The organism is Anabaena sp. UHCC 0399, from assembly GCF_034931465.1.
Taxonomy (GTDB): domain Bacteria; phylum Cyanobacteriota; class Cyanobacteriia; order Cyanobacteriales; family Nostocaceae; genus Trichormus; species Trichormus minutissimus.
In genome coordinates, this window is the sequence record NZ_JAYGGZ010000025.1 from 1 (window position 1) to 40883 (window position 40883).

36 protein-coding genes and 1 pseudogene are annotated in these 40883 nt (G+C 41.1%); 20 read left to right on the forward strand and 17 right to left on the reverse strand.

Going from position 1 to position 40883, the window contains the following annotated elements; genetic code table 11:
* The 5 genes from VB693_RS14760 to VB693_RS14775 form a co-directional block, all read right to left on the reverse strand.
* Window positions 1-572: transposase family protein (locus tag VB693_RS14760; protein ID WP_323266919.1), on the reverse strand; the 572-nt coding region annotated here is incomplete at its 3' end.
* Window positions 573-707: 135 nt separating this feature from the next.
* Complete coding sequence (locus tag VB693_RS29050) at window positions 708-821, reverse strand: hypothetical protein (protein ID WP_416233391.1); 114 nt, start codon at window positions 819-821, stop codon at window positions 708-710.
* Window positions 796-1593 (reverse strand): leucine-rich repeat domain-containing protein, encoded by a 798-nt coding sequence (locus VB693_RS14765; RefSeq protein ID WP_323266920.1) that lies wholly within the window; start codon window positions 1591-1593, stop codon window positions 796-798. Before VB693_RS14765 ends, VB693_RS29050 begins: the two co-directional genes overlap by 26 nt.
* 159 nt (window positions 1594-1752) lie before the next feature.
* Window positions 1753-2574, reverse strand: coding sequence for a type 1 glutamine amidotransferase (locus VB693_RS14770; protein ID WP_323266921.1), 822 nt, complete (start codon window positions 2572-2574; stop codon window positions 1753-1755).
* Between the two features lie 158 nt (window positions 2575-2732).
* Window positions 2733-4076 carry a Mur ligase family protein gene (locus tag VB693_RS14775; protein ID WP_323266922.1) on the reverse strand — a complete coding sequence of 448 codons (1344 nt, stop codon included), beginning with the start codon at window positions 4074-4076 and terminating at the stop codon, window positions 2733-2735.
* A 224-nt stretch (window positions 4077-4300) separates the two neighbouring features.
* Here VB693_RS14775 and VB693_RS14780 point away from each other — a divergent pair, with 224 nt between their 5' ends.
* Window positions 4301-4888 (forward strand): thylakoid membrane photosystem I accumulation factor, encoded by a 588-nt coding sequence (locus tag VB693_RS14780; RefSeq protein ID WP_323266923.1) that lies wholly within the window; start codon window positions 4301-4303, stop codon window positions 4886-4888.
* A gap of 186 nt (window positions 4889-5074) precedes the next feature.
* A complete protein-coding gene (locus VB693_RS14785; protein WP_323266924.1) occupies window positions 5075-5683 on the forward strand; it encodes a hypothetical protein in 609 nt (202 codons plus the stop codon).
* A 1-nt stretch (window position 5684) separates the two neighbouring features.
* Here the strand turns inward: VB693_RS14785 and VB693_RS14790 are convergent, their stop codons facing one another.
* On the reverse strand, window positions 5685-6320 hold the full coding sequence (locus tag VB693_RS14790; protein WP_323266925.1) for a TetR/AcrR family transcriptional regulator: 636 nt from the start codon (window positions 6318-6320) through the stop codon (window positions 5685-5687).
* A gap of 93 nt (window positions 6321-6413) precedes the next feature.
* Between VB693_RS14790 and VB693_RS14795 the strand changes: the two genes are divergently transcribed.
* Both VB693_RS14795 and VB693_RS14800 read left to right on the forward strand, forming a co-directional pair.
* Complete coding sequence (locus VB693_RS14795) at window positions 6414-7115, forward strand: Coq4 family protein (RefSeq protein WP_323266926.1); 702 nt, start codon at window positions 6414-6416, stop codon at window positions 7113-7115.
* Window positions 7116-7119: 4 nt separating this feature from the next.
* A complete protein-coding gene (locus VB693_RS14800; protein ID WP_323266927.1) occupies window positions 7120-7332 on the forward strand; it encodes a hypothetical protein in 213 nt (70 codons plus the stop codon).
* Here VB693_RS14800 and VB693_RS14810 read toward each other — a convergent pair.
* A complete protein-coding gene (locus tag VB693_RS14810) occupies window positions 7329-8105 on the reverse strand; it encodes a transposase-like zinc-binding domain-containing protein (protein ID WP_416233392.1) in 777 nt (258 codons plus the stop codon). The two genes, VB693_RS14800 and VB693_RS14810, sit on opposite strands and share 4 nt — an antisense overlap.
* A gap of 129 nt (window positions 8106-8234) precedes the next feature.
* Between VB693_RS14810 and VB693_RS14815 the strand changes: the two genes are divergently transcribed.
* A complete protein-coding gene (locus tag VB693_RS14815; protein WP_323266928.1) occupies window positions 8235-9188 on the forward strand; it encodes a Rieske (2Fe-2S) protein in 954 nt (317 codons plus the stop codon).
* A gap of 8 nt (window positions 9189-9196) precedes the next feature.
* Here the strand turns inward: VB693_RS14815 and VB693_RS14820 are convergent, their stop codons facing one another.
* Window positions 9197-10468 carry a CCA tRNA nucleotidyltransferase gene (locus VB693_RS14820; RefSeq protein WP_323266929.1) on the reverse strand — a complete coding sequence of 424 codons (1272 nt, stop codon included), beginning with the start codon at window positions 10466-10468 and terminating at the stop codon, window positions 9197-9199.
* 89 nt (window positions 10469-10557) lie between these two features.
* Here VB693_RS14820 and VB693_RS14825 point away from each other — a divergent pair, with 89 nt between their 5' ends.
* Window positions 10558-10806, forward strand: a complete 249-nt coding sequence (locus VB693_RS14825; RefSeq protein ID WP_323266930.1) for a Ycf34 family protein — start codon at window positions 10558-10560, stop codon at window positions 10804-10806.
* A gap of 87 nt (window positions 10807-10893) precedes the next feature.
* Here VB693_RS14825 and VB693_RS14830 read toward each other — a convergent pair whose 3' ends face one another.
* Window positions 10894-11148 carry a hypothetical protein gene (locus VB693_RS14830; RefSeq protein WP_323266931.1) on the reverse strand — a complete coding sequence of 85 codons (255 nt, stop codon included), beginning with the start codon at window positions 11146-11148 and terminating at the stop codon, window positions 10894-10896.
* Between the two features lie 468 nt (window positions 11149-11616).
* A complete protein-coding gene (locus VB693_RS14835; protein ID WP_190697753.1) occupies window positions 11617-12093 on the reverse strand; it encodes a GNAT family N-acetyltransferase in 477 nt (158 codons plus the stop codon).
* Window positions 12094-12218: 125 nt separating this feature from the next.
* On the opposite strand from VB693_RS14835, the gene VB693_RS14840 reads away from it, so the two are divergent.
* Window positions 12219-12803, forward strand: a complete 585-nt coding sequence (locus VB693_RS14840) for a TetR/AcrR family transcriptional regulator (RefSeq protein ID WP_323266932.1) — start codon at window positions 12219-12221, stop codon at window positions 12801-12803.
* A 119-nt stretch (window positions 12804-12922) separates the two neighbouring features.
* Here VB693_RS14840 and petJ read toward each other — a convergent pair whose 3' ends face one another.
* The 3 genes from petJ to VB693_RS14855 all read right to left on the reverse strand — a co-directional run bounded on the left by petJ (window position 12923) and on the right by VB693_RS14855 (window position 15134).
* Complete coding sequence (gene petJ, locus VB693_RS14845; RefSeq protein ID WP_323266933.1) at window positions 12923-13255, reverse strand: cytochrome c6 PetJ; 333 nt, start codon at window positions 13253-13255, stop codon at window positions 12923-12925.
* A 100-nt stretch (window positions 13256-13355) separates the two neighbouring features.
* On the reverse strand, window positions 13356-13853 hold the full coding sequence (locus VB693_RS14850; RefSeq protein WP_190697758.1) for a GNAT family N-acetyltransferase: 498 nt from the start codon (window positions 13851-13853) through the stop codon (window positions 13356-13358).
* A gap of 111 nt (window positions 13854-13964) precedes the next feature.
* Window positions 13965-15134, reverse strand: a complete 1170-nt coding sequence (locus VB693_RS14855) for an RpoD/SigA family RNA polymerase sigma factor (RefSeq protein ID WP_323266934.1) — start codon at window positions 15132-15134, stop codon at window positions 13965-13967.
* 782 nt (window positions 15135-15916) lie between these two features.
* Between VB693_RS14855 and priA the strand changes: the two genes are divergently transcribed.
* The 5 genes from priA to VB693_RS14880 all read left to right on the forward strand — a co-directional run bounded on the left by priA (window position 15917) and on the right by VB693_RS14880 (window position 24702).
* On the forward strand, window positions 15917-18508 hold the full coding sequence (gene priA / locus VB693_RS14860) for a primosomal protein N' (protein WP_323266935.1): 2592 nt from the start codon (window positions 15917-15919) through the stop codon (window positions 18506-18508).
* A 273-nt stretch (window positions 18509-18781) separates the two neighbouring features.
* A complete protein-coding gene (gene kdpA, locus VB693_RS14865; RefSeq protein WP_323266936.1) occupies window positions 18782-20467 on the forward strand; it encodes a potassium-transporting ATPase subunit KdpA in 1686 nt (561 codons plus the stop codon).
* A gap of 193 nt (window positions 20468-20660) precedes the next feature.
* Window positions 20661-22745, forward strand: a complete 2085-nt coding sequence (kdpB, locus tag VB693_RS14870) for a potassium-transporting ATPase subunit KdpB (protein ID WP_323266937.1) — start codon at window positions 20661-20663, stop codon at window positions 22743-22745.
* Between the two features lie 187 nt (window positions 22746-22932).
* Window positions 22933-23535: a K(+)-transporting ATPase subunit C gene (kdpC, locus tag VB693_RS14875; RefSeq protein WP_323266938.1), complete on the forward strand. Its 603-nt coding sequence runs from the start codon at window positions 22933-22935 to the stop codon at window positions 23533-23535.
* A gap of 81 nt (window positions 23536-23616) precedes the next feature.
* Window positions 23617-24702, forward strand: a complete 1086-nt coding sequence (locus VB693_RS14880; protein ID WP_323266939.1) for a sensor protein KdpD — start codon at window positions 23617-23619, stop codon at window positions 24700-24702.
* 194 nt (window positions 24703-24896) lie between these two features.
* On the opposite strand, the gene VB693_RS14885 is transcribed toward VB693_RS14880, so the two are convergent.
* A complete protein-coding gene (locus tag VB693_RS14885) occupies window positions 24897-25676 on the reverse strand; it encodes a PEP-CTERM sorting domain-containing protein (protein ID WP_323266940.1) in 780 nt (259 codons plus the stop codon).
* Between the two features lie 507 nt (window positions 25677-26183).
* Between VB693_RS14885 and VB693_RS14890 the strand changes: the two genes are divergently transcribed.
* The 7 genes from VB693_RS14890 (at window position 26184) to VB693_RS14920 (ending at window position 34773) form a co-directional block, all read left to right on the forward strand.
* Window positions 26184-27359 (forward strand): anhydro-N-acetylmuramic acid kinase, encoded by a 1176-nt coding sequence (locus VB693_RS14890; RefSeq protein ID WP_323266941.1) that lies wholly within the window; start codon window positions 26184-26186, stop codon window positions 27357-27359.
* Between the two features lie 123 nt (window positions 27360-27482).
* The gene (locus tag VB693_RS14895) at window positions 27483-27749 is read left to right on the forward strand and encodes a hypothetical protein (RefSeq protein WP_323266942.1); all 267 of its coding nucleotides are present in this window, start codon (window positions 27483-27485) and stop codon (window positions 27747-27749) included.
* A gap of 145 nt (window positions 27750-27894) precedes the next feature.
* Entirely contained in the window at window positions 27895-30126 is a 2232-nt protein-coding gene (locus tag VB693_RS14900; RefSeq protein WP_323266943.1) for a CHASE2 domain-containing serine/threonine-protein kinase, read from the forward strand.
* A 141-nt stretch (window positions 30127-30267) separates the two neighbouring features.
* Complete coding sequence (locus VB693_RS14905; protein ID WP_323266944.1) at window positions 30268-31683, forward strand: NAD(P)/FAD-dependent oxidoreductase; 1416 nt, start codon at window positions 30268-30270, stop codon at window positions 31681-31683.
* A gap of 66 nt (window positions 31684-31749) precedes the next feature.
* Complete coding sequence (locus VB693_RS14910; protein WP_323266945.1) at window positions 31750-32265, forward strand: DoxX protein; 516 nt, start codon at window positions 31750-31752, stop codon at window positions 32263-32265.
* A 57-nt stretch (window positions 32266-32322) separates the two neighbouring features.
* Window positions 32323-33879, forward strand: a complete 1557-nt coding sequence (locus VB693_RS14915; RefSeq protein ID WP_323266946.1) for a GMC family oxidoreductase — start codon at window positions 32323-32325, stop codon at window positions 33877-33879.
* A 210-nt stretch (window positions 33880-34089) separates the two neighbouring features.
* On the forward strand, window positions 34090-34773 hold the full coding sequence (locus VB693_RS14920) for a peroxiredoxin-like family protein (RefSeq protein WP_323266947.1): 684 nt from the start codon (window positions 34090-34092) through the stop codon (window positions 34771-34773).
* Window positions 34774-34775: 2 nt separating this feature from the next.
* Here the strand turns inward: VB693_RS14920 and VB693_RS14925 are convergent.
* Window positions 34776-34880 (reverse strand): annotated as a pseudogene (locus VB693_RS14925) (winged helix-turn-helix domain-containing protein); the annotation flags it as partial.
* Between the two features lie 204 nt (window positions 34881-35084).
* Between VB693_RS14925 and VB693_RS14930 the strand changes: the two are divergent.
* Complete coding sequence (locus tag VB693_RS14930; protein WP_323266948.1) at window positions 35085-35579, forward strand: DUF2808 domain-containing protein; 495 nt, start codon at window positions 35085-35087, stop codon at window positions 35577-35579.
* A gap of 281 nt (window positions 35580-35860) precedes the next feature.
* Here VB693_RS14930 and VB693_RS14935 read toward each other — a convergent pair whose 3' ends face one another.
* Together VB693_RS14935 and VB693_RS14940 are read right to left on the reverse strand one after the other, a co-directional pair.
* Window positions 35861-38581, reverse strand: a complete 2721-nt coding sequence (locus tag VB693_RS14935) for an MGH1-like glycoside hydrolase domain-containing protein (RefSeq protein ID WP_323266994.1) — start codon at window positions 38579-38581, stop codon at window positions 35861-35863.
* A 156-nt stretch (window positions 38582-38737) separates the two neighbouring features.
* Window positions 38738-40723 carry an amylo-alpha-1,6-glucosidase gene (locus tag VB693_RS14940; protein WP_323266949.1) on the reverse strand — a complete coding sequence of 662 codons (1986 nt, stop codon included), beginning with the start codon at window positions 40721-40723 and terminating at the stop codon, window positions 38738-38740.
* Window positions 40724-40883 lie beyond the last annotated feature (160 nt).

Here is a 40883-nt window from a genome sequence, read left to right on the forward strand (position 1 = left end):
TTTCTTTTCTCCAACAAGGTTATTGGTTTTCTTGTTTCTAAATCTACTAATACAGCCGCATAGTTTTTTCCTCCTTTTAGCTGGGTTATTTCATCTATGCCTAACTTTTTTAGCTGAAGAGGTTTTTCTTTGAGTAAATCAGCTTCTTGTTCTTTTAATAAGGTTTCTACCTCCGATGCTGTCATTCTATTTCTAATGGCTGCACTCTCTACATTCGTTTCTAATACTTCCTTAATTACTTTCATCGCTAGTCTTTTTGTATAGGTTCTTCTAGTTTTTATAAAATCTAGTGACTCACTGAATACTGGACGACATCTTGTGCATCTCAATTGCCGACGATTTACCTTTAACAATACTTGATAATCACTCAGAGGTATATCTCTGACTGTATACCAATGATTTTGATGGATTTTATCAGTTGTATTTCCACACTGTGGACATTGACCAACTTTTAGCTTATTTTCGACTTCTATGACTATTTCATCATTAGTGATAAAGTCATAATTAATAACCTTGATATCTTCAAGATTAATAACTTTAGTAATAAAGTGCAGCAAGGGATTAGATGGCATATTTATTAAATCACTAATTATTATCTCAACCTTTTTTATATTTTCTAGTTCTAATTATTTTTGTATCTCTACCCCAGACTCGCTTTGAGATGTTTTTTATGATAGAAATATGAGCAGTTATCTATTTTATTTATACTATTTTATCATAACCACTCTAGGAGAGCCGCGATTATCTGCTACCACTGCATACAAAGAACGCTTGGTGAGGAAAAATTGGTGTGTTTCATGATAAATTTCTTGTCCCCCCAAATCCCAGATATTGACTCGAAAATTTTGCCCATTTTTTTATTTCAAAATGCCACTGTATTACCTCAATTCCTTTTGTTGAGTCTTCTTCTTTTATTTTGTAATTTTCGTCTTCAATTTTCTTGGCTAGAGTTGTTTTACCTGACACTCCTTCGCCAACAATTAACAACTTCGCTTCATATAAATAATCTGTACCTTCATCTGCCAATTGTCGAAAATAATCTCTGATTGCATCAATGCCTTCTTCAACAACTTCTAGTGGTGCATTTTTGATATAGTTGTCGCGTAAACACAGGGTAGTTAAATTTTGCAGGTGAGTGATTGTTTCTGGTATCTGTGTTAATCCGTTGTCGCGTAAATACAGGGTAGTTAAATTTTGTAGGCGGGTGATTGTTTCTGGTATCTGTTTTAATCCGTTGCTTCTTAAATCCAGGATAGTTAAGTTTTGCAAGCGGGTGATTGCTTCTGGTATCTGTTTTAATCCGTTGCTTCTTAAATCCAGGATAGTTAAATTTTGCAGGCGGGTGATTGCTTCTGGTATCTGTTTTAATCTGTTGTCGTTTAAATGCAGGGTAGTTAAATTTTGTAGGCGGGTGATCGCTTCTGGTATCTGTTTTAATTGGTTGTAGCTAACAATCAAGATATCCAACCATTCCAACTCAAATACCTCATCAGGAATTTCAGTTAGGCATAGTCCACTTAAATCTAATTTTTTAAGATGCTTTTCTTTCGCTTCTTGAATTTCTTGTTGTACACTTTGAGGTGTGATTAGCATCTGTTTGTTACCAAGAATTTTAGAGGAAGATGAGAAAAAACAGCCTTATTTAGTATAAAAATAGCATACAATATGGACATTCTATGTAATTGTGACGAAATAACCCCTCATAATTGTCAAGAGGGGTTGTTAATAGAGATTTTGCTATTAAGATGAGTTTTAGACTTTAGCTACCGCAGCAGATTTTGGTAGGTTAACTTGCAGTTTTTTAGACATTGCTTCTCTAGCTTGCATAGCTAAAGTATCATCTAAAGGTTGTAAAGTGATTGGCTGCTGATACTTTAATCGCAATGCTGTTTGAATTAACCAGTCAGCAACAAAGGGATTTTTAGGTAATAATGGCCCGTGGGAATAAGTGGCGATCGCATTTTGATAAAACGCGCCTTCTGTACCATCTTCACCATTATTACCTAAGCCATATACGACTTTTCCCAAGGCTTCCACTTTACCTAATTTGGTGCGTCCGCCGTGATTTTCAAAACCCACTAAATAGGGTTTGCTTCCTGTCATTGCTTCTAAATCTTTCGCGAGTCGGTTAGCTGTAACTTCTATAACTAAGTTACCGATGCAACGCTTGGTATTTTCGCCGGGATGGATGGAGACTAAATCAAGTATCCCTAAACCTTCAATGCGCTGTCCAAAAGCTGGTTCGTAATAGTGTCCTAAGAGTTGGGGTGAACCACAAGTAAAAACTCCTGGTGTACCGTTTTCGATTTTCTCGCGGATGGCTTCAGCTTTCGCGCCTTGCAAATCACGCATGACAATTTCTTGCTGTCTGTCTTGTGCGCCACCACCTACTATCACGTCTACAGATTTAATATCATCTGCTGTGGAGTTTTGGTCAAGGGGTAATACTTTCACACTGTATCCCCGCCATTGAGCGCGACGTTCTATAGTAATCACATTACCGCGATCGCCATAGGTACTCATTAATGTAGGATATAGCCAACCGATTGTTAATTCTAATTGTGGGGAAGTCATGGTTTTAGGGAGTAGAAGGGACTATAAGCTGTGTGGCAATATTCTTTTAGACCTAACCCCCAACCCCTTCCCTACAAGGGAAGGGGAGCAAAAATCAAAGCCTCTCTCCTTGCAGGGGAGAGGTTTGGAGAGGGGTTATCGCGTGACTATTACCTAATTTAAAGAATTTTTCTACCTGTAAGGACTTCTCTCACTTCTAGCATGGCTGAGTAGGTGGGGAGAATGTGCAGGGTTTCATCTGCTGGTGTGTGTTCTAAAGCAGTGGCGATCGCTTGCTTTAAGTCTTCCTCAACAATTAAATTTATATTACTCTGGGGCGATTTTTCACTGTAACGCAGACGTAAGGCCATATCATAGACGCGATCGCCACTCACTACTAAAGTCCCGCCACGTTCGACTAGTTTTTCTGTGTCTACGTCCCAAATCCAGGATACATCTGTCCCATCGGGAGTGCGATCGTTTAACACCATTAATGTGGTTTTATCGGTGCTTTGAGTCACAACGCGAATTGTCTCATTCGTCCCGACGGGATTTTTTGATAATAAAATTCTGACTCGTTTACCATCAATCACTAAATCTTCCGCACGTCCAAAAGCAGCTTGAAAGTTATTAATAGTATTGCGAATTGTACTTTCATCAACGCCTAATTCTATAGCGGCTGTGGCTGCGGCTAAGGTGTTGTATTTGTTGTATAAACCAACTAAAATTTGTTGCCATTCACTACTTACTAACACTGGTTGACTCTTAGTAAAACCACAACTAGGACAAGTGAAATCTCCTAAATGAGATAAATACACACCTTTGTAATCTAAAGAATGTCCACATCGCGGACAATAAATAGAATCAACGGCGTGAGGAATAGCTTCTAAATAATGTTCTGGTTCATTTAAACCAAAGAATAATACTTTTTGGGGTAACTGTTGACCGAGATAGGATAAAGTTGGGTCATCAGCATTAGGAATAACTACTGTTTCTGGTGGGAGAGTCGAGATAACTTTTGTCCACCGTTTGCTGATGGTGTCTACTTCGCCGTATCTATCGAGTTGATCCCGAAATAGATTCAAACACAGGATAATTTTTGGCTGGAGTGGTTTTAATACCTTGGGAACAATATTCTCGTCTACTTCCAGAATTGCATAATCAACATCCAGCGTCCCCACCAAGTTACTGTTTTCTAGGAAAGCTGTCATCAAACCATTTTCCAGATTTGCACCCGTGGAGTTATGACAGACACGAAAACCTTTGTTTTCCAATATCGTGCATAATAGCAACGCCGTAGTAGTTTTGCCGTTAGTACCAGCAATCATAATCACGCCGTTTTTGACTTGCTGGCTCAATAATTCTAACAGTCGGGGTTCAATACGGCGAGCGATCGCCCCTGGTAATACACTAGCAGCACCCAGACGCAGCGACTTTACCCCAAAGGTGACACTTTTCGCCACCAACACCGCAAACCCTAAACGCACTCTATCTATAAGTTTTATCTTATTACCCACATCCATACCCTAATTCTTTTGATCAATAGTCAATCGTCAATAGTCAATAGTCAATAGTTTTTCTTCCCCAGCTTTTCCCTGTCCCCTATCACCTGTCACCTATCACCTATCCCATAGATCCCCCTAGGCGTTATCTTAAAAAATAGTGGACGGGCGTAATTATATATCCAGCCCTGGTTGCCTAATTCAGCACACCTAACGATAAATAGTAGCTTGCAAGGTGCATTTTGATGATTAGTATCATGTTTTCTTTTTTACATAAAAAAAATGCTGACTGGCGGCGGTTGGTTTCCAAATGCCTGTTTTTACTGACTTTATTATTAATTGTTAGTACACAGTCAGCTTTAGCAGGTGTTAACGATGACCTTTATGATGGCAATATCTTCGTAGTTTATGCTGGTAACGGTTCGCTAGTACCACCTAAAGTAACCCTAGCGCAATCTTTAGCCGAACATAAACCAACGGTGTTGGCTTTCTATCTGGATGATAGCCGTGATTGTAAACAGTATGCGATCGTTATTTCCCGGATACAGGAATTTTATGGTCAAGTAGCTGAGATTATGCCACTTAATATTGACACTATCCCAGCCAAACAAAGCTATGAACCCACAGAACCAGGATATTACTATACTGGAGGTGTGCCTCAAGTTGTAGTGTTTAATCAGTCAGGTGAGGTAGTTTTAAATAAGCAGGGTCAAGTCGCCTATGAAGATATAGATGACAGTCTGCGAAAAGTGTTTGATTTATTACCCCGCACCGAAACAACACAGTTAAAACGCCGATCTTTTAATGAGTTCAGTAGTGAATTAGCCAAATAAATTTTGGGGTAGACTAATTTGGTCTGCCCTAAATTTTCGTACCGCCTGTTACTGTATTCTTCATCCTGTAAAAGCTAATGTTGAGATATCAAATTTTTTAGTCATTATTCATTAGTCAACATTCCAAGGCTTTTGACTAGTGAATAATGATTGACTAATGACCAATGACGAGTAGAGTGTGTTCTGATGTCAAAGGTTTACACTACCGAGGAACTAATTCAAATTTTGGCAGAAGAACGTCAAGCCTGCCTTAAAGGAGAACGTCTGAAGATAGAAGTAACAGTTTCTGGTAATCCTTTGATTGACCAGTTTATTAGAACAGATGGGCTACAAAAATTCACCGCCTATCAAGATTTTAAAGCTGCTATTCACGTTTATCAACAAGAAAATCAAGTTTCGGGAATTGTTTGGCGCGAGATGACAGTCAAAGGTAAAAGCCTGCGCTATCCAGAAGTAGATACCCAATTAATTGCCCTGGCTAATGATTTGGAAATAATCAAATCAGCGAAAAATTCTATTTTGAATTTTTGGTATGAAGTCACTGCACAAATGGATTTATATTTGAGTTTTAATAATAGTAAACAATATCAAAAAATTACAGTACCTGATGTAGAAAGAATTGCTCAAATAACAGAATGGGCTAGTTTCTCGAAGTGGGAAAATGCTAATTTTTTAGAGATGATTTTACAGATGGGATGGGGTAAACCAGAAGAAGCCAGTTATAAACGTGGTAGACCAAAATCAGGTAGTGAGTTTATTCATGCTGTCAATCCTGGTAATCAGCCGATTGGTTGATTTATAGATAGTTATTCAGATAACCCAACATTAATATTTTTGTTTCTGTTAAAAGCCGTTGACGCATTTCAGGATTTTGGTTTGTAGCTAGCCATAGCAAATCACCCACTACTTTCACTATTACCAAAGCGATCGCCTGACATTTTTCAGCATCTAGTGTAGGGTTAATTCTACCAAAAAAAGCCGCGAGTTCATCAACAATCCGATATTCGTACTTATCCATGGCCTCAATTGCTGGATATGTCATCAAATTCAGTAGTTGTTCATAAACCGCCCGATATCCCGGATGGCTATTCATAAAATGATCGAAAGCATCAATCACCCTATCAACATACACCTCTACAGGTAAAGTCTCTGCTTCTTGTGTGTGCAGTTGGGCAAACAACTGATACTCCTGTTGGAAATATCGAGTTGCTAAGGCTTTGAGAATAGCTTCTTTATCAGGAAAGAACTGATACAACGAACCTACCGGAACTTTAGCACGAGTTGCGATCGCTCGCGTCGTCGTCTGTTCATATCCCACCTCAATAAATAACTCCTCTGCTGCATTCAAAATGCTATCCACTCGCTCTTGACTCCGCAACTGCTGCGGTTGGCGACGCATTTTTGAGGCGTTGGGGGAATTTTTCGCTGTCATTAATTTAAATCTTGACAAAACATGAACGTTGTTCATATATTGAAAACGTGAACGGTGTTCATATTAATTATCCCCTCTTCACGAGTTTTTGTCATGCAAACCCTCAACCCTGCCACTATTCAGCCGCTTACACTTGATTCGGAAGTCCAACGGCAGATGAATTTCCAGTTTTTGACAGCGATGAAAGGCTTTTTTACATTACTCACAACAGAAGACAGTCTAGATGCCGTTGATGAACTGAGTAGCATCTTAATTCATAGCCGCGCTTTTGAACTGGCGGCTGAAGCTATGCAGATTAATCCCGATGTGGCAAGTTTAATCCAAGAACGTTACAGTCCTCCAGCCCATAATTTAGAGCAACTGTTGCAACTTCCACCTGATTCCTTGGGTTATCTCTACGCTTCCAGACTCAAGGAATTGGGTTTTGAACGTATTGATTTAGATATTGACATCAATTCAGATACCGCTTATATCGAGTATCGCTGGCAACAAACTCATGATATTTGGCATCTGATTACGGGTTTTAGTGCGAGCAGCATTGAGGAAATTGGACTACAGGCATTTTATTTAGCACAGTTTCGCCTACCCCTGGCTGGGATGTTAATTGCCAATGCTTTGATAAGCATAACTTTACTCACTCCAGAAGATTTACCCCAACTTCTCGAAACCATTGCCCAAGGCTGGATGATGGGATTAAAAGCAAAGCCCTTATTTGCTCAAAAGTGGGAAGATGCTTGGGAAAAACCTCTATCTCAATGGCAAGCTGAATTAAATATTCAACCATTGAACGCCTAACTCTATGTTGACAAAACCTTGCCATCTCTGGTTTCGTCTCATTCGCAAAACTTACCCCTGGTTATCTCTGGTTATACAGGGTAGACGCGTGATATTTGCTGCCAGTGTTGAGCAAATGCGCGAACGAGTTCGGTTTTGGATACTATTTTATAAGTTGGACTTTGCTAATCTGTTAGCGATCGCTATTGAATTAATTCAACCAGAATTTTGGCTTTAAATCTCCTGGATAGATTTTTCCAAAAACTGCTTACCACAGTCTTTGCAGAGATAGCGTTGCTTCCCGTGACGATGCCCATTTTTAGATAAGCGGGATGAATTACAGTAAGGACACATCATTACTTTCATTACCTGCTTCGCTGCTTGCTGTGTGTGAGGAGTCAAATATGCGACTAATAAAGCCTTAATTTCCGCATAACGCGCTGGTCTTTGGTTTGCATCCTGGCGTAAAGCATTCAGTAGTAAAGCGTTGTAACATATGTGAACCGTTTCTGCTAAAAGTTCGCTTTTTTCTACCGCTAAATCTGGATTCCACTGCCGAAAAAAGACGGCGAATTGTGTGACTAACTGCTCATTAAAGGTTTCATCAAATAACTGAAACAAATCTGGTGCAACAAAATACTGGATGTACACGACACGAGACATAGGATTTTCAAAGTATTCCGCGTAGGTATTCACCATGCGTTCAATAAACTCTGATAATGGCTTTTGCTTGTCTGCTGACTGCATCATCTGGATATTAATCTTTGTCACCTGTTCCATGTGACGAGTTTCCAGAGCGTGAAAAATTGCTAATTTATCAGGAAAAAACTGATATAGAGAACCAATCGCCGTTTCAGCCTTCGCCGCAATCATGTGGGTGGTTGCAGCTTCATATCCCACCTCTACAAATACTTCTGCTGCTGCTTGGAGAATTTTCTCTACTCGTTCTTGACTCCGCTTTTGCTGCGGTTGACGACGCATCAAAGTAGAGTCTGATTTTTTTCTAATCATAGTTGACAAACATGAAGAATATGTCGTATTTTTAGATTTAAATATGAAACTTTCGTCACAATTTTAATCTAGTGATGGCGATCGCTCAACGTTCGCATTCATTTCACATACCTTACTTGGGGGACTCCTATGGAAGCAATTCTGCTTGGCGCACCGTGGTTAATTGCTCATCGTTCCATGCTAGGCATTAACAAACCTTATAAAATCACCTTGAATGGACAAGACTATGTACTGTGGCAAAATCAACAAGGTGAAGTTTTTGCCCTTGATAATATTTGTCCACATATGCAAGCACCGTTATCAGATGGCTGGATTTGTTCAGATAGGGGTACAATTGCCTGTCCCTTCCATGCGCTAGAGTTTGATGGACAGGGAAGACTTCACAATGCTGGTAAAGTGGGAAGCCAACCCCTCACTAGTCCTTTGGAACTAGTGATTCAAGACGATTGTATTTGGACATACGGCGGCTATACTCCCAAAATTCCCGTCCCGAATCTCATCTCCACACTCAGTGCAGGTATGAGCTTTTTAGGTGTAGCTGGAGAAAAAAGTATTCGCGGTACTTTTGTGGACAGTATATCTATCAACTATGACTACAACCATCAAAACGGCACACACCGAGAGTTATTTGGCATAAAAGCCAATCGCATCCCCGTATTTGAGCATGATGGCTATCATGCTCAAGTTGTGCAAGAACTAGATCGTGCAGATAGTACCTGGAATGATATCCTCAAAAATCCTGTTGTCCTCACTGCACCCAAGACGTACACAGGCATATTAGAATATGCTTTCCCCGCACTGACAACTTTTCGTGCTGATTTCCCCATTGGAGAAGTTTTGCAAGTTCATGCGTTGTACCCAGAAACCGCAACCCAAACTAAAACCTTCGTTTTAGTCTATAGCCAACCCAAACACCCAATCTTCAAGCCATTAATGGGACGCTTTATATTAAGTGCAGTGGGAACAGTTGTAGAGCAAGATACACGCGCCATTGAAACATCTTATCCTCACCAGCCAGCCAAAATTCGCCTACCCAACGAAGAAATTATGTTTCATGCCCAAAAGCTCTATCGTGAATGGTGAGCAATAAATTACGAATTAGTAATTATCTCCCTCGCCAAATCTATCGCCTCTTGGGGTGTTGAGACTTTCCCCTCAGCTTGTGCTACACCAATTTCTGTCAGCAGTTGACCTACAACTGGCGATGGCGGAATATTTAGTGCTATCATTATATCTTTACCACTTACTAGCTGAGTGGGATGAGCGACCAGATCATCAGGGTTAAGGTAGCGGCTGATCAATGGTGCGTATACCCCGAAAGGATTTGTGCCAGACATCGGCTCTACCAGATTATCGTACACTAAGGCTAACAAAATTGTAGCCGTGAATACAATTCCTGCTTCTTGGAATAAAAAATACTGTTCTCGCACGGTATCAGCTAACTTTAGCTGAGGGAACAATTTCAAAGCAGTGGTGATAGCGCGAACTTCAGCGCGGCTATAGGTAAGTTCCTGTAGTTCGTTTTCTGCTGTTGTTGGCTCTGGATGGACAAGACAGGCCAGTTTAGCAAGACCTAACCAAGTAGTTTTGACTGTATCACGCACATAATGTTGTAGTTCTACACCTAGCTGTGGCCAATTTTCTGTAACTAATGTCGCTACGGTGTCAACTGTGGCTAATTTGTCGAAGCTTTTAGAAGTGGCGTTTTGAAAGAATGGTGCAAGTAACCCATCTTCCCCAGCCTTGGTTATCCAAGGTGTACCCTGAGAACTAGCTAGCAAGTAACCAATTTCTACCCGGACTCGTTCTGCGGCTACTTGGGATATATGCGATGCTAAAGCCCGGATAGTATTTTGGGTATTTGGCTCAATATTAAAACCCAGTTGAGCAGCTTGGCGATAGGCACGCAATAGGCGCAGAGGGTCATCTGCTAAATTGCTGGGTGATATCATGCGTAATAGACTCAACTGTATATCATCACAGCCGTGTAGAGGGTCGATGATTTTTTGGGTGTGGGGATTATAGGCGATCGCATTTATTGTAAAATCCCTTCTATGTAAATCAGTCTCTAAACTCTGTCCTTCCTGTTGAGCAAAATCAGCCGTCGCATCAGGAAACACCACACGAGCAATTTGGCGTTCAGAGTCGAGTAAGACAAAACCAGCTTGGTAATGATGTGCGATCGCTCTTGCTACCTTCACCGCATCCGATGGGATAATAAAATCAAGATCCCAATATTCACGCTTTCTACCTAAGATAGCATCCCGCACTGCACCGCCTACCATGTAAGCTGGTTGTGGCAACCATTCCAGACTAAAAGGCCAATTTTCAGGAGCTAAGTTAGCAAGAACAGAAGGGTACATCTTAATAAAAATCAACCCAGCAACAGGTGAATAAAGGTTTGGCTTAAGCTAGATTAACAATAATCAAGGCATCTGGAGTTGGTTCTATTATGTGTATTTGCGTAAACTGCCACTATGTAGATCGCTGTGTAACTTATAATGCCGTCGAGACACAGCACCAACAGCCCCACTTAACACAAACCCCAAATTTTGATCCCAATGAACCTTCTATCAACGTTAACATCCGTACTCAAGAAGATGTGATCGAAATGGAATGGGATGTGGTTGGTTGTCTCAGCTTTAAACAAGAAACTGGTAAATGGTCGAAGCTACGTCCAGGCGAATTAGTGCCAACTTGATGAAGAAAGTCAAATCTCATCATACAACAATCGGAAAAGTTTTTTAAATCACTTTTCCGATGACAACTTAGATTTATGAGCTATGAATTAAAACCATTTTCCATGTCCATAGCCATAGCCATAGCCGTAACCATAGCCTCCTGAGTAGTAGCTTCTCGGAAAAGAATTGTAAGAAGCTTGGGAATAAGAGCCACTGTAAGTACCAAATCCAAAGCCACTACTATAACCACCGCCGGCAATCAATTCTATTGTTTGATTAGTCAATTTATCAAGAAAAGTTTCAGCATCTTGAAACAAATCATGACCTGTAGCATAAATCTCATCAATTGTGATATTAGCCATCTAACTTGCTCCTGAATCAATCATATTTAACAACAAAATTAGTTAGACATAATGGAATGTAGAGAGGAATTGCATCAATACTTAGGAATGGCTGAATAAAAATACAAATAAATGATGGTAGGCGCGAATCAAACCGCAAAAAATAAATTTGTACAGCCATTTTTGCAGTTGCCAAATATTTGTGCAACATTTCTGATATTGTGTCTAACCTAATTCTGATGTTATCTAATTAATCGAATATGAGAAATCAAATAATTAGACAGAAATCTCTAATTTATGTCTTGAAGTTTGTAGTAAGGACTTTAATCCTTATGGATTGCCAGTAACTTCTGCATCGTCACCAATATCTCTCGGTAGGCGGCTCAACCGGGTTTTTAGCTGGCTGGCATTAGACGTAATCTGAATTGAGTAGTTGCATCAAGATGGCTTTCAGTTGCCAGCTATGCTATGGCTAGTCCACTGCATAAGCTACCCCTGAGTAGATAGTGCCTTGCGGAAAACAATCTTGTCCGCCCCTTCTGCATAGAACTCGCGTATACGTGCTTCCTCATCGTAACCGTTCTTTCGATAGAACGCTCGCACATACTCAAAATCTGGAGTACCCATCGTCTCTACTAGTAATACCCGCGCACCCCGGTCTGCCAAAGTCCGCTCTACAAAGAGTAGCAGTTTCGCACCACGTCCTTGCCTTTGGTGAGTCGGGTGGACGGCAATCAATTGCAAGTTCCATGTCCCGCTAGTCATTCGTTCGGGTTCACAGTAGGCTAATCCCACAAGTCCTTCATCGTCGTCTGTAATCCAGAATGGATGAGTGTTGCTATCTTTGCTCAACGAATCGGTCAACATCTGACGCAACTCCTCTAGTTCGTCGGATGAAAAGAGTTCGATAGAGTCGGCTAAGGCAATTAGTGCATCTTTGTCGTCGGGCATGATTGGTCGGATCATAGCAAACTCCAGGTATGTAAAAGAAAAAATATGACAACAGTTGTTATGTCGCAAAGGAAATATAACAACTGTTATGATGAGATGTCAAGATAATTATTTTATGTGGCTGCAAACTAAGGAGAGTTATGAGTTATGACGATCGCCGCATTGAAGTTGCTAATGCGGCATGGCGGGTGATTATCCGTGAAGGATTAGATCGTGCTAGTATGCGGGCGATCGCGCAGGAACTTGGCTCTTCTACGGGCGTTGTGACCCACTACTTTCGAGATAAAGAAGAACTCATCTTATTTGCTCTAGAACGAGTGTTTAAAAACGTCCTAGAGGACATGAAATTCTGTATCAAGGGACGGCAAGGAATTGACAGGCTAGAACAGATGATTCTTACGGCTCTCCCTCTGAAGATGAGTGACAAAGCCGATTGGAAAGTTTGGGTGGCGTTTTTGGGCTATTCAATCGGGCGCGAACATCTAGTTCAAAAACACCAAAAACGCTATGACATTTTACAGCAACTTATTTCTCAAGAGTTAGCTGACTTGCAAACAGCTAATCTGATTCGAGTCGATCTTGATGTAACTCTCGAAGCCAATGTACTCATCGCCCTAGTGGATGGCATTGGTACTGGAGTTGTCATCTGTCCTGAGCAATTCTCGGCAGAGCAACAACAATACCTTGTACGCCGACATATTAATGCTTTACTGGCATCATCTTGAATACTAAATAATCCCTCTCTCTATATTTTTAGATGGAGGGATTATTTTTTAGAGAACCTGGATTAGTGCAGGATAACTCTTCCATTGAAAAAGATGAGAAAATTTCTGCCTGATTCTACTTACCAGCCTTTATCTGCTTGTTCCAGGACGTAAGCTGCTACATCTTCAATTTGGTCAGGCTTTAAACGACCATTAAAAGCAGGCATGGCATTTTTACCCTTTGTTACTTGAGCAATAATCGCCTCTGCTGAGTACATACCGAACTGTTCCAAGGCATCTTTCTTCAAGGTTTTATTAGCTTGCACCAGATTCTTACCACCTGCATGACAGGAAGCACAGTTAGCACTAAAGACTTTTGCTCCATTTACACTGTCAGCAGCCAAAGCGGAATTACTGAAGGCAAAAGTGAAGATTGCTATGCCTAACAGTAAGATTGAAAAAATTTTCTTCATTTTGTGTTCTCTCTGCAACAAAGGCTTATTCAGCCCAATATCTTCCTATATAATTTTCAGGCGACTGAATTACCTGCGTCAAAAGACGGTCTGTCAAACTTCATGATTCTTTAGCTGCTAACTGGCTAATTGCTAACTCTGTGACGCGGCAAATTCTCCATTCGTCTAAAATCGATGCTCCCATGCTTCGGTAAAATGCCTGCGCTGACTCATTCCAGTCAAGAACACTCCACTCTAACCTGCCGCAATCTCTTTCCACAGCAATTTGAGCTAATTTTATCAGCAGTGCTTTGCCAATGCCTTGCCGCCGATACTCTGGTAAAACAAACAAGTCTTCAAGATAAAGCCCTGGTTTAGTCAAAAAGGTTGAGTAATTATGAAAAAATAGCGCAAAACCTACAGCTTTACCTGAGTATTCGGCTAATATTGCCTCTACATACTTTCGTGAGCCAAATAAATGCTCCTGTAATGCGGAAACATCGCCAGTTACAGCATGAGATAGTTTTTCGTACTCCGCTAGCCCTTGAATTAAGCCAAATAGTGCTTTGCTATCATCAGGTTCAGCAAAACGCACAATTAAATCACCATGTACAGTCATGAGTCTATGGTCAATAGTCCATAGTCATTAGTCCATAGTCAACACTCAATAGTCAACACTCAACAGTCATTAGTTTTTCTCCCCCTGCTCCCTGCTCCCTGCCCCGTGCCTTCAAATCAGCCAGCCCTTGAGACGTTTAGCTATATGAGGGCGGCGTAATTTCCGCATAGCTTTACTTTGAATTTGGCGCACTCGTTCACGGGAGAGATTGAACATATTACCCACTTCTTCTAGGGTGCAGGGTTCGCTACTTGTCAAACCATAGCGGAGAGAAATCACATCTTTTTCCCGTGGGGTAAGAACATCTCCTAAAACCTCCCAAATCTCCTGACGCATCATGTTTTCATTCATTTTTGCTTCAGGAGACAAGTTGTCTTCATCTTCTAATAAATCCATCAGTTCCGTGTCTTCTTCTTTACCGACACGGTGGTTGAGAGAAAGTGCTTGTCTTCTTAACTGTTGCAGTTGGCGCAGTTGTTGGACACTGATTTCCAACGCTTCAGCCATTTCTGCTTCGGAGGGGTTGCGGCGGAGTTTTTGCTTGAGTTCCCGTTGGGCTTTTTTGAGTTTATTAAGTTTTTCTACGATGTGGATGGGTAGACGGATAGTTCTGGCATCATTAGCGATCGCTCTGGTAATGGCTTGTCTAATCCACCAATAAGCGTAGGTAGAAAATTTATATCCTTTATCGGGATCAAATTTTTCTGTCGCCCGATTTAAACCCATTGCCCCTTCTTGGATTAAATCTAGAAAAGGAACTCCCCGATTTAAATATCTCTTCGCAATTGATACTACTAATCTCAAGTTCGAGCGAATCATTTTCCGCTTGGCAACTCGACCTTGATATAAACGATGTTCTAGCTGCTTTTCTGTAACTTCTAATCGTGCAGCTATTTGCGCTTTGGTAGGTTGCTCTGCTAATTCTAATTGCAGAGCATCTTGTAAATCTTTGACGTCTTCTAAAAATTTGACTCGCCTAGCTAACTCTACCTCTTCATCAGGTTTGAGTAATGGGTAGCGTGCCATTTCTTTAAAAAATGCACCTACAGCATCATCATGCTCGGTTTTATTATACCCAGAAGGACGAGCAGCTGCCATTTGATCCCCATCCCGCTCATCTGACTCCAGATGTTCTACGGTTGGGACTTCTTCTTCTATGACTAGTTCCAAACTGTCAAGATTTTCTTCTGCCTGTTCAACAGTATTCTCAAGTATTTCCATTGTTCCCAATTCAGCAATATTCATAGTTTCCTTGAGGGATTGTTGCTTGGTTTGGTACATAATTTAATGGCAGCTGTTCACTAATAATAATTGACAGTTCCCTAAGTATGAATGCACCTGTTTAATCTCAAAACCCAGCCTGATGCGAATTTATTGATAGAAGTTAAAATTAATTTTTAATTGACAGTTATTTGTTGCCACTAACTTGAACTTCTCCATCATATTAGTTTTGCACCCAAATTTTATTTTCTTCAGTCACAACATATATACACTTATTGTTTTATTAATTTCCGAATCTGTCAAACCCCTTAAACCTTTATCAATTTGCACAATTTAGATAAAATACCGTTAGATATCACAGAATTTGAACTTTTGTAAATGTTTTGGGTGTTTAATTGAGATTTATGAAATTAATCGTCGTAGTTGTGGGTTTGGAGTTATCAGGTGACGATAAAAATTATTAATGCTAATAATCAGGCAATTTACTATTTCCAAAAAAATGTTTGTATAAAAGCATCTCATATATAGAAAGGATTGAATATCTATCAACGGGCTGAAAAACGCTATTCCCTATTTAGTAAATAGATAAACTATTTCGGAAATCTTCAGGGATATAGTTTGATTTTTTATAGTAGACTTCAAATATTTATTGCACGTATGGGTGAGTTCAATTTGTCTAGTAGATTACATAAGAGGAAACTTATCAAGTATTATGGGTGATAAAAGTATTGTGAAATACAATTTACTTCGACAGGAGGAAAATTTTATATTTGGCGATTTCAGCGAATTTTGCTGTTCTAGTTCACACAAATAAGAATATTTATCTTTACATTTTAGACATTATGTATATTAACAACGTAAATTCACATAATTTGGTGGTTCATGAGACTACGGACTTTTACCGAACATCAACTAATAGAAATCGCTACGTCGAAGTCTTAGTAGATTGTCCAGGGAATACAGGACTGTTTACTTACCGTTTACCAGCCCAACTAGAAATTCAACCAGGAGACATATTAAGTGTACCTTTTGGCGCACAACAATTAGGCGCGATCGCAGTTAGATTATTGAGCCAACCCAACATTGATATACCACTAGAAAAAATCCGGGAAGTAGAAGATGTAGTCAGTTCGGCTTTTTTTAGCAGTGCTTATTGGGAATTGTTAAATAAAGTAGCATCATATTACTATACACCTTTAATTCAAGTGATACGAGTGGCATTACCACCTGGATTATTAGGGCGATCGCAACGTCGTATCCGGTTAATTATCAAACAAAAAGACCTATTAACTTCTACTGCTTTTTTGAGTCCAACAGCGCAGCAAATTCTTAAACTTTTGCAGGCTCAATCAGCAGGGGATTATAGTTTCGCTTATTTACAACAAAAAGTCAAATCTGCCTATCGGGGAGTGAGGGAATTGCTGCGAATTGGTTTAGTAGAAAGCTATTTAGAACCTCCGCGCACAACTCGACCAAAAAGACAAAAAGCAGTGATATTAATTGACACCATAGAGAGAGATATAACCACGCGACAGAGAGAAATTTTAGAAGTATTGCGAAAACGTGGCGGTGAGTTGTGGCAAAGTGAATTATTGCAAATTACTAACGCCAGTTCCTCTGTCCTCAAGACGATGGAACAAAAAGGTTACATTGTTATAGAAGAACGGGAAATATTACGAAGAGAACAAGGTCAAGCATTAGCTTTAGATACATCAAAATCATTAAATCTAGCCCAAGCCAATGCCTTAGAAACCATTCAACAGCTAGAGGGATTTCATCAAGTCTTGTTGCATGGAATCACAGGTTCAGGCAAAACAGAAGTATATTTGCAAGCGATCGCCCCTCTGATCAAGCAGGGTAAATCAGCATTAGTTTTAGTCCCAGAAATTGGACTCACACCCCAACTCACAGATCGGTTTCGCGCCCGCTTTGGGAGTAGAATCAGCGTCTATCACAGCGCACTCTCCGAAGGCGAACGTTACGACACCTGGAGACAAATGCTTACCGGCGAGCCGCAAATTATCATCGGCACACGTAGTGCCATTTTTGCACCCTTACCCAACCTAGGTTTAATCATCCTCGACGAAGAACACGACTCCAGCTTTAAACAAGACTCACCCATCCCCACCTACCACGCCCGCACCGTCGCTCAATGGCGGGCAGAATTGGAAAATTGCCCCCTAGTATTAGGTTCAGCAACACCTTCCTTAGAGAGTTGGGTGAATGTGGGGGGAGACGAGGCAGGGGGCAGGGGGCAGGGAGCAGGGGAAGCAGGGGAAATTTTACCCCAATCCTCATTCCCTCACTCCCTCACTCCCTCACTCAGCACTCAGCACTCACAACTCAGCACTCATTACCTCTCCCTCCCCGAACGCATCAATTCCCGCCCCTTACCACCAATAGAAATAGTGGATATGCGGCAAGAACTGCAAGACGGGAATCGTTCTATATTTAGTAGGTCGCTACAACAAGCTTTAGAAAAACTACAACAGACAAAACAACAGGGGATTTTATTTATCCATCGCCGGGGACACAGCACCTTTGTCTCTTGTCGTAGCTGTGGTTATGTTTTGGAATGTCCCCATTGTGATGTGTCCTTGTCTTACCACCAAACCGAAGTAGGCGCACCACAACTGCTACGCTGTCATTATTGTAATTATGTGCGATCGCATCCTCAAAACTGCCCTGAATGTATGTCCCCTTACCTGAAATTCTTTGGTAGCGGGACTCAGCGAGTCACCCAAGAATTAAGCCGACAGTTCCCAGACTTGACTTACATCCGTTTTGATAGCGATACCACCCGCACCAAAGGCGCACATCGTACCCTACTGACTCGGTTTGCGAACGGCGAAGCAAATTTACTAGTGGGGACACAAATGCTTACCAAAGGCTTAGATTTACCCCAAGTGACATTAGTGGGGGTAGTTTCGGCTGATGGCTTGCTGCACCTGTCAGATTATCGCGCCAGCGAACGAGCCTTTCAAACCTTGACTCAAGTAGCTGGACGTGCCGGCAGAGGTGACGATCGCGGTAGAGTAATTATGCAAACTTACACCCCAGAACATCCCGTCATTGAAGCAGTCAGGAATCACGACTATCATTCATTCGTGCAAGCCGAACTAGAACAACGGCAAGACCTCAATTATCCACCCACAGGCAGATTAATCTTATTGCGCTTGAGTAGCCTTGATCCCATCCAAGTCCAGAATACAGCCCAAATCATCGCCACAGCTTTAACAGCGAAGGCAGGATTTGAAATATTAGGGCCAGCACCAGCTAGTGTGATGCGCGTCGCCAACCGTTTTCGCTGGCAAATATTACTCAAATTCGACTCAGAAGCCTTACCCCAATTACCCGACTGGGAGGCAGTGCGATCGCTCTGTTGTGATAGCGTTAGCTTAACAATAGATGTAGACCCGTTAAATATCATATGATTCCTCTGTGTCTCCGTGTCTCGGTGGTTAAAAATCTCTTAATTTCACCACAGAGACACAGAGGCACAGAGTAAAAATGAAATTAATTTAAGTGTTCTTGATGGAAACTTTAAACATCTACTACAAAATCATCAAGACAGCAAACTGTAACTACCGCTAAATGAATGAGGTGGTGTGAAATATTGCCAAATTGCTCACACTCCTCTAGACAAGTAGGTTATTTTTTATCTCTAAGAATTAGACAGTATTGGCTAAAAATTGAGTACAAAATAAATGGGACAAGGTTTATTACAAATTGGTTTAACGCTGTGTATTGTGATAGCAATCACACCCCTTTTAGGTAAATACATAGCTCGCGTGTTCCTTGGCGAAAGGACATTATTAGATCGTTTAATGAATCCGATAGAACGCAGCTTCTACGTTCTTGCTGGTATTCGCCCAAAAGATGAAATGACGGGTTGGCAGTATGTGCGAGCGATACTATACACTAACCTGTGCATGGGTATTCTTGTATATTCACTGATATATTTTCAGAGGTTGTTACCTTGGAATCCCAATGGCTTTGCTGCTCCTAGTTGGGATATCCTACTGCATACTGTAGTTTCATTTGTCACAAGTACCGACCAGCAACACTATACTCCTGAGACAACCCTGAGTTACTTTTCCCAAGTTGCAGCGTTAGGATTTTTGATGTTTACCTCAGCTGCTACGGGGATAGCAGTAGGTATTGCCTTTATTCGGGGACTCACAGGCAAAAAACTGGGGAATTTTTACGTTGATCTGATCCGTGCCGTTACTAGAATATTATTGCCTATTTCAGTGATTGGTGCGATCGCCTTAGTTTTATTAGGTGTACCGCAAACATTACAACCACCGTTAGAACTCACCACCCTAGAGGGAGGTACTCAATACATAGCCAGAGGGCCAGTAGCCTCCTGGGAAATGATCAAAATGTTGGGTGAAAACGGCGGTGGTTTCTTTACTGCTAACTCCGCTCATCCCTTTGAAAATCCCAACAGTGCTTCTAACTTGCTCGAAATCATCGCCATGATTGCGATCCCCGCCGCCATGATTTATGCCTATGGCGTATTCGCCGAAAACATGAAACAGGCTTGGCTATTATTTTGGATGGTATTTGTAGTATTTGTAATTCTAATTTGGGTAGCCGCCGGGGGAGAACTACAAGGCAATCCCATCGTAAATGGGACGTTGGGTGTAGATCAACCAAATTTAGAAGGGAAAGAATTAAGATTTGGTTGGGCAGAGACAGCATTATGGGCAGTCACAACAACCGCTACCATGACAGGTGCAGTCAACGGAATGCACGATTCCTTAATGCCATCAGGAATATTTGCGACATTATTTAACTTATTCCTGCAAATTATCTGGGGTGGGCAAGGTACGGGAACAGCTTATCTATTTGTTTATCTAATTCTCACCGTATTTTTAACCGGCTTGATGGTGGGACGTACCCCAGAAATTTTTGGACGCAAAATCGAAAAACGCGAAATCGTCCTTGCCAGCGTCGTCTTACTGATTCACCCCATATTAATCTTAATTCCCAGCGCGATCGCCCTCGCCTATCCCTTTTCCCTTTCTGGCATTACCAACACAGGCTTTCATGGGATTTCTCAAGTAGTTTATGAGTATGCCTCAGCTAGTGCCAACAATGGTTCTGGCTTAGAAGGACTCACAGATAATAGCCTGTGGTGGAACTTAAGCACCAGCATCACCATCGTCGCCGGACGCTACATTCCGATGGTTGCCGTCTTATTGTTAGCTGATAGTATGTCTCGCAAGCAAACAGTACCCCAAACCCCTGGCACACTCAAAACAGATTCCTTAATATTTACAACAGTTACAGCCGGCATCGTCTTGATTTTGGGAGTGTTAACATTTTTCCCAGTGTTAGCACTAGGCCCTATTGCTGAAGGGTTTAAACTAGCGTCTGGTAGTTAGAAGGGAAGAGGGGAGACTTAAATCAGCTATCAGTCACTTGAAACTGTTCACTGTTAATGCCCAATCCCCAGTTCCCAAGAGTTATTTAATTTTGACTTTTGACTTACCCTCCGGGTTCGCTTTTAGCGTTCTCGTAGAGTAGCCGCTTTCGCGTCTATGACTTTTGACTTGATTTATCCCCAATCCCCAGAATATGAATCCAGTTGCATCTACCGCTAAAACTAAATCTCGCCGTCAAGCCCGCAAAAAAGGCCGAATCAAGACTAGAAACATTTACCTCAGAGCCATCTGGGATGCTTTTATCAAGCTCAACCCCAAATCTGCCATCAGAAACCCCGTGATGTTTTTGGTGTGGATGGGGACACTCATCACCTTAGCCGTCACCATCAATCCCAATCTATTTGGCACAACCCAACAGCAAAACCCCCAACTGTTCAACGGCATTTTAACAGGGCTGTTATTCTTCACCGTTTGGTTTGCTAACTTCGCTGAAGCCTTAGCAGAAGGAAGAGGTAAAGCCCAAGCCGATACTTTACGTTCCACTAAATCAGAAACCCTAGCAAGAAAACTCTCCCCCGATGGCACAATCTCGGAAGTTCCTTCCCCTAGTCTCAGACAAGGCGACACCATTTATCTAGTCGCTGGAGATACCATTCCCGCCGATGGGGAAGTAATTATGGGTGTGGCTTCAGTGGATGAATCAGCCATCACTGGGGAATCTGCACCAGTTCTGAAAGAATCAGGCTCAGATATCGCTAGTTCTGTGACTGGTGGTACACGCATCCTCTCCGATGAATTAATTATCCGCGTCACCGCCGATCCCGGTAAAGGCTTTATTGACCGGATGATTGCCCTCGTTGAAGGGGCAGAACGCATCAAAACCCCCAATGAAATCGCCCTGACGGTATTATTAGCGGTTTTGAGCTTGGTGTTTCTGTTGGTTGTCGTTACCTTACCAGCCTTTGCTTTCTATGCCGATAGTCCCGTCAGCGTCTCCATTTTAGTCGCCTTACTAGTAGCTTTAATCCCCACCACCATCGGCGGCTTACTCAGTGCCATCGGCATCGCTGGTATGGATAGAGTTGCTCAATTTAACGTCATTGCCACATCAGGTAGGGCAGTAGAAGCCTGCGGTGATATTAACACCCTAGTTCTCGATAAAACCGGCACAATTACCCTAGGGAATCGCTTGGCGGAAGAGTTTATCCCCATTAACGGTCATGCAATGGAGGAGATTGCAAGTGTCGCTTGGGTTGCTAGTGTCTTTGATGACACCCCTGAAGGTAAATCCATTACCCGCCTCGCCGAAAAGTTAGGGGCAAGATTTGATTTCGACTTCAACCAAGCCCAAGGAGTCGAATTTTCTGCTAAAACCCGCATGAGTGGAACTAATTTACCAGGGGGAAGGGAAGCACGGAAAGGAGCAGTAGGAGCAATTAAAGGATTTGTCCGTTCTCGGAATGGTCAAAGTACACCCGAATTAGATACTGCTTACGAAAAAGTATCCCAACAGGGAGGTACACCTTTGGCTGTGTGCTTAGATCATGAAATCTATGGCGTTGTCTATCTTAAAGATATTGTTAAACCAGGCATCCGCGATCGCTTTGAGCAATTACGCCGCATGGGTGTACGTACCATCATGCTCACAGGTGATAACCACATTACTGCATCTGTGATTGCCCAAGAAGCAGGCGTTGATGAATTCATCGCCGAAGCCACACCAGAAGACAAAATCAGTGTGATTCAACGGGAACAAGCCCAAGGCAAACTCGTAGCCATGACAGGAGATGGGACTAACGACGCGCCAGCCCTCGCTCAAGCTAATGTTGGTGTAGCTATGAATACGGGTACGCAAGCTGCCAAAGAAGCCGCCAACATGGTAGATTTGGACTCCGATCCCACTAAATTAATTGATATTGTCAGCATTGGTAAACAACTGCTAATTACACGGGGAGCGTTGACAACCTTTTCCATTGCTAATGATATTGCTAAATATTTTGCAATTCTCCCAGTTATCTTTATGGGGGCTAATCTGCGAAGTCTCAATATTATGAATTTGACCAGTACCAACTCGGCGATACTATCAGCATTGATTTACAACGCCTTGATCATTCCCGCTTTAATTCCCTTAGCCTTAAAAGGTGTCAAGTTTAGACCTCTTACAGCTAACGAATTGCTACAACGCAACATCTTGATTTATGGCTTAGGCGGAGTGATTGCACCATTCATTGCCATTAAATTGATAGATATGCTAATTACCTTGATGGGACTGGCCTAACAAGGTAAAACGCAAAAGTCAGAAGTCATAAAAAATTTTTATTTCTTTGGGCGGTTATAGAGTTAGAAAGTATGAAAAAAGAAATTAATAGCTTTAACCAGTTTAAATCATTAGTGAAAGATGATAAACCTGGTGGCTAAAGCCTTGTAATTCTTCCCAATAAATCAAAATAGCTGGAAAATTTTATATGTCGTTTATTCGAGAAATTATCAGAGCAATTCGTATTACCCTGGTACTGTGGTTAATCACAGCAATCATTTATCCCCTGGGAATTTTAGTAATTGGTCAAGGTTTATTTCCCTCTCAAGCTAATGGTAGTATCATGCAAAGTATAGAGGCTCAACCAATAGGTTCAGCCTTAATTGGTCAGGTCTTTATCTCAGATAAATATTTTCATGGTCGTCCTAGTACAGTCAGATACTCTCAAGGTCGAAAAGCCAGACCCATTGGTATATCTGGTGCTAGCAATCTTGCTCCTGGCAATCCAGAATTAATCAACAGAATCATCGAAACAGCTAATCAACTACGAGATGAAAATGTTCAACCTTGGGCTGAATTAATCTACACTTCTGGCTCTGGATTAGATCCCCATATTTCCGTCAATGCCGCTAGACAACAGTTAGAAAGAGTTGCCCGCGCCCGTGATGTGAAAGAAAATGAAATTCTACCTCTAATTAATAAATATACTGATGGCAGATTTTTAGGTATTTTTGGTGAACCCGGAGTCAATGTTTTGAGGTTAAATTATGCTCTTGATCTTCAAGACATTAATCGTCAAAATCGCTCGTAGTTTTTTCCTTGCAGCTCACCCATAAATTTAGAATTACGAATTACATTAGCGTAGCGGGGTACAGCCCATTACAAATTATTTATGTATGCAGCACGTAAGGGCAAACACAAAATCTTTATAGGTATGGCCCCCGGAGTGGGTAAAACTTACCGAATGCTAGAAGAAGCCCAAGCACTTAAGCAGGAAGGTATTGATGTAGCGATCGCGCTTTTGGAAACCCACGGACGGAAAGAGACAGCAGATAAAGCAGAGGGGCTAGAGATTATACCGCGCCAGCAAATTGTGCGGGGAGATTTGACACTCACAGAAATGAATACTGATGCTATTTTAAAGCGATCGCCTCAGCTAGCCTTAATTGATGAACTCGCCCATACTAATGTCCCCGGTTCACCACGCGCCAAACGTTACGAAGATGTAGAAGTCATCTTGGCAGCAGGTATTGATGTCTACTCCACCATGAATGTACAACACTTAGAAAGCCTCAATGATGTAGTAGCACGAATTACTGGTGTAGTAGTTAGAGAACGTGTACCCGATCGCATCCTAGAAGCAGCAGATGAAATTGTAGTAGTAGATGTCACGCCAGAAACTTTACAGGAACGGTTATTGGAAGGCAAAATTTATGAGCCAGCCAAAATTCAACAATCACTCAATAACTTTTTTCAACGGCGAAATTTAATTGCCCTGCGGGAGTTGGCTTTACGCGAAGTAGCCGACAATGTAGAAGAAGATGCGATCGCTACTACTCCCAACGGACAATTCTGTAATATTCATGAGCGAGTCTTGGTGTGTGTATCGACTTATCCCAACTCAGTACAATTATTACGTCGGGGAGCTAGACTAGCCGGTTACATGAATGCACCTTTATATGTTTTATTTGTAGCCGATCCAGACCGCTTTCTCACCAAAGAGGAAAGCTTACATATCGATACCTGCGAAAAGTTGTGTAGAGAATTTGCAGGCACTTTTATGCGTGTGACTAATAGTAACGTAGCCAATGCGATCGCCCAAGTCACAGAGAAACACCATATAACTCAAATCGTCATCGGTGAAAGTCAGCGATCGCGTTGGCAAATTCTCCTCAAAGGGTCTTTAACTCAAAAATTAGTGCGCTTACTCAAAAATATCGATTTACACATCATTGCTAGTGAGAAAATATCTAAATAATCTACATCATTCGTGAGAGCCGAGAAACCAGGGTTCTGATGTGATATAAATAAAAATTATCTCCAGACACTTAAAAGTATCGTGGAGAGATAATCATGAGTATTTTTAGTTAAATAATGTCTCAGTCCTAGCCAAGTTTACAAGCAATATAATCTATGCTCAATTTGGCTAATCTCTCGTAGTTTCAATTAAGACTACTTAGCATTTTGTAACTTTTGTTTGCGGCGTTGTTGTAGCACCATACCACCCACAGCTAGCATCCCTAAGATTGCGCCAGGTTCAGGTGTAGATTGGGGGTTAGGATTAAACTTACCAGTACCAAGGTGAAATGTGTGGTTGTCACTTTCAAATCCACCGCCTCCAACTTGGGAAAGTCTAATTTCGTCAAAGTTGTCTAGTGCGCTGTCAGAGAAAAACTCAAAGAAGCCATTCTTTTGGTCATTCATGTTTATGCCCACAACCGTCGCAATATTGTTCAACTGGTTGTAGTCCCATTTAGCAACTGTGACTCCTCCCTTGAGTAATTCAAAAGTATTGCCAGTGCTTAAAGCACCTGCATCAAGACCAAAATAGTTGAAAACGCCACCATTCTTGGCTGTGATACTTACAGAGCTATTTTGAAAAACTGCTAAATATTTGCTCTGATTTATCTCTCCCTGAACACCAGCAGGCGCCCATTGATCATTAAAAATACCTGTGCTTCCAGGACTTGTAGCATAGCCACCTCCAGAAAAGGTGTATTTTACTAGATCGTTACCTTTAAATGTTTGGTCTGTTACACCATTAAAATCAATAGTTGTAAAGTTGCTATTATTAACATTTTCAGAGAAAGCACCTTGATTAGTTACGCCTGGTGTGCGGTAAGCCCCAGCAGTGTAGGTCAAGCTAATAGCATGGGCAGAACCAGCGTAGGCAAGAGGAGCGATCGCAGATGCAGAAAGAGCAGCAGCACAAGCAATTTTTTTGATAAACATATTTTCGAGTTGCCTTGAAGGTTGTTTGTATAAGTAAATTGTGTAACTAATTCGTAATAGAAACTAGGATGTAATTACTAGATTTGGAATAATAGATTCAATGTGTAAAACCGTGATATTTTGTATCTGTTTTAAATGAAAATATAGTATAATTACATAAGAAATATATGGGTAATATTGGTTTTGTGGAACAAGTGTAAACTTCCCATGAAATCACTATTAGTCCTTAAAGTATTGTCTTTTAGCTAGCCTTGAAGTTAAAGAACAGATGAAAACTAAAGCTATTGATAGATGGAAACTACTCAGGAGTGTTGAACATCCTTCAAAGCTGAATAATGACAGCAATTGAAGCAACTATTTTTTGACATGGGCAATGGCATCAACTAAACTACTACACGATGGCGGAAAGCAGGAATAAAATACTATTCAAAATCAGTAAAAAGCCTACAGCGCAGGTATTTTATCTTTTGCCTTTTACTTTTTATATTTTTATAAGAGCCTTTGTTTATGCACCAGACTGGACAAACTACTGCCCCTACCCGCGTGATTGGTTTAATCAGTGGTACATCTGTAGATGGTATAGATGCCGCTTTGGTAGAAATTTCCGGTACAGATTTGGATCTGCAAGTTGAGTTAATAGCCGGAGAAACCTATCCTTACCCTGGGGAACTGCGAGAAAAAATCTTGGCGGTTTGTGCTGGTGTAGCTATGTCAATGGCAGAATTAGCAGAATTAGATGATGCGATCGCCAAAAGTTTTGCCCAAGCTGCCCAGAATATTCAAACAAACCACCAGCCAGCTACTTTGATTGGTTCTCATGGTCAAACTGTATATCATCGACCGCCTGAAAGTAAGGGAGCAGGAAAACTGTCTCTTGGTTACAGCTTACAATTGGGTCGTGGTGATTTGATTGCCCACCTGACGGGAATTACGACTGTTAGCAACTTTCGCGTAGCTGATATTGCTATTGGTGGTCACGGTGCGCCCCTTGTACCCAGAGTAGATGCGTTTTTACTCAGTCACCCCCAAGAAGGACGTTGCATTCAAAACGTCGGCGGTATTGGAAATGTGGCATATATCCCGCCCCGTCGTGACGACTGGTTAAATAAAATTCGTGGTTGGGATACGGGCCCAGGAAATAGTTTGCTAGATTTAGCAGTGCAGCAATTAACGGATGGTGCTAAAACCTACGATGACGGGGGTAAATGGGCAGCTAGCGGTAATCCCTGCGATCCCTTGGTGGAACAATGGTTATCTCACGAATATTTTCATCTACACCCACCAAAATCTACAGGTCGGGAGTTATTTGGTGTAGATTACCTGCATCAGTGTTTTCAAGATGCTGCACCATATCAACTAACTCCAGCTGATATGCTGGCAACATTAACAGAACTAACTGCGGCTTCCATTGCGCACAGTTACCACACCTTTTTACCAGAAATGCCCAACCGCGTCTTTTTATGTGGCGGCGGTAGTCGGAATCTTTATTTGCAACAACGTTTGCAGTTATTATTGGGAGAAATACCAGTTTTAACCACTGATGACGTAGGTTTAAATGCCAATTTTAAAGAAGCGATCGCCTTTGCTGTTTTAGCCTACTGGCGACAATTGCATCTCCCTGGAAACTTACCTGCTGCAACAGGCGCACCCTGCGAAGTCTTGTTAGGAGAAGTTCATAGCTGAAATGCTTCCATCCCCTTGTCTCTTCTGCTTGCTGCCTCTAAAATTGTGGGTGAAATGGACATCATGTATTATGCAAGCTGTTTACCCTATATATATAGTTACTGAGAAAGAGGGGACGGAGATATGAGGGTTTGGTTGGCTTGCTTTTTGGTATTATTTGCTTTAGCAGAACTGTTTGACTGGTTAAAAGGATTGTCTCTACCATTACCTATCTATATTTTGGGTGGTGCTTTCTTAGCGGTTGCTTCTAACTATGAAAAGATTATTGGATCTTATTTTAGTGATGGAAGTGAACAGTCTCAGATAAAGTCCTTTGCTCCATCTACTGATGCAATCCCTCTAACACCAGCTAATCAAGTTGTAGATGCTCAACAGGAGGAGATAGTTTGAAGCTGGGGTAGAAAAACAGCGATCGCAGTTCCGCAGGAAAGGCGGGGCTGATCATCGTTGCTCTTAGCCAGTAACTTGCTAAATTAAATACAGTTAGCTTATGTGACTTTACGCTCACCCCAATTCAGGCTACTTTCCCAACGCCGTGATTAGTGGAATATTAAACAGACTCAAAAGTGCGTTCATCAAAGATAAAAGTTACCGTGACACCAGTTTTAATCAGCACTGGTGGCAAATAATTTTGGTGACTACTCTAGGGGTTACGACTTTAGTTTGGGTCAGTCGGGAATTGAAATGGTTGCAGTCTTGGGAGTTGAAAGCCTATGATCAGATGTTGCGATCGCGTCCTGTAGAACCACCAGATCCACGCATATTAGTAGTAACAATTACCGAAGAAGATTTAGCCCAAGAAAAATGGCCTCTGTCAGATGCCACTATTAACAAACTCTTAGTCAAATTAGAATCTCATCAACCCCGTGTCATTGCTTTAAATATTTACCGCCCGACGCAAAACAATTTAGCCAATGGTTTAGAAAATCCTCACAATATTATTGGCACTTGCTTGTTTAGCAGTATGGATAGGTCGGAAATTCCAGCCCCAGCCAATTTACCACCTGAGAATATTGGTTATAACGATTTAATTCCTGACAGTCAGGAAGACCAAATTATTCGCCGTGCTTTATTATTTTCTGAGCCAACAGACAAAAATTGTGCTACACAATTTTCATTTGCTGCTTTAGCAGCAATTAACTATCTCGAACAAGCTGATATTAATGTCGATTTTATTGAACCCCAGAATTTCCATCTCGGCAAAACTATCTTCCCCATTCTCTCAGCTAATTCCGGTAGTTACCAAGATATCAATGCGCGTGGTTATCAAATCCTCCTAAATTACCGCCATCCCAACAACTTGGCTCAAACAGTTACTCTCACTCAAGTTCTGAACAATCAAGTTAACCCCAATTGGGTCAAAGATAAACTAGTAATTATTGGTACAACAGCCGCCAGTGTTCATCCTGGGTTATATACACCCTACACTGCCTCATCTAAGCAACCAACTAGAACACCTGCGGTTTTTATCCACACCCAGATAGCCAGTCAACTCCTCAGCACAGTCTTGGATGAACGACCCCTAATTTGGTATTGGCCTAACTGGGTAGAACTAATTTGGCTTGGGAGTTGGTCATTAGTGGGGAGCGTGTTGGGATGGCGACTGCGACATCCTTTGTTATTGGTAGGAGTGGGAGGTACAGCCTTAGTTAGTTTGGTAGGGATATGTGCTGGTTTGTTTCTCCAAGCTGGATGGCTTCCCCTGATTCCTCCAGTTTTAGCTTTAGTTATGAGTAGCGTGAGTGTCATGAGCTACACAACCTATAGAACACAGCAGCAAACCAAGGTCATACTGCTGCAAGTGGAACAACAACAAGCAGCAATTGAGCAGTTAAATATGCTCTTACAAGAAACTCAAGTAACTACAGCTACTACAGCACTTCATGACCTACATTCTCACAAAGATTCAGCTAGTGTCACCCCAGAAAAAAATACTGGCGACTTCTTATTAAGTGATCGTTATCAAATTATTTCAGTGATTGCATCGGGGGGATTTGGTCGCACTTATTTAGCCCAAGATACCCAAAGACCAGGAAACCCTAGTTGTGTCGTGAAACAGTTAATGCCCGCCCGCCGAGATACCAAATTTTTACAAGTTGCTCGCAGGTTATTTAATACTGAAGCAGAGATTTTAGAAGTGTTGGGTAAACATCAACAAATTCCCACACTGTTTGCTTATTTTGAAATAGGTGAAGAATTTTATTTGATAGAAGAATACATTCCTGGACATACATTAAATGAGGAATTACCCCCTACAGAAAATATTAAGAGTGAAGCTTTTGTGATTGCCATGCTCAAAGAAGTTTTAGAAGTTTTGGCATTTATACATGAGCATCGGGTAATTCATCGAGATATTAAACCAACAAATATTATTAGGTCTGCTAAAGATAATCGATTAGTATTAATTGATTTTGGTGCAGTGAAATTAATGCAGCCAGTAAGCAGCGAAGAAACAGAATTAGCTACGGTTGCCATCGGGACGCGGGGATATGCACCGCCAGAGCAATTTGCTGGTCATCCCCGTTTAGCTAGTGATATTTATGCTCTCGGTATGATGGGGATTCAAGCATTAACGGGGATATCACCCCAAGAACTCCAACCAGATCCTGAAACAGGTAATGTGATGTGGAGAGAATCCGCAGAAGTCAGTGCAGAATTAGCAGAAATTTTAGATAAGATGGTGCGCTATCATTTTAGCGATCGCTATCAATCAGCTAATGCTGTATTGCAAGATTTGAAGCAAATTGCTGATTTAATATATTCATAATCTGAATTATTGCTGAGAAAGTGGTGAAAACTATCTTGCAAATTCCCTGGAAATTTTCAGCCAAGCTTTAAGACTGCATCACTTAAGACTTACTAAGTACCGTAATACTAAAAGCAGTCTACTAAAGCAACTTATACACCTATGCAGCAAGCGTCTCATCCCGCAGTCATCCTGGGTGGTGGCTTCGCTGGGCTGTTCACAGCTTTACACTTAAGCCAGCAAAATTACTCCCATCCGATTATTTTAATTGAACAGCGCGATCGCTTCAGTTTCAAACCCTTATTATATGAACTGTTAAGCGGCGAACTCCACAGCGAGCAAGTTTATCCCCGATACAGAGAACTTTTAGCTGGTAGTAATGTCAACTTTGTACAGGATACACTTCTATCTATTGATCTACACCGACAGCAAGTTAGGTTAGCTTCTGGTAGAAATTTTAACTATAGTAACTTAGTGTTAGCACTGGGGAGCAAAACCACCTACTTTAATACTCCGGGTGCGGCAGAATGTGCGATGCCGTTGACATCTGGGGAACAGGCGATCGCACTCCGCAAACACTTGCGCCACAGACTACATCAAGCCATCCAAACTCAAGACATAGCTCGCCGTCGCTTACTGCTGACTATTGCCATTATTGGAGCAGGGCCAGCTGGGATTGAACTGGCTTGTACCTTAGCCGATTTATTACCCATTTGGTACGACGAATTGGGCGGTGATGCTAGCGAAGTTCGGGTAGTCTTAGTCAACCGTAGCCGAGAAATTCTTAAAGGTGATGTTAATAGCCATTTACGTTGCACAGCCCAACGTGCGCTAAAAAATCGGGTGATTCCTGTAGATTTTTTATTTGATGCGGCTGTCACCCAAATTACAACCAACGGCGTAGAGTACAAACAAAACGAGCAAACAAAGGTTTTACCAGCCGGCACGATCGCTTGGACGGCTGGAACTGCTCCCCATCCTTTATTGATGGAGTTACCTGTCCCCAACAACCGAGGACGGCTACTGGTGACACCAACTTTACAACTTCCAGATTTCCCCGAAGTGTTGGCGGCGGGAGATTGTGCCGCAGATAGCGACAATCCCCAACCACCTACAGCCCAAGTCGCCTATCAACAAGGAATTGCGATCGCGCAAAATCTCAAGCGGATGAGGGAAGGTAGACCCAGTATTCCTGTAGAAATCCAAATGCGCGGGACTTTGATGAAACTGGGACTCAATGAAAGTGTGGCGAACTTATTCAACAAAGTCCAAATCAAAGGACAAGCCGGTCATTTGATTCGCGAAGCAACATATCTACAACTCTTACCCAACTCTACCCATAATCGCAAAGTCACCACCGAATGGTTGACCGAAGAATTATTTCAGCGCGATCGCTCCATCACCCATATGCAACTCGGACAAACCCCGTTTCTGGCTGGAATTGCCACTACTGCGGCGGCACTAATTTTAGCTACCCCTCTCGTTTGGCGTGCTGCTCAACCTACCCAATTTCAACAAAACCTCAGTTGGTCAGGCATACCAACATTACTAAATCACCTTACACCCCCTTCTCGATAAATACTCTCATCTCTCTGCGTCTCTGCGTCTCTGCGTGAAAAAATTTTGATTTTTTGGAATTTAACCATGAAATACCTACTCAACCTCCGCACAGCTTTCATCGTCAATCGCGTCACAATGGGCGTTTTCTTTCTCATCTCCGGTATTGCCAATTACTTAAATTTCAGTGTTCCTAACGGTTTCTACCAAACAGTCCTAACTCAAAAACTACAAATTATTGGCCCGGGAATTCCACCAGGATGGGAAGGTATAGGCCCTTTACCTTGGTTAATCGCTATTCCCTACGGTTGGTTACTACCTTTAGCCGAAATTGTGTTGGGTGCATTGTTTGCGCTTAACTATTGGGTGCGGTGGACAGGGTTATTGCTAATACTCATGACCTTTAGCATCATTTTGGCATTCGGTATTATTCCCGCCGGTACTTTGTTTCCCAATGGCGCAGAAAGTTTTAACAAGAACATCCTATTTATGACTTTGATTTGGATGTGCATTGCTTATGATGCTTACGAACAGAAAATGAGCCGTCGTCGCGCTCAAGCATCGGCTGATTATAGTCTTACTCCATCGGTTGATGATATGTAAAACATCACACGGAAATATAGAAAGTATTACTGTCAACTAAACTCTGGAGAAGATGTTATGACTACTGCACACTACGATTTAATTATTATTGGGACTGGTGCGGGTGGTGGAACGCTGGCTTATAAGCTTGCTCCCACTGGGAAGCGGATTTTAATTCTGGAACGTGGTGCTTTTTTACCTCGTGAAAAAGCTAACTGGGATACGGTGGAAGTAGTACAGAAAGACCGTTATCACACTCATGAAGTTTGGTATGACCACAAGGGAAATTCTATTTATCCTGGTACGGGTTATTTTGTCGGTGGTAATACTAAAGTTTATGGTGGTGCGCTGTTTCGGTGGCGGGAACAAGATTTTGAGCAGGTAATTCATAAAGGGGGAATTTCGCCGGAATGGCCACTGAAATACCGTGATTTTGCACCTTACTATACTGAAGCTGAGAAACTTTACGAAGTACATGGTAAGCGGGGTTTAGATCCCACTGAACCTGCTGCAATAGAAGATTATCCCTATCCGGCTATTCGTCACGAACAGCGTATTCAAGAGCTTCATGACTCACTCAAGGATGAAGGTTATCATCCGTTTTATCTCCCACTGGCGATTAAACTCAATGAAGTAAATCGTCATTTGAGTGCTTGTATTCGTTGCGATACTTGTGATGGTTTTCCTTGCTTGGTAGATGCAAAAGCTGATGCAGATGTGAATTGTGTGCGTCCAGCAGAACAGTATGATCATGTCACTCTGATGACTGAAGCTAGAGTACAACGTCTACATACAAGTGTTTCTGGACGAGAAATTACGGCGGTAGAAGTTGAAATTGATGGAGAAATTTATTTCTTTTCTAGTGATATTGTAGTCGTTTCTTGTGGGGCGATTAATTCAGCTGCTTTATTGTTGCGTTCAGCAAACGAGCAACATCCCAATGGTTTGGCAAATAGTTCTGATCAGGTGGGAAGGAACTTCATGAAGCATCAGAACGGAGCGATGATTGGGGTGAGTTCAAAATCAAATTTGACTACATTTCAAAAAACCTTAGCCATCAATGATTTTTACTGGGGTGATGAAGATTTTGATTATCCAATGGGTCATGTGCAGTTACTAGGTAAAGTAAATGCAGATATGATTGCCCAAGAATCACCATCAATTTTGGGATTATCGTTTAGGGAAAGACATACATTTGAGGCGATCGCTAATCACTCGGTAGACTGGTGGTTAACTGCGGAAGATTTGCCTGATCCCCATAATCGCGTCACACTCCGGGATGATTCTATTCAGTTGCACTACACCGAAAACAACACCGAAGCCTACAATCGTCTAGTCAATCGTTGGACACAGGTATTGAAGAAAATTGGTTGTGGTGAAAGAATTATTCCTGCCTCTTTCTATTTCCGCAAAAAACTACCATTGCAAGGTGTCGCGCATCAGTGCGGTACTTGTCGTTTTGGTGAAGATGCTCAAACTTCTGTCTTAGATATTAATTGCCGCACCCATGACATCGATAATTTATATATTGTCGATGGTAGTTTCTTTCGTTCCAGTGCTGCTGTTAACCCAACTTTGACAATAATTGCTAATGCTTTAAGAGTAGGTGAGCATTTAATTGAACGTATGGGTTAATGTGCATAAAAATATCCAGAATTGTCAGTGACCATCTGTTAAGTCTTGAAATTACACAGTCTGATTATTGACTGTTGACTGTTAACCGTCAGCAGTCAAAAGGGTTAATTTTTTCATAAAATTATATTTGATTACTTTTCAGTATTTTTACTACAACAATATTTCTCTATCACATACTAAAAAGGTAGATACAGGCATAAATGAACAGTTATGAAAATTACTATAAATTTAGCAGCATCTCTCAATGAAATTTGTCGTATTCATTTACAAAATGGAATCATTTCTAGTCATGCACATTCATTAATTGTTAAATCTATTAATGAATTAATTTTATCAGGTATTGTTAAGCAAAGTTTAAAAGTAGGTGATATTGTTCCTAACTTTATTCTACCTAATGCTTTCGGTCAACCAATAGAATTACAAAATCTACTAGCTAGTGGTGCTGTCGTTATTTCCTTTTTTCGAGGTCATTGGTGTCCTTTGTGTAGCTTGGAACTAGAAGCACTCCAGCAAGCATTACCAGCAATCCAGACATTAGGAGCAGCACTAATTGCTATTTCACCTCAGACCCCCCACTATACCACATTAACTGTAGTAAAACAGGAAATAACGTATGAAGTATTGAGCGATCGCCGCAATGATGTCGCGCGTCAGTTTGGGATTGTATTTCAAATCCCGGAGTATTTAAGACCAGTATTTCAAGAGCAAGGCCATGTCTTACCTAAATACAATGGAGATGAATCTTTTGAACTACCAATTCCAGCTACATTTGTAGTTTCTCAAGGGGGAAAAGTCGTGTATGCTTTTGTTGATCCAGATTATACTAAGCGGTTAGATCCAATTGAAATTGTGAGTATTCTGCGAAATATTTCTATGTTTAACAAATCTGATTAAGATTACTCCCGGAGTGCATAAACCACACCACGCACTGTATGCACTAAGCGTTTCTTGTTGTTTTCTTTCAACTTGAGCCGCAAATAATGAATATAAACTTCTATCGCTTTTAATGAGGAATATGTAAATCCTTAGCCATCAGGAGTTTTATTTTAATTAGGTTAGAAAAAAATTTATTAGTTTATAACACTAAAATCTCATAATATTTTAATTTCTTAATCAGTATGAACTCATGTTCATGAAGCAATCTATTAATTATCGGTTACGAATTCATATCAAATTTACAACCAAAAACGAGCGAGGATTACATCATGAAAAATTTAATTGGCGGGTGTTTGTCAGTTCTTTTACTAGCTACAGGTTCTACAGCTATGGCTATACCTATAAATTATGACAATATATCATCATCACCCCAACAAGTTGCCTTACAAGTAAACGTCCCTCATATTACTAGCTCTGGCGTTATAAATAATTCTCACTTTATTAGAGTTGCAGTAGTAGGAATGTCTTTAGAAAACATCAATATTTATTTACCCAGTCAAATGGAACGATTTAATGGCATAAAAATTAAAGATAAATCTGGGAGAGATATTGCAGCTAAAACAGAAGTTACTAAGGAACGTTTATCAATTACCTTTGATCAACCTATAACTCCTGGAAATTCTTTGGAAGTGCAATTTACAAATGTACAAGCCAGAACTTCCATTAGCAGAATTCTGCTTTATGGCGTAACAGCTAAGAGAGTAGGTTTGCGGGGAGAAATTCCCATTGGTACAGCTAGAGTCGATTTACCTGATAAAAGCTAGAGTGTTGCTGTTGTAGAAGATGTTTTTGCAACAGATATTATGTAATATTTATATCCCTGACTTCTTTAATAAATCGGGGATATGATCTAAAAATATTTGTCTGTCGCAATTATTCTTATAATTTCTCATTAATATTACTTCTCAAGTTAACTTTTTATTTTATATTTTTATTATAAAATTTTAGTTTAGTAAAGGTACAAATATATAAGTGAAGATTTAGCAATACTAAACCCCCACAAAAAACCTATGTACAGCAGCATTTATGTGAAATAGGATTACCCCTATAACCCATAAACTGTACCCTGTAACTTATTTTCATCCTGCTCAATTTCTGTTTCTTGATTCTGCACCTCATACTCACCAAATTCTTGAATTAATTTAGCAACTAACCCTGTCCATCCTGTTTGATGACTCGCACCAATACCTGCTCCATTATCACCATGAAAATATTCATAGAATAAAATCAAATCTCGCCAATTGGGGTCTGTTTGAAACTTTTGTGTACCACCATAAACAGGACGTTCACCAGCAGAATTTTTTAAGAAAATGCGAGTTAATCTTTGAGATAATTCTATTGCAACTTCCCAAAGTGTCATCATTTGACCAGAACCAGTAGGACATTCTACTTTAAAATGATCCCCCAAGTAGTAATAAAATTTTTGCAGTGATTCTATCAGTAAATAATTGACTGGAAACCAAATCGGCCCACGCCAGTTAGAATTACCCCCGAATAAACCACTACTAGATTCAGCAGGTTCATAATCTACACGAAATTGATTCCCGTTTACATTAAAAGTGTAGGGATGTTCAGCATGGAAGCGAGATAAAGCGCGAATACCATAGGGACTGAAAAACTCACTTTCATCTAGCATTTTTTGCAAAATACTTCTCAGCTTATCTCTGGAAACAATTGCTAGTAATCTTGTCGCACCTATACCTTTGGTTTCCATACAAGCTACATTTTGCCGCAAGTCAGGGCGATTTTGGATAAACCATTCTAACCGCTTTTTAAAACCAGGAAGCATTTTTAAAGTGTCTGGTTCAATTATTTCAATCGCAAATAGAGGAATTAATCCTACCATTGACCGCACTTTTAAAGTAATCTGCCTTTCGGGTAAATGCAGCACATCATAGTAAAAACCATCTGACTCATTCCACAAACTGGCTTCCATTTCACCAATTTTATTCATGGCATCAGCTATGTACAGAAAATGCTCAAAGAATTTAGTGGCAATATCTTCATAAACTGGATTAGTCTTGGCTAATTCTAGCGCGATCGCTAGCATATTTAAACAATACATTCCCATCCAACTTGTACCATCAGATTGGTTAATGTGTCCGCCTGTAGGTAAAGCTGCACTCCTGTCAAATACACCAATATTATCTAATCCTAAAAATCCCCCTTGGAAAACATTATTACCCTCAGCATCTTTGCGATTTACCCACCACGTAAAATTGAGCATTAGCTTTTGAAATACTCGTTCTAAAAACTGTCTATCTGCTCTACCATAAATTTTCTGCTCAATCTTATAAATCTGCCAAGTTGCCCAAGCATGAACAGGGGGATTTACATCACCAAAAGCCCATTCATAGGCGGGAATTTGCCCATTGGGGTGCATATACCATTCTCGCGTTAAAACATCTAATTGGTACTTGGCAAAATCTGGGTCAATCATGGCCAAAGGAATGGTGTGAAATGCTAAATCCCAAGCTGCAAACCAGGGATATTCCCACTTGTCTGGCATAGAAAGAATATCTTCATTATAGAGATGAAACCATTCTTTGTTTCTACCATTGCGGCGTTCTGGTGGTGGCGGTGGATTGTGGCGATCGCCTTTCAACCAATCCTCAACAATATAATGGTAAAATTGCTTACTCCACAACATCCCTGCAAAGGCTTGACGCTGCACATTCCGCATATCTTCACTAAGATTAAATGGCGTAATGCGTTGATAAAATTCATCAGCTTCTTGCTGGCGTTGACTAAAAATTTGATCAAACTCTTGCCCAAATGGTTCAATTAAATTTCCTAAATTACAAAGTCGCAATTTGATAATTTTAGTTTCACCTGGGTTAACTGTTATCACATAATTAGCAGCCGCTTTCGTACCAACTTTATCAGAATTAACTGCGGATTTCTGACCATTGATAATATAGTCATTAATCCCATCTTTAACATAAGTAGACCCATGAGAATAACCAAACAATCGCTGATAGTTAGTTTCATTTTCTGTAAATAAAACTTCTGTGGCTTGCTGACAATATAACCATCTTTTACCTAAAGTTTCATGTAACGCTGCTATAGTCTGAAAACCATCACCTGATATGACTTCTTGTAAAACAGGTTTATTTTTGTCTCCATTCCAAGACCAAGTATTGCGAAACCAGAAAGTAGGTAATACATTGAGCATCTTAGCTTCTGTTCCTCGGTTAATGACCTTGATTTGAATCAAAATATCTTCAGCAGTATTTTTGGCATATTCGACAAACACATCAAAGTATTTGTCATCATCAAATACACCTGTATCTAACAATTCAAATTCTGGTTTTTGACGATCGCGGTTTTGATTCTCTGCAACTAATTGGGAGTACGGAAAGGCTGTTTGAGGATATTTATACAACGCCTTCATGTAAGAATGAGTCGGGGTACTATCTAAATAGAAGTAACATTCCTTAACATCTTCGCCGTGATTACCTTCATTCCCCGTCAGCCCGAAAAAACGTTCTTTGAGGATAGCATCTTCACCATTCCATAGAGCGATCGCAAAACAAAGACGTTGATGATTATCAGAAATGCCAAAAATTCCATCTTCACCCCAACGGTAAGCGCGTGAACGAGCTTGATCATGGGTGAAATAATCCCAAGCAGTCCCATGAGAACTGTAATCTTCGCGCACCGTTCCCCACTGGCGATCGCTCAAATAAGGCCCCCATCTGCGCCAATGAGCTACGTGATGCAAAGCCTCTTGTAATCTAATTTCTTCTTGGGTTAGATTTGCCATCATAGCATTGTACTTTTATTTATTTGCTATCTGGAGTATCCCGTTTTTCCCCTAGGTGTAGCTGAAGTTTTAATTAAATTCACGAGAAAGATTAGTAAGTAAAAATCTAGAAGAAACTCAGGAAAAACTAATGTTAATTTTTCTAACACTCCGCGTTTAAAGACTCTCAATTGCTAACCAAGCACGCAAAACCTCTGCAACAGTCCACGCTTGGGCAATACATCCCCGTGGAGTCATCGGCGCATCACCATCAAAAATTTCGCTGAGACTACCAATACCATGTGCAGTAAGATGATTTGCCATTGGTTCGAGAAATTGACGCGCCTGCTGAGGATTGTTGTAAACGCGTAGATGAGCTTGAACAAAAGCACCTATTAACCAACCCCAAACAGTTCCTTGGTGATAAGCTCCATCTCGTTGATACTGATTCCCTCCATATCTTCCCTGATATTTTGGATGATCAGGAGAGAGCGAACGCAATCCATGCGAAGTTAACAGCATTCGCCCACAAGTTTCTACCACAGACATCTGTTGAGCAGGGGTGAGAGGACTTTCTGGTAAAGACACTGCAAAAATTTGGTTAGGACGCAACGATGAATCATCCCCATCAGGACTATCTATCACGTCATAACAGTAACCTAGCCCATCATGCCAAAATCGAGAAAATCTTGCTAACACCCTATCTGCCATTGCCTGATATTCTTGATGTGGTTTACCAAGCTGTCGGGCAAATTTCGCCATAGTCCGTAAAGCATTATACCAAAGTGCGTTGACTTCAATGGGTTTACCGATTCGGGGTGTCACTACCCAGTCTCCCACTTTGGCATCCATCCAAGTTAATTGCACACCTACAACCCCTGCATAAAGTAAACCATCGGCGGGATCTAAATGAATGTTGTAGCGTGTACCGCGACAATGCCAATTAATAATATCCGCTAACACCGGAAAGAGTTCACCCAGCAAATGATCATCACTTGTAGCACTGTAGTAAGCGCGGGCTGCTTCAAAGTACCACAACGTAGCATCAACTGTATTGTATTCTGGTTGCTCCCCCGCATCAGGAAAGCGATTAGGTAACATTCCCTGATTTATATATTTGGCAAAGGTGCGGAGAATTGAGCGTGCTACCTCTGGGCGACCAGTGGCAATTGTCAAGCCTGGTAGACTAATCATGGTGTCTCGTCCCCAGTCACTAAACCAGTGATAACCAGCAATAATGGTTTTGCCGTTGGGTTCTTCTGGTAATGGACGATCTACAATAAACTGGTCAGCAACTAATATTAGATGGTTAATCCAAGCTGGTAATTCTTGACTATCGAGAGGTTGATGAGCTTTAGCAATTTCTATTAATTTCTGTTCTTGAGTGCGGCGCAACTTTAGCGCGGTTTCTCCCTGCAAATCTGGTTGTTTTTCTGTGCTGGCGACAAAAGTAAAAGATTCTCCAGGATTGAGTGTCACTTCTATAGTAGCGGCGTGGAGGTGGTCTTCTTTATCACTCAGTCCGCGATAGCGTTCAACTGCCAAATCAAAGCCATAATACCAATTGTGGACAGGAGACACACTACCAAAGTCACTGAGGAGATAGAAAGGTGTAGCACTGGGATAAGCAGTAATACAAATTCCCTTTTCAACTGTTTCTAGAGACATTTGCCAGTTATTACTCTGGGTATCGCCGTGATAATCACGGTAGTTAATCATTGCTTTGAGTGTTAGCTGAAGCGGTTGGGTAGCGCAAGACAAAGTATATTGAACGTAGGTTGTATTAGCACCTTGCTGCATCCACACCCGTTTTTCTAACAAAGCATCAGCCACAGCAAACCGCCATACGGGGATTGTACCTTCTAAAGCAAACCGCTCAATATGTCGATAACCGTGGGGACTAACAATAGCATCAGCCCAGCGATTAGTATTTAAGGGATAAGAGCGAGTATCATACAGAACAGTTTCATCTAGTTTTGCTAGCAGTAAAGTACGACCTAAAGGCGGTTGCAAAGCTGCTACCAATAAACCGTGATAGCGACGGGTAAGTAAACCTGCTACTGTCCCAGAAGCATAACCACCAATCCCATTGGTAACTAACCATTCCCTTGATTCGGCTGTGTCGAGATTACCGCAAATTTCCCGCCCAAATTCCATACACATAAATCAACACTCTTGCTGGCGATCAATATATGGATTATGAGTGATGAATTCTATTGTGTGCTGAGAGTGAAATTAAGACTTAATGAGAATTAATTATACTGAGCGAATTAGGATTCAGGATAGGCGATCGCTAATTTTGCTTAAATAACTACCCTATTAA

Bases quoted from the DNA above. Each gene is read 5' to 3' on its own strand.
- VB693_RS14765 (WP_323266920.1), bottom strand. From the start codon at position 1,593: ATGCTAATCACACCTCAAAGTGTACAACAAGAAATTCAAGAAGCGAAA.
- VB693_RS14770 (WP_323266921.1), bottom strand. From the start codon at position 2,574: ATGACTTCCCCACAATTAGAATTAACAATCGGTTGGCTATATCCTACA.
- VB693_RS14775 (WP_323266922.1), bottom strand. From the start codon at position 4,076: ATGGATGTGGGTAATAAGATAAAACTTATAGATAGAGTGCGTTTAGGG.
- VB693_RS14780 (WP_323266923.1), top strand. From the start codon at position 4,301: ATGATTAGTATCATGTTTTCTTTTTTACATAAAAAAAATGCTGACTGG.
- VB693_RS14785 (WP_323266924.1), top strand. From the start codon at position 5,075: ATGTCAAAGGTTTACACTACCGAGGAACTAATTCAAATTTTGGCAGAA.
- VB693_RS14790 (WP_323266925.1), bottom strand. From the start codon at position 6,320: ATGACAGCGAAAAATTCCCCCAACGCCTCAAAAATGCGTCGCCAACCG.
- VB693_RS14795 (WP_323266926.1), top strand. From the start codon at position 6,414: ATGCAAACCCTCAACCCTGCCACTATTCAGCCGCTTACACTTGATTCG.
- VB693_RS14800 (WP_323266927.1), top strand. From the start codon at position 7,120: ATGTTGACAAAACCTTGCCATCTCTGGTTTCGTCTCATTCGCAAAACT.
- VB693_RS14810 (WP_416233392.1), bottom strand. From the start codon at position 8,105: ATGATTAGAAAAAAATCAGACTCTACTTTGATGCGTCGTCAACCGCAG.
- VB693_RS14815 (WP_323266928.1), top strand. From the start codon at position 8,235: ATGGAAGCAATTCTGCTTGGCGCACCGTGGTTAATTGCTCATCGTTCC.
- VB693_RS14820 (WP_323266929.1), bottom strand. From the start codon at position 10,468: ATGTACCCTTCTGTTCTTGCTAACTTAGCTCCTGAAAATTGGCCTTTT.
- VB693_RS14825 (WP_323266930.1), top strand. From the start codon at position 10,558: ATGTGTATTTGCGTAAACTGCCACTATGTAGATCGCTGTGTAACTTAT.
- VB693_RS14830 (WP_323266931.1), bottom strand. From the start codon at position 11,148: ATGGCTAATATCACAATTGATGAGATTTATGCTACAGGTCATGATTTG.
- VB693_RS14835 (WP_190697753.1), bottom strand. From the start codon at position 12,093: ATGATCCGACCAATCATGCCCGACGACAAAGATGCACTAATTGCCTTA.
- VB693_RS14840 (WP_323266932.1), top strand. From the start codon at position 12,219: ATGAGTTATGACGATCGCCGCATTGAAGTTGCTAATGCGGCATGGCGG.
- petJ (WP_323266933.1), bottom strand. From the start codon at position 13,255: ATGAAGAAAATTTTTTCAATCTTACTGTTAGGCATAGCAATCTTCACT.
- VB693_RS14850 (WP_190697758.1), bottom strand. From the start codon at position 13,853: ATGACTGTACATGGTGATTTAATTGTGCGTTTTGCTGAACCTGATGAT.
- VB693_RS14855 (WP_323266934.1), bottom strand. From the start codon at position 15,134: ATGTACCAAACCAAGCAACAATCCCTCAAGGAAACTATGAATATTGCT.
- priA (WP_323266935.1), top strand. From the start codon at position 15,917: ATGTATATTAACAACGTAAATTCACATAATTTGGTGGTTCATGAGACT.
- kdpA (WP_323266936.1), top strand. From the start codon at position 18,782: ATGGGACAAGGTTTATTACAAATTGGTTTAACGCTGTGTATTGTGATA.
- kdpB (WP_323266937.1), top strand. From the start codon at position 20,661: ATGAATCCAGTTGCATCTACCGCTAAAACTAAATCTCGCCGTCAAGCC.
- kdpC (WP_323266938.1), top strand. From the start codon at position 22,933: ATGTCGTTTATTCGAGAAATTATCAGAGCAATTCGTATTACCCTGGTA.
- VB693_RS14880 (WP_323266939.1), top strand. From the start codon at position 23,617: ATGTATGCAGCACGTAAGGGCAAACACAAAATCTTTATAGGTATGGCC.
- VB693_RS14885 (WP_323266940.1), bottom strand. From the start codon at position 25,676: ATGTTTATCAAAAAAATTGCTTGTGCTGCTGCTCTTTCTGCATCTGCG.
- VB693_RS14890 (WP_323266941.1), top strand. From the start codon at position 26,184: ATGCACCAGACTGGACAAACTACTGCCCCTACCCGCGTGATTGGTTTA.
- VB693_RS14895 (WP_323266942.1), top strand. From the start codon at position 27,483: ATGAGGGTTTGGTTGGCTTGCTTTTTGGTATTATTTGCTTTAGCAGAA.
- VB693_RS14905 (WP_323266944.1), top strand. From the start codon at position 30,268: ATGCAGCAAGCGTCTCATCCCGCAGTCATCCTGGGTGGTGGCTTCGCT.
- VB693_RS14910 (WP_323266945.1), top strand. From the start codon at position 31,750: ATGAAATACCTACTCAACCTCCGCACAGCTTTCATCGTCAATCGCGTC.
- VB693_RS14915 (WP_323266946.1), top strand. From the start codon at position 32,323: ATGACTACTGCACACTACGATTTAATTATTATTGGGACTGGTGCGGGT.
- VB693_RS14920 (WP_323266947.1), top strand. From the start codon at position 34,090: ATGAAAATTACTATAAATTTAGCAGCATCTCTCAATGAAATTTGTCGT.
- VB693_RS14930 (WP_323266948.1), top strand. From the start codon at position 35,085: ATGAAAAATTTAATTGGCGGGTGTTTGTCAGTTCTTTTACTAGCTACA.
- VB693_RS14935 (WP_323266994.1), bottom strand. From the start codon at position 38,581: ATGGCAAATCTAACCCAAGAAGAAATTAGATTACAAGAGGCTTTGCAT.
- VB693_RS14940 (WP_323266949.1), bottom strand. From the start codon at position 40,723: ATGTGTATGGAATTTGGGCGGGAAATTTGCGGTAATCTCGACACAGCC.